Origin of the sequence: Methylomonas koyamae, from assembly GCF_019669905.1 — a bacterium.
Taxonomy (GTDB): domain Bacteria; phylum Pseudomonadota; class Gammaproteobacteria; order Methylococcales; family Methylomonadaceae; genus Methylomonas; species Methylomonas koyamae.
This window is the reverse complement of sequence record NZ_AP019778.1, coordinates 172,882-230,552: the sequence shown is the minus strand read 5'-3', so window position 1 is coordinate 230,552 and position 57,671 is coordinate 172,882. Positions and strand designations below refer to the sequence as shown.

Below are 57,671 nucleotides of genomic sequence, written 5' to 3'. Positions count from 1 at the left end.
GAGGCCGTTTTAAGTCTCCCAAACGATTATTATCTCATTAAGATTTGTTCAGCGTTTCCCTAGCTTACCAAACAGGTGACCAATTTTCTTCCGCGGCCTGCATTAGTCATATCCCAGCACCTCCGCAACCGCATCCTCGCCGATAAGGGTCGGTCGAATTATGAATTCCTCAGAAAATGGGCCTTCGCTAAAAACCCTCACAAATCCCTCCAACTCCAACTTTTTCACTGCCTGAGATAGTGATTTTCTTTTGATCTCCCCACGCTCAACCGACTCGGCCAATATTTTGATCGCCGCTGATCCCATCGCTCTAAGGTCAGATACGGCTGCAGTCATCTCCTCTTCGCTGAAGAACATCGACCGGCTTTGCTCTGTCCCAGGCTTCATCGGTCGGTTCATCGATCACCCCCAATCGATGGAAAATTTGCAATTGAAAATCTCTGGCACCGCGGCATAAATGAGTCTCCTTCTTTCCGTGCAATCGCGGGTGATGGCAAATTTGCGATGCAGCAGTAACACAGCGCTCCCTAATCATGTTTGCAATTTCCCTCTGCCCCTCATTTTGCTCGTGAAACGGGCAAGTTGGGCATCTACCAGCCATCACCGGGAAATCACTGATGTCGATGGTTTTCATGGTATTTTTACCACTCGAATTCGCGCTCTGGTGGCATGGTGTAGCCTCTTTGATTTAGCCGCATCTTGCCTGTCAATTCCTCTTCCGGCTCAGCTTCGCCAATAGCTTGTCGAAACATTCCAAAGGCGCGCTTTAAGTAATCTTTGCGGGCGTTCGTATTCTTTAAAATCGAGGTATTGCACTTCGCTTTAGAATCCGCCGGGTAAAAAAATCGGCCTGTATCAAAGCATCGGCGGGTGACAGGATGGTTACACCCAAGAGCTTCAATTCCTCGGCCAACACCAATAAATCCTGATCGCCCGTCACCAGCCAAGGCGCATTGGCGGCCAGAGCCGTGTGAATGAATTTGTTGTCGTCCGGATCACGGGAAAAGGTTTGTTGTTCGATCTCAGGAGGAACACTTACCCAGTGCGCTACCACATCAACATCGCGCAGCAATTGCTTGCGGTGTTCAATGCTCAGGTAGCGATCGAACTTGGGTCGCCACAAACGATCCTGCAACTCGGCATAAGTGGCCACTGAAAACACCGGCTTGCCTTGGCTGACCAGTTGGCGAATCACTGACGCCGGTGCGCCGGTTTTGCTCAGGAAACTGCTGATCCAGACGTTGGTGTCGACGACAGCGATGAGTCCTGAGTTTTCAGCTTTCATCCGCCAGCAATTGTTCGAGGATTTCCGGTGTCATACCGGCCTTCTCGGCTGCATCGGCGGTTTCGTCCATGGTTTTACGCAAGCGGTCGGCATAAAAGGCCCGCATGGCTTCGTAGTCTTCCGCGCTGACCATTACACCAACCACGCGGTCGTGACGAGTCACCCGCACCGGTTCGCGCTGAACGATGTCGAGGAATTCGCCAAAATGGGTTTTGGCTTCGTTGGCGGTGAAAGTTTGCATGGCACTCTCCTAAGACGGGAAGTTTGTTCCAACTAATTTAGTCCAAATCGTTCGATTAGGTCAACTTGAGCGTTAACGGTTCCCGCCACCTTAAAGCTGGCCTCTGAAAGCCTAGTGAAGCAGGGATTTTTTCAAGTCGTCGAGTGCGGCGATTTTTTGTTGGTAGATGGATTCGAGGCGCTTACACTACCTGAAATTTCTCAGCCAAGACAGATCGAGCAAGTTCTGTTTGACCTCCGCAACCATTTCTGACTGAACGCCGCAACCGATCAAATCACCACAGTCAACCACTCAAAAAAATACCGACTTTTTCAACAGAATCGGCCAAGAGCAGTCCTTCTCTGATTAGTGAAATCAACTATAAAAATGTCAGATCAAGTTGCTATATCTGACGTTCGCGAACATTTCTGAAAGCAGTATTGCTTTTGATATCAGCGATTATCGACCACCGATTTTTAACCCCGGTTACCCTAGTTGCCATATGTAATGTTGGGAAAAAATCCTATTAACCCAGGAAACAATCCGCGCGAATAGCATGCCCAACCTTGCATGCGCCGCTGTTTAATTCCCCTGTATCGTGACGATCGGCGGTTGGACTTTCTCGTCATTCTCCGCTAGTGTCATGATGATCATCAGGAAGGTAAAGATGGCCTTCGACCTGAAGTCGCGATCATCTATCCAATACCAATAGTCGCGATATTTCACCGCTGCAAAGACATCTGACGGCAGCGACTTTTCCGCATGAATCCTGATCAGAGGCGGTAGCGCCTGGGCACCTTCCGGCTCCTGAAACGGCGGATAAGTCCTTTGTTCGGCAATATGCTCAGATGGCACTTCGACATTGGTACCCAGTAGATTCATGATCTGGAAACCGGAACGCGTCTGCACGGCGATAACGTCATCTTTTTCAGCCACCGCCCCATAAACAACTTTAAATTCTTTTAGCTCGGGCCGCAGACCCAACAGTTTTCTGACCAGCAATCTATCGGCCTCGACCTCTGCAGGAAGAGCCGTTTGACTAATCACCAGAATTGTCCCCTCCTGCTTCGTATCCTTGGACAATTCCACCCGTAACCCCAGCACACCGGAAGCCTGGAGACGTTCCAGGGCCGCCAACAGCACGCCAAAATCGGAATCCGCTGCACGCCCTCGCGCGCCGCCTTTACGGTTCGATATCCCATTGATGCTTTGCACCCCAATCTGCAGCAACATGTCCGCGGGCCAGCCCTCCTCAATGAGCCTGAATAGGGCCGGAGGCGGAATCGGCGTCATCATGACTTGCAGAAAATGAGCACCTGTCAGAGGGGTGTAGGTGATCGTCGGCCGATCGGTAAAGCTCCCCGTACTCCCCAGGTTCAAAACATCTCCCAATGCACTTGCACCATTGAGAGTTCCCGTTATTCCCACGGTTCCCTGTAACTGGTAGCCGCTAATGATCTGCCCCACGTCCAGGAACACCGGTGTATCGGCATAGCGCATCTTGACGATATTGAGTAGGGTTTGCTGTTTCCAGGAACTCGAAATCGCGTTGATGTAATCGAAGCGGTCGCGATCCACACTCGGTGGGCCAAAGCTCGCACATCCCGGGAGATCGAGTATGGCGCTCGCTAACAGGCACATGCGCGCTACCGTTGCCCAAACGCGAGCCATATCCTGTTTTTTCAAACAACTTCTTAATCGAGTACCGATCCACCCCATTCTCTCGCCCTCCAAATTACGGTTGCCGGTCCGCATGAGAGGGAGCGGCCTATTTCTTCTCCGTCGAGTGGAAAGCGGCCATTTTCCCTCCTTCCAGACCTTGTACGGTATCCAGCGAGCCGAAAAGCTGGATAAATTTCGCCACCAGCCCGGACCAGCCAGTCTGATGGCTGGCACCCAAACCTGCGCCGTTGTCGCCATGGAAGTACTCGTAGAACAGAATGTAGTCGCGCCAGTGCGGGTCATCCTGGAATTTTGCTGTACCTCCGTAGACAGGGCGCCTGCCTTGCTCTTCGCGAAGGAAGATGTGGGTAAGCCTGCCCTGGATTTCATTCGCGACCTCGAAGAGGTTCATCAGTTTACCCGAACCAGTCGGGCATTCGATCTTAAAGCTGTCGCCATAGTACAAGTGATAATGCAGCAGCGCCCGGATGATAATGGCATTCACCGGCATCCATACCGGGCCGCGCCAGTTGGAGTTACCGCCGAACATGCCGCTGTTCGATTCGCCCGGCAGGTAATCCACACGGTATTCCTGACCTCCGGCATAAAAAATGAACGGGTTATTGGCATGAAACTTGGAGAGCGAACGAATACCGTAAGGGCTGAGGAATTCGTTCTCGTCGAGCATTTTCGAGAGGATGCGGCGCAACCGCTCCGGATTGACCAGGGCCAGTATTCCTCGCTCCGCCACACCATAGTGACCGGGACCAGTAGGATGGATGGACCCCATGAGTTCCGGCATCTGCATGAAACGCGCTCTCATGCATTCAATTGCTTCTGGGATAACTGTTCCGAACTACGGCTGGGTAACTTCGATTGACGGTCGATCGTCGCTGTGCGCTCATCCATCCCGCCTTGTTGAGCGCGCCCTCTAAAAATTCGTTTTCCAGGGTCAGTTGGCCGATTTTCGCATGCAGGGCTCGGCGGTGATTCGGGCTCCGTTGGCCTCCCAAACACCTCGGCCGCCCGCTAGGCCAGTTGCTTTTTCCAATCGAAAATTTGATTTTGATGAACCTCGAATTCCAGGGTCAACTGGGCCAGAGTTTTATCGCCCGCCAAGGCCGCCAGGGCAACATTGGCTTTGAAGGCCGGCGAATGTTTTCTTCTCGGTTTTTTGGACATCTTCTGCTCCATTGCTTTGTCCTCGCGGACGGTCAAAAGTAGCAGGGTTTTTCACTTAATCGACTGGTCAATTTTTCGGGGATAGCTCTTAGGAATTACAGCGACAAATGCTATTTCATCCGCCAGCGTAAGTGGCTCTAAGCAAGTCGTGCCGTTTTAGGCCAATATTTCTTAGGTTTGGGCATACCTGTTCACGAACAGTGGATTTTCCTTGCACAAAATACGATTTATGCAAAAAAGCCGAACTGGCTCGCTAAATGCCGTTTGAGTTTTGGCAATCAGATCGAGTCTGAGCCTAATTTACCACTATCTAGGTCGGAAATTAAACTAAGCATGAACATCAATGATACGACCTTTTCCACCATCAGATGATGGGCTATGCACAACCTGTGTTATCTGCTGGACTTGAGCCTGCTGCTGTTGCGGTTTTGCAATTGTAGGAGTATTGACCATCCCATTACTCCGGACGTGATTTGTGGTTGCAGAACCAATATTCATATAGGTCATGATTTTTCCTTATATGTAAAATACCATCGGTCCATTATTTCGTATTGGTGTCAGTTAAAGAAGTGCTTCGCAGGCTTGTATTCGTGCCGGGCCAGCGATAAGAGGCCGTAAATAATATCAGGAATTAGACAAACCAAAAACGCCACGATAGCAACAGCCACATCCGAATGATTGCTACCGGCAGTCTCAACTATATAAAGCGCCAATCCGCCACTTAATAAATATTGCCAATTCATAACCCACCCCATCCAATTTTTCTTGGATCCATTATCCGAATACCCAAATTAATTGCTGCATAAAGCTTCGCAGTTTTGGCATCAATGACCCAGAACAACTGCGGAAATGCAGCGCAATTCTCATATCCAAAGCAGTAGTGATGAATTCCGAATAGCTGCTGGTTAATCACCGGAATTGATACCTTCTCGAACATTCCGAAGGGCCTTAACTATTACTTAAATCTTAATCATTTACACTGTTGGCCAGATGAAGAAACTAAAAGGTCAACATGCGTTTGATATTAGCGGAAGACGATCCGATGATCGGCCAGTCGATCCATGATGGATTGCAGTTGGATGGTTTCGTGGTCGATTGGGTGCAGGACGGCGAACAAGCCAAACAAGCTTTATCCAATGCGGCGGCCGAGTACGCTTTGTTGTTACTCGACCTGGGGCTGCCGCGTCTAGCGGGTTTGGAATTATTGACCGTGCTGCGCGAATCCGGTAACGCCATTCCGGTATTGATTTTAACGGCGCGCGATGCACTGAGTGATCGAGTCGCTGGCCTCAATAGCGGTGCCGACGACTATCTGGTCAAGCCCTTTGCCTTGGAAGAACTGGTCGCTCGTATTCACGCGCTGATACGTCGGAGTGCCGGACGCGGATCATCCGACATTGAATACGGTGCGTTGCGCATCAATCCGTTGAACCACGAAGTTTGGTTGCGCAATGCCCTGATTGATTTATCCCCCCGTGAATTTGCCTTGCTGCATGCCTTGTTGGAGCAACCGGGGGCGGTGCTGTCTCGCGCGCAATTAGAAGAGCGTCTCTATGGCTGGGGCCAGGAAGTGGCCAGTAATGCGATCGATGTCCACCTACACAACCTGCGCCGCAAACTCGGTGTAGACATCATTTTTAATGTGCGTGGCGTTGGCTTCAAAGTGGTGAAGCCATGAACACCTCTATCCGCCAACGGCTATCTTATTGGTTAATGCCCGTTTTACTGCTTACCGGCACCGCATTTGCCGTGCCGACTTGGCTGAACGTTCACGAAGAAATTGACGAACTGTTCGACAAGGTGTTGCGTGAGGCGGCTTATTCCCTGTCTCATGCAAACCACGCGCAAGGTGCCAAACCGGATTCGAACGGCCACGCATTGCACGGCGATAGTATTGATTTGGTCAGTCAGATTCGCGATCCAGAGGGGCGAATCCTATTTCAATCCCACCCGTTCTCGCCTATTCCACAAGGCGGAAAGCCGGGCTATGACACCGTGAATTGGCAAAACCAAGCGTGGCGCGTCGTTACTTTAACAACCGATAAGGGTTTGGTTCAGGTCGCGCAAGCGCTGCAAGAGCGCCGTGAAACCGCCAATGAAATCACCTTGCATTTATTGACGCCGCTGCTGATTTTACTGCCGGCACTGACCTTGTGGCTCGATTGGGCGATTAGTCGCGGTTTAGCGCCGCTGGCTCAAGTCGCCGCTGCTGTGGCGCATCGCAATCCTCATTCTTTGGATCCAATCCCAAACGAGGGTTTGCCCGCAGAAGTCAGCATTCTAGTCGGTGCATTGAACGGGTTACTGAGCCAATTGGATCAGGCGCTATCCGCGCAGCGACAATTCACCGCCGATGCCGCCCACGAGTTGCGTAGTCCGCTCACCGCACTGTCTTTGCAGGTACAACTGGCCGAGCGTGCCTCTGACTCGGATCGGCGTGCTCAGGCGTTGCAAACCTTGCGGCAAGGTATAGCCCGTGCCGGTCATTTGGTGCAGCAATTACTGACACTGGCTCGCCTCGATCCGGAAGCCGGCGATTCTCCGCTCATGCCGTTATTTCTGGATGATCTGGCACGGAACGTAGTGGCCGACTTTGCCCCGCTCGCCGCCAATCGCCATATCGATCTCGGTTTGACACGCGCGGATCACGTCTGGGTTGCCGGTGCCGAAGAGGCGCTACGGATTCTGCTTGGCAATCTGATCGATAACGCCATCCGTTATTCACCAACCAATACACGTATTGACGTCAGTGTCATTAACGATGCCAAGACGGTTCGCCTGGAAGTCAATGATACCGGCCCAGGCATTGCCTTGAATGAGCGCGATCGCGTGTTTGACCGATTTTATAGAGTTTTGAATAACGCCGAATCCGGCAGTGGTCTTGGCTTGGCTATTGCCAAGAGGATTGCCGAGCAACATCAGGCTGATATTACGCTGAGCGATGGGGATGGCGGGATGGGCTTGAAAGTGATCGTCACATTCCCGGAGATCAGAGCATGACACCGTTTGTTTCCGGTCGTTTCCCGTTAACGCTTCTCGCTTTGTCGCTGGCGGCCTGTACCCCGCAAGGCGTGGGTTTAATCGACGTTGCCAACGATCTGGAACAGCGCACGGGACAGCGTTTTGCCGAAACGCGTGCCGACGAAACCGCATGGCCGGCCAATGTAATCATGGATGACGGTTTGTCCGAAGATGAGTTGGTCAGCTTGGCACTGTGGAACAATGCCGCTTTTCGCGCGACCTTGGCCGATTTGGGCTTGTTCCGGGCCGATCTCGTGCAGGCGGGTATGCTGCCCAACCCTACCTTCTCGATGTTGGTGCCATGGGGCGCAAAACCCTTGGAACTGACGCTGCGCTACCCGTTGGAAATTTTCTGGCTGCGTCCGCAACGGGTCGAGTTGGCAAAATTGGATGTCGAACAAACTGCACAACGTTTGGTGCAAACCGGATTGGACTTGATTCGCGATGTTCGCATCGCCCACGCCGAATTGAGCTTAGCCAAGCGACGCATGGAATTGGCCGAGTCCGCTGTCACACTGAGTCAAGCAATCGCCGAACTCACGCAAGCCCGATTGAAAGCTGGCGATGCCAGCGAACTGGAAGTGACCAATGCTCGAGTCGATGCGCTGCAAGCCCTGGAACAAAAAGGCCGCCTGCAACGCGATTGCGAGATTGCCGACGAGCGCTTGCGGCACCTGGTCGGATTGAGCCTGGAGCAGTGGCCGAAAAACGTTAGTGCGGAACTGATAGCCCATGATGACCGGTTCGATACCGAAAAGCTGGTCGAACAGGCGCTACTGGCACGTCCCGATCTACGTGCCGCAGAAATCATTGTACAAGGCGCGGGCGAACGCATTGGCCTGGCGCGCGCCGAAATCTTTACTATCACCGCCAGCCTCAACGCGAAACAAATCAATGGACCTTTGTTGGCGGGACCGGGCTTGGATCTGACGCTACCTATCGTCAATCAGAATCAAGGTGGCATCGCGCAAGCCCAGGCGCGCTTCGACAAGGCCGCCAGGCAATATGTCGCCACCCGACAACGGATTGCGCTGGATGTCCGCGAAGCCCATGCCCGATTGCAACAGGCCGGCCAAAGCCTGCAACAGTGGCAACAAACTATTTTGCCGCCGCTGCAAGCCGCCATACAAGACGCTGAAAACGCTTATGCGGCCGGTAATGTCACCTATCTGTTCGTACTCGAAACTCAACGCCGCTGGCTGGACGCGCAATTAAAAACCGCGCAAGCCGCCGCCGATTTGCGCCGCGCCCGTGCGGAACTGGAACGCAGCGTGGGCCAGCGTCTAAAGCCTGCTTGACTCATTATTTCCCTGAATTCAAGACTAGAATCTGTATGAACCGCGTGTCTCCAAACCACAAACTGTTGTTGTCGGCTATAGTGCTTGTTACTGGTAACCTATTGGCTGCCGAAGCAACTGTGCCGCCTGCCAAAATCGAAAACCCGGTCAAGGAAATCAATTTGACCCAAGTCGTTTTGGCACCCGAAGCCGCGAAGCGGCTGAGCATCGTCACCACTAAAGTTGAAAAACGACCGCTGACGCGCACCCGCTTATTCGGGGGCGAGATCACGCTACCTGCCTTGAACGGTTCAGGAAAAGCGAACAAGCAATCGGTTTATACCATCCTGCCTTCGCTGGCACCGGCGGAATTGGTGCGTTTGGCGCAATCGCAAATCGACGCCGACGGCCAAGTGGAACAAGCCAAAGTACAAGTGCAAGCCGCGCAAATAGCCTTGAATCGCGCCGAACAGATGCGCCGCGACAAGGTGGGCACCGAACGCTCGGTCGATGATGCGCGAATGCAGCTAGGCTTGGCCGAGGCCAATCTGAAAACCGCGCACGAACGCCGCGATTTGCTCGGCCCCGCGCTGTTGGACGTCAACAACCGCAGCACGTTTTGGGTGCGGGTGCCGGTCTATGTCGATGATATAGCCGGATTGAATACCGCCGCCCAGGCGCGTGTCGGTGGGCTGACAAATTCGTCCGAGAATGCCACTCGTCTTGCCTTGCCGGTGGCGGCGCCGCCTTCCGCTAATCCGGCTGCCGCCACGGTCGACTTATTCTATGAAGTCAAGAATTCGGATGCATCACTACGTCCCGGTCAGCGCGTTGGCGTGTCCATCCCGTTGCGTAGCGATGACGAAAATCTCGTCGTACCGTGGTCGGCGCTTGTGTATGACGTAAACGGTGGCAGTTGGATATATCAAGCACTGGAATCCAATATTTATCAGCGCCGACGGGTACAGGTGCTGCGAGTGGTTGGCGATCAAGCCGCCGTAACGGGCGACATCGCGGCCGGTATCGAGGTGGTCACCGCCGGCGTGGCCGAATTGTTCGGCACCGAATTTGGAGTCGGCAAATGATGCGCTGGCTGATTTCCGTCGCCTTACACCAACGAATATTAGTGCTGGCTTTGGCGATTGTCCTGGTGATTTTCGGTGTGCAAGCCGCCCGGCAAATGCCGCTGGATGTGTTCCCGGAATTTGCGCCGCCGCTGGTGGAAATCCAGACGGAAGCACCCGGACTATCGACTGAGGAAGTGGAAAACCTAATCACCGTGCCACTAGAAAATGCAGTCAATGGCACGGCCTGGTTGAAAACCTTGCGTTCCAAGTCGGTGCTGGGCCTGTCTTCTGTGGTCTGTATTTTCCAGGAAGGCACGAATTTGATGCGGGCTAGGCAACTGGTGCAAGAGCGAGTCGCCACCGTCACTCCACGCCTGCCGGCTTTGGCTCGCGCACCGGTGATGCTGTCGCCGTTATCGTCCACCAGTCGGGCGCTGAAAATCGGCATTTCATCAAAAAACCTGTCACAGATGGAATTGTCCGAATTGGCTTTATGGACCATTCGCCCAAGGTTGATGGCGGTGCCGGGTGTGGCCAACGTAGCCATTTGGGGGCAACGTGATCGGCAGTTACAAGTGCTGGTCGATCCGGACCGACTGGCCGCCAACGGCGTGACGCTGGATGCGGTAGTGCGTGCGGCGGGCGATGCGGCCACCGTAACGGCTGGCGGCTTTGTTGATTTGCCTAATCAGCGTTTACCAGTGACGCATGTGTCGCCGCTGCAAACACCGGACGATCTGGCGCGAACCGTGGTGCAATTCACCGGCGGTGTTCCACTGCGCTTGGGCGATGTGGCGGACATTTTCGAAAGCCACCCGCCGCCGATTGGCGATGCAGTGATCAATGATGGTCCGGGATTACTGCTGATTGTCGAAAAACAACCCTGGGGTAACACCTTGGATGTGACGCGCAAGGTGGAAGCGACCCTGGAAGCTCTAAAACCTGGCCTGCACGACGTCGACATCGATCCAACCATCTTCCGTCCGGCAACCTTCATCGAACGCTCGCTGCAAAATTTAAGCGACGCGTTGATCTTGGGTTGCATACTGGTCGCAGTGATTCTGATCGCTTTTTTGTTCGAGTGGCGTACCGCCGTGATCAGCCTGTCGGCGATTCCGCTGTCGCTGTTGGCAGCCGCCTTAGTGCTGTATCTGCGTGGCGGCACCCTTAACACCATGGTGCTAGCCGGTCTGGTGATTGCGGTCGGTGAAGTGGTGGATGACGCGATCATTGATGTCGAGAATATCATGCGCCGTCTGCGCCTTAATCGCGAGGCGGGCAGTCCGCGGTCGCCTTTCCGAGTCGTGTTGAAGGCGTCGTTGGAAGTGCGCAGCGCTGTGGTGTTCGCCAGCCTGATCGTGGCGCTGGTGTTTGTGCCGGTATTCTTCCTAGACGGCTTGGCCGGTACCTTTTTCAGGCCGTTGGCATTTTCCTACCTGTTGGCGATTTTGGCCTCGCTACTGGTCGCGTTGACGGTGACCCCCGCCTTGTGCCTGATGCTGTTACCCAATGCGAAGCAGCGCCAGGGGGATGCACCGCTGACACGGGTTTTGAAACGGCATTATCGCAAGCTGTTACCGGCAATCGTCAGCCGTCCGCAATGGGCGACGGGTTTTCTGTTAGTGGCGTTTGTATCGACAATCATCGCGTTACCGCGACTTGGCGAATCGTTTCTACCCAACTTTAAGGAAACCGATTTTTTGATGCATTGGGTTGAAAAGCCTGGCACCTCGCTGGAAGCCATGCGCCGTATTACGGTACAAGTTAGTAAGGAACTGCGGGCGATCCCCGGTGTGCGCAATTTCGGTTCCCACATTGGCCGGGCCGAAGTTGCCGACGAAGTGGTAGGGCCGAACTTTACCGAGTTATGGATTAGTTTAGACACGGTGGTTGATTACGACAGTACCGTGGCAAAAATCCAGGCCGTCGTCGACGGTTATCCGGGGCTTTACCGGGATGTGCTGACGTACCTGCGCGAACGGATCAAAGAAGTGCTGACCGGTGCCAGTGCGACCGTGGTGGTGAGGCTGTATGGCCCAGATTTGGGAATCCTGCGAGATAAGGCCGCAGAAGTCAGTCAATCCATCGCTGATGTACCCGGCATCGCCAACCTGAAGGTGGAACCACAAATAGTGGTGCCGCAGATACAGATGCGACTCAAGCCGGACGTGGCGGCCAACTTCGGCTTGACAGCCGGGCACGTGAGGCGGGCCGCTGCTACCTTGATCAAAGGCAGCAAGGTCGGCGAAATTTACCGTGACCAAAAAATCGTCGATGTCACGGTTTGGGGTCATGAACGAGTGCGCCATGACCTTGCCGCGCTCAGATCGCTTACTATCGATACGCCATCCGGGGCGCGCGTGCCGTTGGGCGATGTGGCCGACATCGATATGGCGCCCACACCTAACGAGATCAAACGGGAAAACGCATCGCGCCGAATCGACGTCACCTGCAACGTCAGTGGCAACGATTTAGGCGGCGTGGCGCGGGAAATTGAAAGCCGCGTGAAGAGGCTAACGTTCGCGCAAGGCTATCACCCGGAGTTTCTAGGCGAATACGCGGCACGACAAGCATCCAGCGAACGGCTGACCTGGCTGAGTTTGGCTTCATTGCTGGGTATCCTGGTGTTATTGCAGGTCGATTTTCGCTCACTACGCTTGGTCTGTCTGGTGGCATTAACCTTGCCGTTCGCGTTGATCGGGGGCGTTGTGGGGGCGTTTTTAAGTGGCGGCGTGCTGTCGCTCGGCTCGCTGGTCGGCTTTATCACCGTGCTGGGTATCGCCGCGCGGAACGGCATCATGTTGTTGAGCCATTACCGACATTTGGAACAGGAAGAAGCTGTCCTATTCGGACCTGACTTAGCGCAGCGCGGCGCCGAAGAACGTCTGGCACCCATCCTGATGACAGCGGCTTGCGCCGGATTGGCCTTGCTGCCGTTGATCCTGAAAGGCAACGTACCCGGCCACGAAATCGAATACCCCATGGCGGTAGTGATACTCGGTGGCTTGATGACCTCGACCTTGTTGAATCTGTTTTTGATGCCTTCCCTGTATTGCAGGTATGGCAACACTACAGTACAAAAGTTAAAGGAGGTTATGTGAATTGAGTGTCAGGACACGGGTGACGTGCGCCCATTGACAAGTGTATAAATCGGACTGCAGTGGCCTTGTCAAATCTGTTGTTCACGAACTTGGTGCCAATTTACAAGGGGATACCAACGAGATTTCAGGTTTTATTCAACAATTACCACCAATGGGATTACCAGCGCCCCATGGGCGAGTGAGAGTAAATTGGTGCCGGCCGATTTTAAAGGCCAAGAACACGAATCACTTCACACCCATGGTCATATGGTGGTTGTCGTCGCGGGTCCCCCTGGCTCACAATAAAACATCCTCGGCGGGGACTGCGGGGCCGTCCATAACTTTGCGGATTTTCGCGCGGTATTCCTCCAACAAGCCCTTGACCAAATATCGATCATTCCCGATTTAAACTCTACCCCCACGTGATCAATCTGCTTTATGATTACACGTGAACCACAAATAACCAGAGCGTAGCCATGGCCACAGAAGCATTTACCGTTAGAACCGAATCAGACATCGTGCATCAGCTTGATAGCATGGCCGGGGCGTTGGATCGTTCGCGTAACTACCTTGTCAATCAAGCCTTGCGCGAATACCTGAAAACTCATGCCCGGAAAATTGAGAAAATTACCCAGGGCATAGCCGCTGCTGACCGTGGCGAAGTCATCGAGCATGAAGACGTGATCAAGGAATTGGAAGTCATCGCACAACCTACAAGCGGCGACGATTTCTTTGACTGTGCCGGCATCTGGGAATCACGAGAAATCGACCAAACTACCATTCGTGTAAAAGCCTGGCCGGATCAGCGTGGATGATTCTCTGCGACACCAATATCTTGATTGAATTCTACAAAGGCAATCCAGCTATCATCCAAACTCTCAGAGCCATAGGATCGGCTAATATCGCCGTCAGCGTCATCACCAAAGCCGAACTGTTTTACGGCGCTAGAGACAAACAAGAACTGGCCAAAATCGAACGCCATTTAGGGTTGTGCCATTGCTACGGCTTCTCGCCGGAACACTACCCGGCACGACCGCCGTATTACGCCGGCCGTTACAAATTTCAAAAGCACTTTTTCCCTATCATCGAGGATTTGAAGGCCCAAGGTGAAGAGTATGAGTGTGCCAAGGCGATTGATAGTTTACCGGAAGTGAAATATTGGATTCGGAACCTGGTTCGCCGGGATCATGCCTCGTTTTGGCTGCCGTTGGCTCATAACCGCTTTTACCCTGATTTTGTCTGCGAACTGACGGACGGCCGGATGTTGGTCGTCGAGTACAAGGGCGAAGCCTATGCCAGTAACGACGATTCAGCCGAAAAACGTGCGGTAGGCGAGTTGTGGGCGAAATCCAGCCAAGGGCGTTGTTTATTTATCATGGCTGTCGAGCAAGATAATCAAGGCCGAGACGTTAGGCAGCAGATTCAAGATTTGGTGTAATTTATCGCTATGTGTAGAACTTCGTCCCCATTTCCTGGAAGAAATGTTTATACCGTTCGCCGAATTCAGTCATTAGCTTCCGGTTTAACAACGGATGTGTGCTGCACTGTGCGCATGTAGAAACAACATCTCTATAGATTGATGCCGGAACCTTTCTTTCTCCCTGATAATTCATTAAGAGCTTTCCGCCTAATTGATCAGTTGTTTTACTTCCCCTTTGGAACATGAATATATTGGGGAGTCTGCCATAGGCAGAAAAAACAACATAACGCCAACTCGGGTCTGGAGTTCCCTTTTCAGGAAGTACCTCCACCGAATACTCCAGGTCCCCGCCATTACTCAGTTCTTCATAAGCAATAGAGCACTTTTTCGGACCTTCTGCAATTAACACACAGGGGCCGATTGCATCGTAATCAACAAATCTAGCACTTGCTTCAATTCCTAGCAGTTTTGACAAATCTTCCCTTTCAGTCTCAGGTAATGCCATCTGGCCATTAAGGAACCAAAGCAGTTGTTTTACTGTAATGCCGATAGCCTTAGCAATGTCGCCCGGTTTATTAGGCCAACAATCCACCAGTATTTTTGCTTTGAGCGCACAACGTCGGTCCCAATCCTCGTCGGTTATGTCATCAATATTTTCATCCTCGCCACTCAGCAGCCAGTAACAGCCAGGTTTTGTCTCATGCCGCCAGAAATGCATTTTCTGATTTTGTGGGACAGTTGTTTCCCATGAGGAAAGCCAGGAGCCGCTAACCCAATCCAATTTTGAGGGGCTCAAAACCGTATTTCTGGTCTTAAAAGGCAACGCCATCCATTTTGAGGCCTGTTCTTTGACTGCGTTGTTTCCGATCCATTCCCACCTGCGACCATTGACGTGCCCGTTGTGAATATTCAAGGCATGATCATTCAACTCTTTAACATCGTTGATGACATGGCCATCACGGTTGTACCAACCAAGTTCCAGTCCGCGTTGTTGAGCAACACGCAATGAGGCCGAGAATTGCTTATCCCTCCCATCAGCGATTTCAAGCGATATGCCGCCAATATGGTCGAGCGATTTTTGCAATTGAGGGCATGCATTGGCAATGTGACGATTGATCTTCAGCTTATCGGGGTATCCACGGAGGCCAGACGCCTTTTCCCAGCCTTCCAGCAAAACGCCAGATAATGATCTTGGCTCATCGAGTAGAGAAAATGTCTGCCATTCAATTTGGGTTCCAGGGACAGTAAGCCCGTATAGAACCAGCGGCTTCAAATCGAATTTTTCCGCATCTTTTAATCGAATCGGATCGTTAACAAAAACAATACCTTTATCGGCGTGTAGAAAAACGTGTTTTGCGATTGCGACATAGAAATGGTGTTCGCGAGTGTAAGCCGTTAAAGTCATGATGATAAGTGGGCGCACACCAGCACAATGGCATCGCGAGTTAAGGGGGCTATTCTTCTTGGTTAAGCCAGGCTTTGGTTTTAAGCAATCGCTTCCAGCCCGTTTTTGGCGACCAGAGACAGAAGCTTCAATGATGCGCCTTTGGGGTGCTTCTCACCTCGCTCCCATTGGCTGACCAGGCCGGTCGTGACGTTCAAATGCCGTGCAAAAACGGCTTGGCTTGCGCGTTCACGCAACCGAAGCGCTCGGATTTCTTCTGGTTGCAAGGGGTTGATTGGCGTTAGGCACAATTCATCGAATTTGCGCATAGTACGCTTATCCATGACGCCCGCCTCATGCAGACCCTCGGCGGTTTCATGCACGGAGGCCATCAAACGGCTACGGTATTGTTTTTTCATTGCAGATTACCTCTATCAATGTCTTATTTGCCAATGCGCAGTTTAGTGCTACTTCGTCATACTCCAGCATGACAGCCGCTAATTTCCGCAAAGCGACCAATTCATCGTCATCTATGTTGGCTTGCTCATTTTTGGCGAAACCGTGTACAAAGAACGCCAACGAACCTATGCGGAACAAGATCAGGGTGCGGAACCCGCCCGATTTGCCACCACCGCTACGGGCGACACGTTGTTTAATGACGCCGCCGCCTAAATCAGCATCCAGGAATCCCTTTTCGGCATCACTGACTGCCTTACAGAGGCTTGAATCGTCTATTCCTGATTTTTTGGCAAATCGTGTGAACGCCTTGTTTTTGAATATTCGCACGCCTGCTCTGTTGCCATTTTCGTCTTTTGAATATAGCGCTTAGTGTTATAGTTTGCAAGAAAAGACCAAGTTGTTGACCGCGAGCCCTGTATTAATTTCGCAGCGCATAGAATACGGACTGGAGTATATTCAATGCTCCGCATCAGTTTTCTGCGCGAAGGGCTCGATAGCCTTTTTTACATTTGGCCGTGCATATCTTATTCCCGGCGACAATGGCTTCTTCCTGGGTCTCGAACCACTCCTTCCTGACTGTGCCTGGAGAACCTACCCCGCCCCATTCCTTGATCAACGACCAATCATTGAATAGACCAGGCGTTACAAACATCTGATAAAAACGATGCATGTTGTCTTTGTCATCAGCCGTTCCAAATAGACGTGGTTCATCACTTACTCCCCAGAAGAGTTGACCGACTTTTCACTTTGCGGTGATTTCAACGCCGCTTCCCGAATCCGCATAATGGTTTGCCGGGTGGTCTTGAATTCCCGAGCTAACTCCGAAACGTTGGCGCCTGCGGCCAAGCGTTTGACAACGTCAGCACGAGCTTCCGCATTGAGTGCCGGCGGCCGACCGAACTGTTTCCCCGCTGCCTTCGCGCGACTAATGCCCGCTTGGGTTCGCTCAATCAGCAAGTCACGCTCAAACTCAGCAACTGCTGCGATAACCTGCATGGTCATCTTGCCGGCAGAACTGGTTAGATCAACCCCGCCTAACGCCAGACAATGAACGCGCACCCCGGACTCAGAAAGGTGCTCGACCGTGGCCCTGACATCCATGGCGTTGCGACCGAGCCGATCCAGTTTGGTCACCACCAACACATCGCCCGCTTCCAGTCGCTCGATCAATTTATTAAAGCCAGGTCGTTCTTTCGCCGCGACTGAACCGCTGATACTTTCTTCAATCAAACGATGCGGCTGAATGGCGAAACCGGCAGACTGAATTTCCCGGCTTTGATTTTGGGTCATCTGGTCCGTGGTCGACACTCGACAGTAAGCAAAGACGCGTGACATGCGCTAATTCCGTCCGAAAGGGATGTACGAATTATAACACATGTCCGTAATTCAAGTGGCCTACTTTAGTACATACCCTGTGAGGACTGTCCGAAACCGGTCGATTTTGGACATTTATGCCAGAAGATGACTACACTCCTTTTGTTACCATTAAAATCTATAGGGTGTCATTTTCAGAGTCTGGCTTCAAACATCAAGCCCGCAGACACGACCATGCCAATCCCAGACTCATTGCCCTGATCTTCTAAGGCCCAACAATGACAGACATACTCCATGCGGCTCTTTTATGCCCAACAAATAATCATGGGCAGTATCGGTGTGCACCCAGTAATATGAGCGAAAGCCATACCTTCGTGTTTTTTCGAGCGACTATAGCCGTTCGCATACAAGAACCACGTCAACGTTGATAATGCCCACAAGCTGGTGCGCAAATACGCCGCCACCGATGCCAGCGTCCACGACTCCCAAGCCCTGAACGGCTTGCTCGATAGCGGCAACACCAGCCGCGACGTCTGGGCCGACAGCGCCTATCGATCCGAAGCGACCGAAGCCGGATTCACCGCAAAGGGGTTCGCGACAAACCGCTGACCGACCGGGAAAAACAAGGCAACAGCACCCGATCCAAAACCAGTTGTCGGGTCGAGCACGTGTTTGCCTGGATGGTGCATATTCCGATCAAACCCGCCACCGATTCCGACTTCAAAGCCGCCACGCATTCCGATACCAAAACAGCCGTTGGCGCCGATGGTCTATTTCACGGCGCAAATGTTGACGATGTTTCAATCTTAGCGTTCGCGCGCATTGCCGACCGGTTCCCCTAGACAAATGCGGCATCGCAAGCTAGATTTGCCCGGTCTTTTCGCCGATCGGGTTTGCCGTTAGCGGCGAGGTTTGAAGTTATTTAACGCTATTCCATTCGTCTTTTGCCAAGGATGCCAGTGCTCGATTCGCGACTACTCCGCTTGATCAGTGAGTTCAGGTGGGGTTCACTCACAGACCTTTCAGCCTCGACCAGCCGTTGTAAATGAACTCTACCACCCCAATCCCCGCCGACCTGGATACCGGTCTGGCCGCGTTGTTGATGATGGCCGCCTTCCACGGCGTCGCCGCCGACGAAGCCGCCTTGCGCCACGAGTTCGGGCCGGCGTTGGTGCCGGATCGCGAAGGGCGCTGTCGCTTCGATAACCGAGCACTGCAACTGGCCGCGCAACGCTTGGGCTTGACCGCCAAGCCGCGCCGGCAGGATCCGAAACGTTTGGCGCTAGCGCCGTTGCCGGCGATCGCGTTGGGCAAGGACGGCCGTTATTTCATCCTAGCCAAATACGATGCCGGGCCGCCCGCGCCTGCCGGCCCTGACCAAGGCGGGCCTGCGCCCACCCATGGCGGCTCACCCAACGCCGGCGGCAAAGCCTTGATCCAGCGCCCCGGCGAGCCGCCGGCGGTGATGACCCTGGCCGAATTGCTGGCGAGTTGGACCGGCGAGCTGTTGTTTTTTACCTCCAAGGCCAGCTATGCCGGCGAGGCGGCCCAGTTCGATTTCACCTGGTTCATTCCGGCCTTGATCAAGTACCGCAAACTGTTCGGCGAAGTGTTGTTGATTTCGCTGGTGTTGCAGCTGATCGGTCTGGTCACGCCGCTGTTTTTTCAGGTGGTGATGGATAAGGTGCTGGTCAACCACGCGATGAAGACCCTGAATGTGATCGCGATCGGCCTGATCGGGGCGATGCTGTTCGAAGCCGCCTTGTCCGGCATCCGCACTTGGGTGTTCGCTCATACCAGCAGCAAGATCGACGTGGAGTTGGGCGCCCGCTTGTTCAAGCATCTGCTAGCGCTGCCGACCGCTTATTTTCAGGCCCGCCGGGTCGGCGATTCGGTCGCCAGAGTTCGCGAGCTGGAGAACATCCGTTCGTTTCTGACCGGTAATGCCATCACCTTGCTGCTGGATTTGCTGTTCTCGGTGATCTTCATCGGCGTGATGCTGTATTACAGCGCCTGGCTGACCCTGATCGTCGTAGTATCGATACCGCTGTATATCCTGTTGTCGGTCGTGTTTACCCCGGTGATTCGGGCTCGATTGGACGAGAAATTCAACCGTAGCGCCGAAAGCCAGGCTTTTTTGGTCGAGACCATCAGCGGCATCGACACGGTCAAGGCCATGGCGGTCGAGCCGCGCTGGACCCAACACTGGGAGAAGCAACTGGCCGCTTACGTTACCGCCGGCCTGTCGGTCACCCAAGCCGCCACCTTGGCTGGCGGCGGCGTCAATCTGATCAGCAAACTGGTGACCGCCGCGATCATGTGGCTGGGCGCCACGCTGGTAGTCGACGGTCAGTTGACCGTCGGCGAACTGGTGGCCTTCAACATGTTGTCCGGCCAGGTCTCGGCCCCGATTTTGCGGCTGGCGCAGCTGTGGAACGACTTTCAGCAAGTCGGTATTTCGATGCGCCGCTTGGGCGACATTCTCAATACCCGCAGCGAAGTCATGGGCCAAAAGACCCGGCTGCCGCGGATTGCCGGCGCCATCGAGTTCGACCAGGTGTCGTTCCGTTACCGGCCGGATGCGCCGGACGTGATTCGCGCGGTCGACTTACGCATCGCGCCGGGCGAAGTGATCGGCATTGTCGGTCGCTCCGGCTCCGGCAAAAGCACCTTGACCAAGCTGGTGCAGCGCCTGTTCGTACCGGACCGCGGCCGGGTACTGATCGACGGCCACGACATCGTCATCATCGACACTGCTTCGCTACGCCAACAAATCGGCGTGGTGTTGCAGGAAAATACTCTGTTCAACCGTTCGATTCGCGACAACATCGCCTTGGTCAATCCGGCCTTGCCGTTCGAAGCCGTGATCGAAGCCGCCAAACTGGCCGGCGCCCACGAGTTCATCTGCGAATTGCCGGAAGGTTACGACACGCTGGTCGGCGAACACGGCACCGGTTTATCCGGCGGCCAGCGCCAACGCATCGCCATCGCCCGGGCGTTGATCAGCAATCCGCGCATCCTGATCTTCGACGAAGCCACTAGCGCCTTGGACTATGAGTCTGAAAAAGTCATTCAGGACAATATGCGCCGCATCTGCCAAGGCCGCACCGTATTGATCATCGCCCACCGCTTGTCGGCGGTGCGCGATGCCAACCGTATCGTGGTCATGGAGCGCGGCCAGATCGCCGAGACCGGCCGGCATCAGGAATTATTGCAAGTGCCGAACGGCATCTACGCCCACCTTTACCAATTGCAGCAGGCCGGCGCATGAGTCTGCGCTACCGCTGGCAAGCCTACGCCGAACTGTGGGGCCGTTACCGCGACACCTTCCGTTACTTTTGGCGGCAGCGACGAGAACTGGATAGTCCGCCACGTTCGAACGACGAAGCCGAATTTCTGCCGGCCGCCCTGGCCTTGCAGGCCCAACCGGTCTCGCCGCTGGGCCGCGGCGTGGCCTGGTTGTTGATGGCACTGGTCGCCGCAACGCTGGCCTGGGCCTGGTTCGGCGAAGTGGATATCATCGTCAACGCCGCCGGCAAAATCATCCCCAGCGCCCGCACCAAAACCATCGCCTCGGTCGATACCGCCAGCGTCTCGGCGATTTACGTCCGCGAAGGCCAGTTCGTCCGCCAAGGCGAGCCGATATTGGATCTGGACAGCAGCGCCTTCGATGCCGAACGCGACAAAGCCAGAGCCAATGTCGTCGAAGCCCGCTTGCAACAGGCCAGGGCCCAAGCGTTGATCGACGCTATCGACCGCGGCAGGCCACCGGTTTTGGTGCGACCCGCACAAGTAGCCGAAACCAAATACCAAGCCGCGTTGGCGCACCTGGAAGGCCAATACCGCGACTTCACCGCCAAGCGGCAACGCCTGGACGGCGATATCGCCCGCTACGCCTCGGCGCTGCCGCTGGTCGCGCAACAAGCCCGCGACTTCCAAGCCCTGGCCGAGGCCCACGATGTCGCCCCGCACGCTTATCTGGAAAAGGAACAGGCCCGCATCGAACTGCAAGGCCAACTCGACAGCGCCAAAAACCAACGCGCGGCGCTGATCGCCGAAACCCGCAAACTGGCCTTCGACGAACACACCCAAGCCGGCAAACTGGCCAGCGACGCCGAACAGGACGCCGCGCGCGCCGAGGGCCATGGCCGTTTGCTCAAACTGAGCGCGCCGGTGGCCGGCACCGTACTGCAACTCGCGGCCCACACCGTCGGCGGCGTGGTCGCGGCGGCCCAACCCTTGTTGCAGATCGTGCCGCAAGACAGCACGGTCGAAGTGGAAGCCAGCCTGGAAAACAAGGACATCGGCTTCGTCCAGGAAGGGCAAAGCGCCGAAGTCAAGATCGACGCCTTCCCCTATACCAAATACGGCACCGTCACCGGCCGGGTGGCCTATGTCTCGCGCGATGCGATTCAAGACGAGAAAAAAGGCTTGATCTACAGCGTGCGTATTGCCCTCGACCAGGCGACGCTGGCGGTCGACGGCCACGATGCGGCGCTGTCGCCCGGCTTGTCGATCCAGGCCGACATCAAAACCGGCCGGCGCAGGGTCATCGAATACGTACTGACGCCACTGTTGCAGCACGGCCGGGAAAGCTTGCGTGAGCGTTAAATCCGGAACGGCGCGAACCGTGTGCCACCCCCGCCGTTCGAGCAAAGTCATCACGCTGGGTTTGGCGCTGAGTCTGTTACCGGTACCGGCGCTGAGTTTTGATTTAGCCGCCGTACCCAACATCCCCGACCTACTCGACGATCCGCTCGATACCCGGCCGCCGGTGCTGGAGCAAGGCGCGGTATTGCCGGGCGACAGGCGCGGTATCCTTTGCCCTGTCGAAAAGGATTTTACCGTGCCGTTGCTGTTGGACGAGGCGGTGGATCTGGCCTTGTGCCACCATCCGCAAGCCCAAGCCGCCTGGGCCGAGCTCAAGATCCAAGCCGCCAATCTCGGCGTGGCCAAGGCCGGCTATTGGCCGACCGTCAATGCGGCGGTCAACCATCTGAACAGCTATTACCAATATCCGGACTCGCCCCTCCCTTCGAGCGAAACCGACGGCTTTACCTTATACGGCAATCTGAGTTGGCGCTTGTTCGACTTCGGCGGCCGCGCCGCCAATCTGGCCGCCGCCAACTGGCTGTTGACCCAGGCCTTGGCCAACCAGGACGCGGTGTTTCAACGCCTGCTGGACGGCGTGATTCAAGCCTATTTCGACGCCCAAACCGCCAATGCCCAACGGCAGGCCAAGACCGACAGCGAAGCGTTGGCCGGCCAAACCCTGGCCAGCGCCCGCCGCCGCGAGGCCAGCGGGGCCAGCAGCCGTAGCGATACTCTGCAAGCCGAAACCGCCCTGGCCAAGGCGGCATTGGGGCGCAGCCGGGCCGACGGCGATTACCGCAAAGCCTTGGCGGTACTGCGCCAGGCCATGGGGATCGCCCCGGAAACGGCACTGACCCTGCCGGAGAATGCCGAGCCTGAGCAAACGGGGGAAACGCTGGCCCAAGACGGCCGCGACCTGCAAATCTGGCTGGCCGAGGCCAAACGTCGCCATCCGGCCATCGTCGCGGCCCAGGCCCAATGGGAAGCCGCCAAGCAGCGCATCGTGCAAGCCCGGTCCGAAGGCCTGCCGACGCTGGACTTCAGCCTGAACGCCTACCAAAACGGCTACCCCAATCAAGCCCTGTCGCAAAGCCAAACCCGGGTGGAAACCATCGGCATCAACCTGACCATCCCGCTGTTCGAAGGCTTTGCCCGTACCTACAAAATCCGCGGCGCGCAAGCCCAGGCCGAACAACGCGCGGCCGAACTGGCCGACACCGAGCGACAAACCCTGCTGAACGTGGTCAAGGCCCACGCCGAGGCCGAAGCCGCGCTAAACAATCTGAGCTATTCGGCGACTTGGCTGGACAGCGCGCAAACTGCCGTCGCCAGCTCGCAGCGGCGTTACGACAAAGGCGCCGCCGACATCCTGGAACTGCTGAATACCCAGACCGCACTGGCCGACGCCCGCCAGGAGCGCCTGCGCACCCTGGCCGACTGGCGAGCCGCCCGCTTGCGCTTGTTCACCAGCGCTGGCCTGCTGGGCCGAGACATGATCGAACAGGCCGAAGGGCCAAAGGCAAAAGGTCAGTCGGCCATCGTCACTCCAGAAAGATGAACTCAAAGGATCGGCGTTCGCGTATTCGACGGCTAAAGCATGTCGAATAAGCCAAACAAAGACGAAATCTGATCAGTGGTATCAATATCGATGCCCGAAACCTAATCGTCCCCAAAGCAAAACACCTCGGGGACGGGCTTCAGGATACGCCGGTTAACGCCAATTAGCCGCAATCACGGGTGCCAGTGCAGCTTGATAATCGGTCGGCAGCGTGGTCTGGCCCGCAGCCGGCGGTGCAAACGCCGCCATCGCCGAGACTAAACTCTCGACTTGGCTGTCCAGCAAAGTCAAATTACCGTCCGTGGTCTTGAACTGCTCGACGTGGTTGGCGCTGCCGCTGTACCAGTTTTGCATGACCAGCTTATCCGAGGTGCCGATGATGCTGACTTCCAGATTGTTGCCTGCATGGACAAACCACAACTGGTCTGCTGTGATCCCAGACAGGAATTGCGCGATGTCAGTGTTGCCCGCCGTGGCATCGTTCTCGACGACGGTATCCGTAGCGTAGCCGCGGCCCAGGACATAGGTGTCGTTGCCGGAACCGCCGGTCAGCGTATCGGCACCGCCTAGACCCTCAAGGGTATCGTTGCCGGCCAAGCCGGAGAGGCTGTTGGCGGCACCGTTGCCGGTGAGTCGATTGTCCAAGGCATTGCCTGTCCCAATGGTAGCGGTAGAGCCGATCAACGTTAGGTTCTCTACGTTGGCAACATTATTTAAGTTGTAATCAACGCTACTAATGACTGTATCTGTCCCGGCCCCTACACCTTCGGTAACAATATCTCCAGCATTGTCGACCACATAGGTATCGTTACCCAGACCTCCTATCAAAGTATCTATGCCAAGCCCACCATCCAAATAGTCATCACCGCCCCCGGCGTTGACGGTGTCGTTACCCAGCCCGGCATTGATCCGGTCGATCTCGGCACCGCTGAGAATGTTGTCGTTGCCATCGGTGCCGGCCATGTCGACACCTTTGGTGTTCAGCAATGCTGTGGCACTCATCACCGTGCCGTCGGCAAACTGGAAGCTCTCGACTTGGTACGGCAACATGCCGGGGCCATAGTTAACCCAGACATACCAGTTTTTGAAGGTCAGCCGGTCGCCGGCGCCCAAGTCCATCACCAAGTCGTTGCCGACTTGGGTAAAACTCATATCCGCCGCCGTGATGCCGGCACCGAACACCAGTTTGTCGTTATTGCCTCCGTAGGAGTAACTGTCCGCAGGATCGCCGCTTTCGATGACGGTATCCGCGCCGTCGCCGCGATTGAAGTAGTAGGTGTCGGCGTTGTTACCGCCGTACAAGGTGTCGTTGCCCAAACCGCCGGTCAGGCTGTCGTAGCCGTTGCCGCCATTCAAGACGTCGTCGCCGGCCCCGCCCAACAGGGTGTCTTCGTAGTCGCCGCCATTTAAAGTATCGTTGCCGTCACCGCCTTCCAATCGATCGTTGCCGGCATCGCCGTTCAGCACGTCGGCACCTTGACCGCCCAACAGCAGGTCGTTACCGTTGCCGCCGCTGAGCGTGTCGTCGCCGGTACCGCCGTCCACGCTGTCGTTGCCGTCCTGGCCGTTCAAGGTGTCGTTGCCGTCGCCGCCATTGACGATGTCATCACCGCCCCCGGCATTGACGGTATCGTTACCCAGTCCGGCATTGATCCGGTCGATCTCGGCACCGCTGAGAATGTTGTCGTTGCCATCGGTGCCGGCCATGTCGACACCTTTGGTGTTCAGCAATGCTGTGGCACTCATCACCGTGCCGTCGGCAAACTGGAAGCTCTCGACTTGGTACGGCAACATGCCGGGGCCATAGTTAACCCAGACATACCAGTTTTTGAAGGTCAGCCGGTCGCCGGCGCCCAAGTCCATCACCAAGTCGTTGCCGACTTGGGTAAAACTCATATCCGCCGCCGTGATGCCGGCACCGAACACCAGTTTGTCGTTATTGCCTCCGTAGGAGTAACTGTCCGCAGGATCGCCGCTTTCGATGACGGTATCCGCGCCGTCGCCGCGATTGAAGTAGTAGGTGTCGGCGTTGTTACCGCCGTACAAGGTGTCGTTGCCCAAACCGCCGGTCAGGCTGTCGTAGCCGTTGCCGCCATTCAAGACGTCGTCGCCGGCCCCGCCCAACAGGGTGTCTTCGTAGTCGCCGCCATTTAAAGTATCGTTGCCGTCACCGCCTTCCAATCGATCGTTGCCGGCATCGCCGTTCAGCACGTCGGCACCTTGACCGCCCAACAGCAGGTCGTTACCGTTGCCGCCGCTGAGCGTGTCGTCGCCGGTACCGCCGTCCACGCTGTCGTTGCCGTCCTGGCCGTTCAAGGTGTCGTTGCCGTCGCCGCCATTGACGATGTCATCACCGCCCCCGGCATTGACGGTATCGTTACCCAGTCCGGCATTGATCCGGTCGATCTCGGCACCGCTGAGAATGTTGTCGTTGCCATCGGTGCCGGCCATGTCGACACCTTTGGTGTTCAGCAATGCTGTGGCACTCATCACCGTGCCGTCGGCAAACTGGAAGCTCTCGACTTGGTACGGCAACATGCCGGGGCCATAGTTAACCCAGACATACCAGTTTTTGAAGGTCAGCCGGTCGCCGGCGCCCAAGTCCATCACCAAGTCGTTGCCGACTTGGGTAAAACTCATATCCGCCGCCGTGATGCCGGCACCGAACACCAGTTTGTCGTTATTGCCTCCGTAGGAGTAACTGTCCGCAGGATCGCCGCTTTCGATGACGGTATCCGCGCCGTCGCCGCGATTGAAGTAGTAGGTGTCGGCGTTGTTACCGCCGTACAAGGTGTCGTTGCCCAAACCGCCGGTCAGGCTGTCGTAGCCGTTGCCGCCATTCAAGACGTCGTCGCCGGCCCCGCCCAACAGGGTGTCTTCGTAGTCGCCGCCATTTAAAGTATCGTTGCCGTCACCGCCTTCCAATCGATCGTTGCCGGCATCGCCGTTCAGCACGTCGGCACCTTGACCGCCCAACAGCAGGTCGTTACCGTTGCCGCCGCTGAGCGTGTCGTCGCCGGTACCGCCGTCCACGCTGTCGTTGCCGTCCTGGCCGTTCAAGGTGTCGTTGCCGTCGCCGCCATTGACGATGTCATCACCGCCCCCGGCATTGACGGTATCGTTACCCAGTCCGGCATTGATCCGGTCGATCTCGGCACCGCTGAGAATGTTGTCGTTGCCATCGGTGCCGGCCATGTCGACACCTTTGGTGTTCAGCAATGCTGTGGCACTCATCACCGTGCCGTCGGCAAACTGGAAGCTCTCGACTTGGTACGGCAACATGCCGGGGCCATAGTTAACCCAGACATACCAGTTTTTGAAGGTCAGCCGGTCGCCGGCGCCCAAGTCCATCACCAAGTCGTTGCCGACTTGGGTAAAACTCATATCCGCCGCCGTGATGCCGGCACCGAACACCAGTTTGTCGTTATTGCCTCCGTAGGAGTAACTGTCCGCAGGATCGCCGCTTTCGATGACGGTATCCGCGCCGTCGCCGCGATTGAAGTAGTAGGTGTCGGCGTTGTTACCGCCGTACAAGGTGTCGTTGCCCAAACCGCCGGTCAGGCTGTCGTAGCCGTTGCCGCCATTCAAGACGTCATCGCCGGCCCCGCCCAACAGCACGTCTTCGCTGTCGCCGCCGCTAAGATTGTCATCCCCATTCGCCCCATAAATCGTATCGTTACCGGCCCCGCCTGAAATGTTGTTGTTCCCGGCATCGCCTACGACAGTATCGTTTCCGACTGTGCCGTCAAATTTGACCCCGGCCAAAACTAACTCGCTACGCATTTCCGGGGTCATCGGGTAGGTGTTCACGTATTCGACCAGTTTTTCCCATCCTCGCCAACCGCTGTCTTTGAGCGAGTCTTGGGTCATGATGGTAAATTCCGCTAGGTCGGCGGCTGCCTTGCCTGGATTTATCGTGGCGCGGCGATCCAATTCCGCATTCACTTCGGTAAAATCCAAGGCAACGCCGTTTTCGTCCACGCGCAACGAAATTAAATCCAGCAACGGTTGTACCCGCGTTTGCAATACCAGACTTTGGTAAACCGAATTCTTTAGCGCGTCGTAACTGCTTTGCAGCAAATCCTGGGTGACGCTCCACAGGTTGATAGTCGCCGCCGTCGTACCGGCGGGTACGGTGTTGAAGGTGCGGCCGTTGAAGTTTTCCAGGATGGTCAGTTTGTCGGCCCAGGCATTGTAGACGGCGCTGCCGGTAGCGACGTTTTGGATGTTGACGGTCAGGCTGTGACCGGCGTAGGCGCCGGTGAAGGTGGCAGCCATGGTGCTGGTGTCGCTCCAGGCTTTCAAGATAGTGTCCAGTAAGGCTTGCTGTCCGGTACGGTCGGCGGCGGCGAAATCGGCCAGCAATTGCGCCAGTGCCGGCGACAGGGTGGCGGCTTCGCGCAGGTTGCGGACTTGGCCGGCGCCATGCATGTCGGGTAGCGCTTCGAAGCCGGTGGTATCCAGGTGATCGGTAAACTGGCTGTGGAAGGTATCCTGGATCAGGTTGATGTCGCCCAGGTTGCCGCTGACCTCGCCCAGAGCTCCGCTGCTGCCGTCGGTTTTGACGTAGCTGCCGATGTCGGCCAACTGGTTGCCGTTGGCCAAGACTTGGCTGTGCTCGGTGCTGCCGACGTTGATCGCGCCGATGTTTTGGCTGCCCAGCGTGAATAGTTCGTTGGTTTGGCTGATGCCGTCCTGATTCAGGTCTCGCCAAAGGCGCAGGTTGGCGAATTGGGCGTCGGCGGCATCGACTTTGCCGTCCAGATTAGCGTCCAGGTCGCGCAAGGCGTCGAAGCCATCGGCGGCCAGTAGGCCGTTGCTTTTGAGCATCGCGTCGCCGAACAGCTCGCGGCCGCTGTCTATGGTGCCGTTGGCGTTTTTGTCCAGCACCAGGAAGGCGTCGTCGGCTTTGACCCAGCCGGTGGCGGTTTTGACGCCGTCGGCGTCGTGGTCGAAGTAGATCGGGTTGGCGGTGTTGACGCCGGCGGTTTCCAGGCCGTCGCCGTCCAGGTCGAAGACCAGTGGGTCGCGGCGGACGGGTGGAGTGGCTAGAGTGGCGAGGACAAACAAGGCACCAATGGGCGTCTCTAAGTAATTTGGATGAGAGAACAGAAAAGTCAACGATTTAGCCGGAAGGCTTGCTATAGCCGACGATAAGAAATCGAACAGTGACCCAGGCAGATTTGGGTTTTGGCCTACACTGAATTCCACTTGACGATCATACAACTTACTAAGCTCATCCAATACTTCATAAAAATGATCACCGTACTGTTCAATTTGTGTCATTAGTGGAGACAAAACCCCTTGTTGATAAGCTGCCAACATAATATCCGGCAATAAGCTTGCCGCAGTATTGACTTGGTTTATCCCGTTGAATAAGTCACGCGTCTCACTGGCTAACGATTGATAAGCATCCCATGCAACATGGCTTGTATTAAACGAATTGTTTACTAGTGGAATAGTAGTCAACACAGCCGAAACCAAAACTCCGCCAATCGCTGTTGCCAGAACGGCGGGTGTTGCCGCAGCGCCAACCACAAGGGCACCGGCGGCGATTAGTGCAGAACTGGAAGCAGCCAAATCCAGCACAGTGGCATCAGAAACATAATTGTCTGTTTCTAATTGAGTAGTCGCCGAGTATAAAGTTAATAGTACCTCGCCGATTTCAGCTGTCGTTCCTAAATAAGGAACACTTCTATTCATAACCGATAACATAGTATCGGCAACGCCTATAAACCCCAGCAGACCTTTCATCCTGCTAATCGAATCCGAACCTAAGGCATTATTAAGAGCGTCCGCAGTGGATGTTGGAATCGTGCCGGTTTCCATGATTTCATGGAGCACTTCGGCAAATTCTATGGGTAATTTGTTAGTCATAATTATTTCCTTGCTTTATTTTTTGTTTCTATATGTAAACCAAACGTACATTAATGGACCAAAGCCAATGAGCATTTCTATCGGTATTGATATTTTTGAATTATTCCTACTGCTTACGCGGCGCTGGTATATCTCTGCGTAATCGTTAAACAGAGGTTTTCCATCAAGAAATATTTCATACACATGGCTATTCCAAAAAAAAATATCCAACTTCCTTTGTGACAAGATGGTTATATTTTTTCCTACCAACCAAAATAAATCATCTTTGTTTGATTTTTTTACGCGAGAATCGCCAAAGTTAACTCTAAATCTTTCTTGACGGCCATCAACGTCCAACAAGATAGAATATGCAGGCTGTTTTCTGATACTGTCAACACCTATCACTCTGCCTGTATCTTTATTCATTTGCTCAAGAGTTAACGGCGGATTAAATAAATAGTCATTCAAATCGACGCATAAAACTATCAGAGCAAACATGGCGCCTAAACCGACAACGATTACGCGATTGCCAAAAATCGCACTATAGTTTCGCCATGCTGCCAAATAATCTTTTCTTGCATTATTTAACAACGTGATTGGATTCCATCTTAAAAAAAAGTTGCTCAACAGTTTTCTGTCATTATTCATTTGTTTCACTCATAAGCAGGGTCAGGTTATATTTTATTGGGCTTTTCATGCCGTCAATCTCCAATCCTCATCATTCACTGCCGGTACGGCCGTTGAAGTGTTCCAGGATGGTCAGCTCGTCGGCCCAGGCGGTGTAGGCCGCGCTGCCGGTAGCGACGTCCTGGATGTTGATGGTCAGGCTGTGGCCGCCATAGGTGGCGGCCAGGGTGCTGGTGTCGCTCCAGGCGTCGAGGATTTGATCGAGCAGGGCTTGCTGGTTGGCACAACCGGCACAAGCGAATTGGCTGAGCAGGCCCGCCAAGGTGGTGCTGACGCTGGCCGCTTCGCGCAGGCTGCGGACTTGTCTCGCGCCCCTTCGACTCCGCTCAGGACAGGCCTGCATGTACGGCAGGGTAGCGACGGCGCTGGTATCCAGGTGGTCGGTAAACTGGCTGTGGAAGGTATCCTGGATCAGGTTGATGTCGCCCAGGTTGCCGCCGACCTTTCTCGAAGTTACGCCGATAACGATTGGGTTCAGGTTTTTCCAGTGAGGCAGGCAGGTGAATCCGGATCGATGCCGAGCGTGGTGGTCGAGTGGGCAGGCAAAACCTTCCGTGTCGTTTGTCGATTCCCTTCGCGCCATCTGTTAGTCTCTAAAATTGGTTGCCGATGGGTTTGTGGTTTTTGCCGCGCATCTTACTGATGATCATCGGCGTTAGCCAATTTTCACAAATCGCTACTTCGAACAAACTTGTCCTTAAGTCCAATCGGGCAATGCGATAGGGCTATTCGCTTTGTCGCCAATCGCCCGCTTGCTCGGCGTTAAATTGACTGGGCTTCCATAACCTCCGCCCATTTCAGAACATACCACGGCTCCAGATAGAGCTTGCCTAACGGCAAGCCAAAACCGCCCAGTATCCGCAAACGAGCAGGTATCCTGCTATATGCCCCGTCAAGCGGGGATTATGGCTGCCGAATAGGTGACTTGAAACAGCAAGGAAGAACAGACCAAGCTAACCAATAGCAATTGTATCCATTCCCCGCGATGAGTATCACTCGGCTCGGGATTAATTTGGCTTACTGGGCAGTGATTTTCAAAAATCCCGAGTAACGAAGCCAACAGATTTGGTGATATCGCGGCTCGAATTTGCAACTCAGCGACTTGGCTATTAAAAATACGCGCTTTGACCCGTTCACCCAGCAGCTTGAAGCAACGCATTTTGGTTTCAACTGGGCTGCGACGATCGTAACCACTCCATTTCTTCCAAATGGCTCTGCCTAGTCGTTTGGTGCCGCATAGCCACTTGGGTTGATGTGATAGGAAATATACACCTGCAAATGCTGTTGGCGACGGCAGAGTATCGGTTAAGCCGGTGTGGCCAATCCAGGCCCGACTCGGTCGTTTTACGCCTTAGACTGGATTATTGGCAACGGCGTTTCTGTCGCAAAAGTAAAGGCCGATAGCCGGTGCCTAATAGTTGTACCATTTAGGACACGATCACCCAAATCGTCCCCCCAGGCAATGACATGGGCACGAGTCACGTCGCGGAATTCTTCAGGTCGTTGGATGCCGGCGAAGCGCATAAAGTCTTCAACGGCATTTTGATAAACGCGGCGGGTTTGCGGATATGTCAGGTTGGCGTACCATTCCACCTCAGGCGGCACGTCGGACAGCCGGCGGAAATTTTCGGCGGTTAGAATCCGGTTCGCGATCGGAACAAGTTGTTGGATTTTGGAGGTGTCGGTCATGGGCTAACATAATATTGATAATACGTTACAATAGTAACGGGTTCGAACTTGGCCGCGCTTAGGGACCGGATTTTCTGGCCTCGTTTGGCAAAATTTGCCACGATAAAACTCAGTTTGATAGGCATTTCCAGTCGGAAAATTATTATCAGAACATCCGAAAGAGGTTGTGGTGTGGCGCTCTATGGTCGCCCAGCTACTTTGCGAGTAGCTGAAGCGGTGCACCGATTAAGATCATTCGGCAGTACATCGAGCAATACCAAACGAACAAACCGGATACTAGCATGTCCGCGCAATCCGATAAACTCTAACTAATAGTTTCATTGAAGATAATTTGGCCTATTGCCACGAATGATGCGACCCTTGTCATCAATGCGGCCCTCCTTGCGCAACGTTTTAACGAGCCAGCTGCGCAAGTACGCATTCATTGCTATTTTTCGATTTTCATCCGTTAAATCGGTCATATCGAGTTTGCAATTTCGACCTTGGTCTTGGCACAAGTCGGCCCTGATTTGGTATTGCGGACATTCATCGAGAAACTGGTATTTTTTACCACCCCCGCATAACTTCCACATCTGGAAATACTCACCAGCCGTTAAGAACTCGCGTTCTCTGAGAATTTGCCCCCAGATCCGCTCGTCAAGCTCGACACCGGGCGGCGGAGATTGTCTGAAACAAGGAAGCTTTCCGACGGCCGCGACATCCAGATCGCCGTCGTCCAAGGTATCGCCCATATTGAACCGAAAAGCCGGCGTGTTCGGCGAATATGCCCGCCAAGGATAACGACTAAGCGTTGGGTACCTTGGCGTAACGGCATACAGACTGTCGGCTTCCTCCCGGCAGGCCACATATTTTTTTGCCCGATCGTCGGCGTCAGGTTTTAGCGCAATGTGAGTCGCGCAGCCGTTTAGACCCGTACTGGCCAACAAACCGAATAGAACGCAAGCTTTAGAACGCATAGTCCTGGGCGGATCTAGCTACGGCCGTACAAAGCCCGCCTGGAATGAGCCGGAGAACTCATATTAAAAATTCCTCTTTGCTCCGCCCGGCCCCTAATAATTCCTTCATCCATTTTGGCGCAACACCACGACCTGTCCAGGTTTGGGTTGCATTAGCCGGGTTGCGATATTTCGGTGCAACTTGGGGGTTGCGAGAGGCTTTTGTTTTCACGGTGGCATCAATAATCTCCACCGACACATTAATCGAAGCCGCTAATTCTTTAATTTGAGCGATCACCTGTTCTCGCTTTTCGCTGATTCTCGCACTGAGCTGACTTTTTGCGCTATTGATAATATCGAGCAATTCGCCTTCGGATTTACCATCAAATTCAAGCATTATTTATTCCTTAATAGAGAAACTAAAGTATTAACACGTTATCGCGGCTAACGTATAGCCTCTGCGCTGTTTTGTTCGCAGTATATCATTTTGAGCCTTTATCGCCTCTTCTTCCGATTCATACCAATTAGAACGCACGGTTCCGGGCGATCCAACCCGGCCCCACTCCCTTACTAAAGACCAGTCGCTAAAAATACCGGGCGATATCGTCAGCGCATAGAATCGATGAATATTCGAATCCGCATCATGGCGTTCCAGGTAAATACCGCACATAAGAATAACGTTAGAAAGAAACGACATTATTAATATACGATAAAAATGAAGAATCGTCATCCGTATTTCTGAAAAAGACTAAGCGATGTTAATCGGTATTTGCGAGCCTTTTGTAATATCAAGATAGGCACCTTGCCAATTTAAGCCGCCATTGCGCAATAAACCCCAAATCAGTTGCATCGCCACATTTGCGATCGCGCGGTTAATGGGTAACTCTTGGCTGGCTAATGCTTCCTCCATGCTACAAGACGGTGTATTCGAATCGACCATTCCATTCAATTCGGGGTGAAAATCATATACGGACGGCAAGGTAATCTGGCAATCATCGTGATGCGACAACCGCCCTAAAATCACTTGGCCGGTATGTGCGCCATTGCCGGTATCCAACCATAGCGTTCTGCAGTGTTTAGAACGGCAACACTGGCTTAAATCGGCTCTAAATTGCGCCACGTCCACACACGTAATAACCAGATCGAAATATTCCGGCTTATTGCATTCAATAGAAAACATTTCAGGAATTCCGATCCAATCCTGACCATAGAGATAATTAATACGCTGAATGGTGAGTACGGCTTTATTGTGGCCTAAATCGCTCGGATAGAAGGCCTGCCGGCCAATATTAGGCCTTTCGACCTGATCGCCATCCCATGCCGTCACATGAAAACCGGCATGTCCCAATTCGCGGATCGCATAATCGATTCTCGCCAAACTGGTCAATACTTCCGATCCAGTGCCACCAACGCCAATCAGTGCAATCTTAACGCGATTTTCAAGCCAGTTTGCGGGGGTATAGAATTTAAACATAGTCGGTTTCATATTCAATTTCAAACGTAGTGTTAAATACTACCCGGTTCATCACTGATGCAATTAGAATAAGCCATTAGCTTGCTGGCCTATTATTTTCAAGGCGCCCTTGGCTGACCAACAAGTCGCGTTCGTGCGCTCTGAACACTCGGCTGACATCGTTAATGCCGCAATTTTCAAATACGGCAACAGACCACCAGCCCCAAATAATTCGTGTCATTGGCCCTATTACCTCAATGTACGGTTTTTTTGAAAAGCCGCCTTTTTTGTCTTGCTCCAACATAATAATCATGTCCGACTACTCCCGATCTGAATCCGATCTAGAACTTAATCAAAAAACAACCTGAAATCCTCGCAATCGAAAAAATGGCCGTTTACATTCATTCGAGTAGCGTAATTTTTACGATCGTGGCAATGCCCGATCACTCCGGCGACATAAAAACCGTGCCGATCGGAAACATCGTCCACTCCTGAGAAAAACGCGGGCATCCGGCCGTGGGTATGCACATCCAGGACGATCGCACTACCTTCAGGCAATTCGTTGCGATAGGACACATGCCCTGGCCCGACGCTTAGAATCTCGGGTTCGATCAATGCGTAGCCCTGGTGCAAAACATCCCAAACCACCCATCCGGCCCACTCGTCGGGGCAGGCCGACGTGGCCTTTTGCTCAATGATTTCCAATAACCGAAACGGCATCGCCCCATGTCGAAGCCGAACGCCTTGCGCCCCAAGAACCCCATAGGGCAATTTGATGATCGACTGAGCCACCGGGAGCCTGACTTCGAACACTTCATTGATGGCCTCTAACACCACACCTTCTTGGCCAATCACAAAGCGGTGTTTGCCGAGTTCCGGCGCCGGCAGCTTTTCGCCAAACAGCGGCTGCATATAGGTGGGCGTTTCACCAAACAAAATCCGGTCGCGCGGGTCGGTTAGATAGGCATTCATCATCATCTTCAGTCTGCCTATGCGTGTCTGCTGATAAAGTCTGTAACGGACATTTTTAACGGGTTTAATGCGCTGTTTGGAAATCGCACTGTGTTTTGCGTGGCCAGATCGGCCCAGAATTTGAAACAGTCTTTGGTTTCGACGGCGTCTGCTTGATGGCCGACTTTCAGGCTATGCGGATGATTGACATGGGTGAATGCGCTTTCGAACATTACCGCTTCCCAGGCCGTTAATTGCTCGGCATCGCAATAATCCGGCAATGGCGCACTGCCAGTACACACTCTGCCAACCTGATTAACGTTCATCAAGGGCGCGTGGTAGAGCTTCGTATGCGCCGTAATCCTCCGGTTGCTCGCTAATGCCGCAACCGAGAAATGACTGTTGCTGTTAGCCACCATCAGTAAACGCGGCCAAGGCACCGTCAGCGTTTGCGGCTTCAATCCTACCGGCTTGAATATCATGGGGCGAACTGCGGCCGGGGTCGTCCATGCGATATGCGTGCTGCTGATCGAGACCACCGCCGTTGGCAATAGCGTCGCTTTTCGCAGCGATCTATTCAGGATTTCCCGGAGCAAGTTTTCCAGATCGTCACGCCCCATTAGCTTGCCGGCGCCCACGACCAGCTTACCGTCATCGCCCTCGAAAAACTCATGCGCGGATGAAATCAGTCTGCTACCGCTAACGCCGCTCGCCCCAGTCCCTATATGTTTCAGTTCGTGAACGAGAATGGCGGTCATCGGGCTAATTCTGGCCGACGGTTCGACACAGTGTGCAAAAAATTCAGTCATCGTCACCTTGCTGGTTTATTTGAATCATTTCGGCCAACCGAATTAACCCTCTCGCTTTAGCCAGTATCATCAGTTTGTCAGCGGTCTGGTTTAACGCAATAGGGTTCAACGCGATTGAACTCATGGGCGTTTCACCGGCATTGGCAATGTCTTCGTACAGTTCGGCAGCGAGTGTATCTTCCCAGTCAAAGCCAAAGCCGATAGCATGACCCACCCCAATGCCGCAATCGCTATAAAAAGACCCGGTGGAGTCAAATATCGTGAATTCGGGGTGATGGTTCTTTTTTATTTTTTCAACGAACCGAATAAACGCGAGGCTTTCTTCGATAAACGGCCACCAGGGGCTGGTGACATAAGCGTCCTGCTGCTTGTGTAAGCGATGAAACGCTCGAATACCTTTCAAATCCGGAATGTCGCCGAAGAGTTTCTCCGGGTCATTGTTAATGATTCGCCGCAGTAATTCGATGCGCTCTTCCAGATAATCCGCATCATCAGTGAATTCGCTGAAGGGATACTGGCCTCGTTCTAGAAACAACTCGGCGAGTTCCCGATCGCTGGCGTTATTGCCACCATTGATTTCGGCTTTCAATTCGCTCAGCTCGTCTTCAAGGAAAAAGCCAATCCCCGTCCGCTGGATATCGCAGGCACAGATGCCGATTTCGCCGAAATCTTGGATATAGCGAATACAGCCAATAACCACCTTCGCCAACGCCCGATCGACTTCGATCAAATCCAACTGCGTGAATCGCGCATTCAGGGCCATCACCAAATCCACGGGCTGTGGGCCGGCCTCGCTACGGCCGTAATCTTCCCTGACTCGGAACTCGAAGGCGATCACTTCAAAATCGTCGTCATCCTCGCCGACGATCGCTTGCGCGACCGCATTCAACTTGGCGTCAATCCGCTTTAAACTTTCCCGGTACAGCCCTGTAAGCGCCTGTGATCCGCCGGCGAAGTGCTCGTCAATTTCGGCTGGCGTTACCAAGCCCATTTCATAAGCTAACAGTATCGCGGTGCTGAACACTGCTCTGTTCTGCCGGAATAACTGGATCGCTTGCTGTTCGACAATCCCGTCAATCAACGACCGCAGGTCGAAGTCCAGGCGCACTTCCTTAAACAATACATTCAAATCAAGGGCAAGGTTTGCGCGGGGACGTGGGTTAACGCCGTTCGCTTCAATTTGATCGTTCTCGAAAGCAGGAACAGAACACATACGTTTGAATCCATTAGGCCGTTGTCGCTGTCATCGGTAGTGGGCAAACCACTCGCCCACTGCTGTAATAGGGCAAGATTACCCGTACTATCCTTTGGTTTTGACTTCATGGGTTTTAATCGGAAAGTGCAATTCATCGCCGATCAGTTGCGGCTCGCCCAGCACCGCATTCGCTAAATGCGGATAGGCTTTTCCGTAGAGTTTGACGGCATCGATGGGCGGCAAATTCGGGGCCGGATCGGCCAGCCTGATCGCACCCATTTTGAATACACGTGTGGGTCTTGTCACAATGGCGCCGGACATATTGGCTGACCTCAAAATAAGCTTTTGCTATCGGTGGGAAGATTGGCGCCGACCGGCGCCGTGTCGTTGTCGTCGTCCTCGGCTTTTTTTGGCATTTGCGCGGCCTTCTCGTTCGCGGTCGATGCCGTTGTGAGACTATTGGCTGTTTTTGCGGCCTCTCTAATGCGAGACATGGACTCAGCAAATACACTCTTACCGTCCGACACCACGTCCACGTACTGCATTAAACAGGCCGGAAAATCCCGGTCCAGATTCGCGGCCATATCGGTGACGCAAAGTGGCATCGAAAGTGCCGCTCTGACCTGTTGCAATTGCGGGTCGTCAATGCCGGGGTCAGGCCCGTTGAAGCAGGGTTGGATCAACACCGTTAAACGATTGCCTTGGCGGCAGATGGAAAAATCGATTCTTTCGCCATCGCCTAAAATTGTTTCGAACTGTGCAAACATGGTTAAACCTCTAATTCAGGGTCTAGTGTGTAGTCTTGGTTGGCGATACGCTCGTCGTCATCGTCATCGAACCAACCCGACTCAGGGATGCTGTTGGTCGCCGACAAAGCTAACGCGCTGCTGGTCGTAGCGGCTGTGTGCGTTGAGTTCGGATCGGAGACGGGTTTATCCTCTCCCATAAATTGGATAACGCAAGCCGGGACGAATCCGGCAAAGTCATAGCCACAGCCAAAGACCTCGTCCAAAATTTCGCCATTTTTCTTTTTCATCAGGTTGGCGAAGGTGTTTTTCTCGTTGATACCCTCGTAATAGGTGACAAAAGCCACCCCTTTTCCATTGATCGCTTCCCGTAACAAACCCTCCATCCCCGATTTGGTGAAAGCGCTCAGAAACTCGCGGGTTACGATAAACTCGTCCTGGAGCGCAATATCCATGAACTTGCAAACCCCGGCGGAACCCATCGCCCAAGCTTTGCTCATGGTGGTGTTGATACGTTCATGCTGTCCCAGCAAATGCGTCAGCATCCTCTCGTTGAAGGCCATCATTTCTTCAATACTGAGATAGCCGAATGCGTCGACAAAGTCGCGCAGGGTGCCGAACATTGGCCAACTCGCTTGTTTCGTTCCGGCGGCAATCGGTAAGGCCTCTTTGGGAAAGGTAGTTTGCACTAGCCGGTATAATGCATAACTGTTGACCAACAGTTTACCGTGCCGATGTTGGACAATGTATTTGGCGCCGGTATCTCGGAAAAAGCCTTCGATGTGTTCGAGCACTTTACCCGGTGTGGCGCCGCTGGTTCCGTCCGATGGCTTATGAGCCGAATCGGCTCGGCCGGGGTTGGCGCCCTTCTTCGCATCGGCACCCGTCGCTGTGACTGTATTCCCGGTCATCGTGGATGAACCCGGATTCGATAAGCTTGCTTGATATCCCCACACTTTTTGGCCGTGGCAATCCAGGTCAAAACAACAGTCTTCGCTGACTTTCCCCGGCGAATTGGGATTTGTCGAAAGAAGGGCTCCAAAATGTCGACACTGACTACACCCCTTTTCGAATTGCGTTTTGCCCACGCCGTTTTGCCCCGTTTGTATCACGACCACAAAGCTCTGCGGCGGCTTTTCGGTATCGAGAAACACCGCCGCGTAGCGGTCGTGCAAATCGCGCTTCCGGGCTTCGACGGCATCCTGGGTTTTTTGGTTGAAACAATCGGGGTTGGCACATAGGCCGCTTTCGACATGCTCGTCGAACAAGTTCGCTTGCAAATACGAATTGTGATGGCAGGACGCACACTCGGTCCGATCGAAAATCGCGCTTTCCAACGGTCTGGCAAATCGACTCAATCGCGCTTTCAATTCAGGAACCGAATACTGGTGCTCGATTAATTTCTCCAGCGTGGCATTTTGAAAATCGGACGGTAGCTGGCATAGCAATTCAGCGTGACCCAACCTAATGGCTCTCGTTGTCAGTTCATTCAAGACCTCTGTCGAGGCATGTAACAACAACAACCTCGCCTCGAACTTCCTAGCAGACCACCCTAGTAACCGCAATGCTTCCGCTCTATCACCGTCGCAGTCGCTGAGTACGTTTCGGGCCGCGATCGCTTCTTCGCCTGGACTCATATCGGCTCGCTGGGTGTTTTCAATGGTAGCCGTCAGCCGCGCCTGTTTGTCGTCCAGGTGACGCACCACGGCCGGAATTTCGGGCAGTCCTGCCGCGACGGCAGCGCGATAGCGGCGCTCGCCGGCCACGACCCAATAGGTTTTGTTGTCCGGTTGAAGCCTAACAACGATTGGTTGCAGAACACCTTCGGATTTAATTGATGCGATTAGTTCCTGCATTTCACCATCACTAAAATAAACCCTGGGATTAAACCCCTCTTGGATTGATATTAAATTGATCGGCATACTTTTAAATTGAATGGTACTTTTTTTATTCTCGGCCATCGATAAGCTCCATCATTATTTGGATTATTGGTATGGTTTATTCGAATAGGCATTATTCGAATCACGAAATAACTGTTACATGGCTTTTTGAATATGCAACACCAAAAATCAACGGCTATGCATTGTGAGAGCGGGGGCGGCGAATAGCATTCAGATCACAACACTCGCAACCTGATTTCCGAATAAGATGAAAGCGACCGAGATTAGATAAAGAGAGTAAGATCTAAATGCCTTGGCAAACGCCGATGGCTTGTCTTTTAACAGGTTGTTGAAAAAAGAAAACCGGTGGAAAAATTTCCCCAAAATCAGCGGATTTGCCGCAAAAAGCCACTTGGATGCAACCAACAATCAATGACTTACATTGTTGTGTTTTGCGCGAAACTTATTTTTAGCCCCAAAAATGGAGAGAATTTTTAAATTTCAACAGCCTGTTAATGACTGATGGATTTATTCAATATTCGCCGGACAACAGTAATACCCTGTCCGTCCAGTAGAATATCCAACGTCCGACCTGTTGGTCCGGCCACGACAAGGAATCCTCGGTCACCCGCTTACCCTTTTCGTCGGTCACCGATAACAACGCCTGTCCGGCGCTGCTAGTTAATTCGATCCTGAGCCACGGATAACAATTTGAAAGCGGCGGCAAAGCCGACACCGCCCAAGCCAATAGTTCAGTCTGTCCGGCGGCTTCGACAAACTCTTTCACGCCTTTGGTAATCCGAATCGAGCTGTGCGCACCGTAGCCATACCATAGACCGTCGCCGGCTGGGCGATAAAGCGTGAGAATCGCGATTAAATTGACTGTGCTCATGACCAATTAGGCCTCAACTGGAAAAGGTCGTTTCGCCTTTAGATTGATGCGCCAGCATGGTCATCCACTAATCCGCCTGGGCGGCTTGTTCCGCTGCTACACGGTCGGCAATCGCCTGCCAAATTGGTTCGTATTCTGGCCAATCGGATTCCGCGACGACGCAATGCTGCTCGGGTTTGCCATTCGCCTGCCTGTACTCACATAACTTTTGCCGAATATCGGCCAATCGCTGTTTGTCGTCGTCTGAAAGACAGCGGACAACATCCGAAATTTTGAACACGATGTAACGCTCTTCTCTAACCATGTCTATTCGCCTGTAAATCGTTCAACAATAACATCCACTTCATCGCCACTATTCTCGACACCGGCCATAGCATCCTCTGGAACAACAGCGTTAACCGCATCGGAAAGGACCAGAATTAGTCCCATGAGCCTGCGTCCGCACTGCTTGTGTCGGATGATCCGGTATCCAAGCTGATAGGTGACACTGTGTCAGCTTTGGTCGTGTCGCGCGCAGAATGACTCACGCTGTCCTCCCCAATGACACCATCTTGGGCGATATCGCCCAGCAGACCGCCAGCGAAACTACCGCCTACTAATCCGCCTAATGCAGCATTGTTGGTTGCGTATCCAACAGCAAAGCTCAGGGCATAATTTGCATTGTCCTCCGGGGCCGTACATGGCTGCACCGTTGTTGGTTGGGAGGTAATTTGGGACTCAGGTTTCTTGCGACGAAGTAGCTTTATCAGTTTGCTTAACATGATTTTTCCTTCAGTGGTAATTGACAATTATTGCGACGGATCATAATGGTAGTTTTCTCAGACGTGTGTATGCACTTGTTCCTCAGTCATGCAACCAAGATATATACTCCCCGTGCCGACGATGTAACTTGGCTTAAAGCATCTTCTGTTGCACTATTAATTCGGGGAGTACTCAACAATGGATCCGGCCAACCCATACAGGTACTGGCGAACCCGGTGGAATATCCGGTACTGTAACTAAACGACAAAGAGTACCAATGCAATGGACTGGTCATAGCTCAATTCCTAAAGTCGTTGTGGATTGAAGGTTATACAGTTGCGGCATAGGCGATTTGAGGTTTCCCCTGTTGTGGTTCGAACGGTAAACCCGGTTGTTTTGGATCCCAGATGTACGACGCCGTCTGACTGTCGGCGATCAAACCATCGATTCCATCCGCTGATTCATCCCCGGCGCCGTCTCGGGCAATATAAAGTGCCAAGGGCATTCTGATATCGACCAGTACCGCCGACGCTAACGGTTTCGTTCTGGACAGGTTGTAGCGCAAACATTTGCTGAACGAGCGGCCCTCCGCCACCAAATACTCGATTAGCGCCAATTCGTCGGCAGTTTCGAACGGAATCCATTGCGACGAGACATTCATCAAGCTGAGGTTGTCCAACTCCGCGTAGCCGGCTTGGTTAATCGAAAAAGTCGCAATAACAATCAAGTGGCTGGATTCGATCCCTCGCCACAAAAGCAATTCCGCATCGAACTGCTTAACCATGCGCTTATAGGTCTGGTCGTTTAGATAAAACGGGTGCTCCGGCAGATGCTTGATAACCAGCTTATGTCCGAAACGAGCCGGCTTGATCTCCTTGAGTTCGCCAATCAACATCCGAAAGCGATTTTGGTTGTCCGAGCAAGCCAAGGACTTCGCCGTTCTGGCGCTGATTTCATCCTTTCTTTCGAGGATGAACGTTTCCGGAATGAACACGATTTCATCCAGTGGCATGGCTTTGGCGACTTTTCCGGCGCAGGCCCCCAACAGGGCTTTGCGCAACCCATGCCAATTGCGCCGTGACTCGGTCGCTGGCGCCCAGCGCTGCCAACCGCTTTGCTCCCAGAGATAATGCAGCAAACCGCGCAGGCCGAGTTTGGCTTCGGACGCTTTAATGCTGGTCGGCTTGGCCGCTTCATCGGTTTCGGATGCTAGGGCCGGCGTTCGGCTTTTCCCTGGAGCCAGACGAAAGTCGAACTTCAATTGGGTAACGCCGGTATCGAGATTTTCTTTGATGGCCGATCCGTACACCTGGCCCAAGCCGGACAATTCGGCCGGCGGTTCGTAGGATTCGCAGCCCGGATGATGGTGGCCGCCGGAATTGGGCATCCGTTTCAGCCAATATCGTTCATGGGCATAGGCAATATACAGTTCGACGCCGTCTGCCATGCACAAGCACAACGGCCGTTGCTTATTGGCGTACGCTCGGGCCAATATGTTTTGAAACTCCTCGTGAGCTTCGGTGAATTCGATACCGTCTAATCGATAATGGCTCATGGTTCGTCTGTTTTGTCAGAGGGTGAAGCAGCGTCTTCGGCATAGCTGCCAGTGCCACAGGCGCGGCACGACATATCCGGATGATGGGAACCCGGATTACAGATGTGGGGTTTGACATGAATGATCGCGAACGGCCTCTGCACGTCGGTACGGTTGGATTCAATCCCTTCCAATGAAGGAGAATGCCCGCCATGTTCCGCTTGACTCATAAAACCCACCCCAGAGGCCGCCAGGAATAAGGTGCATCCCATGAAACATGGGATGCGATTCGGTAAATTACATTCTCAAGTGATCCAAAATCAGATCACGCATTACTTCGAAATCGACACCTTCCGATTCGCAGCAGACTCGAAACGAAAAAGGCGACGTGTCGTCACTTTTCAACCATTCCAAGGCATCCGCCTTTTGTTCGTCGCAGACCCGTAAGTCTTTCAGCGAACTCAACATCGCCAGCAACAAACGGTAACGCAGCTCGTCGAATTCCGATTCCGTGAATTGAGGCAGTGCGTCCCAATCGATCACGAAGATATCGAACTGTTCGACGCTGGGATGAACCTGCACCGCTGTGTCTTTGCGCATTTTCATGAGATCCTCCTAAATTAGACGGAGGACTCCCCCTAAACGGAGAATTCCCCCGTTTAGGGTTTAAATTGACTGCCCGTCGCCGGGAGTCGTTAGATATGCTGATTATTTAGGGAAGCCAGCTACCTCCTTGAACGTTAGCGCGAACCGTTATATCAAAAACCGGAATTCAAACCCGCTGGCTAAATGCCTCTGAAATTCACCTGCACGGCATCCCTGCCACGAAAGCTTAAAAGTTAGCCGTACCGCCGCGTCGATTTCGGCGCCACAGCCTCTGTCTCTTCCTCGCCATCTGTCTCGATATCCGCTAGATCTTTCCCATCGTCGGTATCGAGGTCGACACCTTTGTCAATCAAGGCTTGTGTAGCGGTTTCGACTTCGGTCGTCTTGCCGCGGGCACGTGCTTCTCTGTAAGCACTACCGCGGAGGCTAATGATCCGGCGGGCCAGTTTCTGAATCCGCAGTTGCCATTGACGCTCGGTGTCCGCGCGCTTGTCGTTCGGGATGATGTTGCTTAGCCAAAGGGTGTCGACCAATTTCATGGCGTCGTCCATTTTCAGCATCAACGAGACGAACTGCGACACCTGAGGCGAGACAATTTCGATATCGTACCGACCGGGATTACTGTATTTGGGCGTTCCGGAAATACCGTTATCGTCTCTCAATTTCTCCAGCCGCTCGATTTCTCCCAGCAGATCTTGAGTACACGCATCGATCAACCCGGACACCGCCTCTTGTACCTGATCGATATGGTCCTTTTCGCCGATGATGTATAAAATCGTGTCGATCATGTACAGCGCGGACACGACGGATTTGAAGTAGCGTTGATGGACGCGTTTGCTATATTCGCTGTTGAGCACCAGCGACTGCGTAAAGCTGGGGCGACTATAGAGGTCTGCTCCGGATCCGGATTGGGTTTCGGCCATGGCATTCACCTTCCTTTACTAAATTGAAAGGCTGCCATGCTAGCGTATTTGAAAATTCAAACCCGCTGGCTAAATGCCTCTGAAATACACTTTGCCAGCGGGTCAGCTTCTGCTTATTGCCACCCCTCCATCTGAAACGGACCAACGAGAAGGTTAGATTCGCGTGCCGGTCACTATTGCATGCCGTGAATTTCGTGCGAAGATGAATCATCTGTGAATTATGGTTTCATCCATGTCTAATAGAACCGATACCTATGCCCTCGCTTACGAATGCTGCGATACCGTGTTAAGGGAAGACGGCCGCTTTCCGACCATCGACGCGATTCGGGATCGAATCGGTGTGAATAGTCCGACCGTGATCAGCCGAGCCATCAAAGACTGGACACTGCATTTCGCCAACAAGCACAAAGAAACCTTCGAGAGGCCGGATATGCCGGCCGTAATGTTGGATACAGCCGTTTCGCTCTGGCAACTGGCCCTGAAGGAAGCCAGTAAACAGTTTGACGAACAGCGACAACAACTCGAAGAAAACGCCCGTAACGACCAAGCGCTGATTGTCCAATTGCAACAGCAGCTAGTAGACCAACAAGCCCAATGGGACACCGAGCGATCGCAACTGAGCCAACACAACGAGGAACTTCGGCACGCGAATGCCGAATTGGCGACTGCGCTGGCAGAGGCACGCCAATCGCTCAGCCACACCAACGCCGAATTGGCGAGCACCCGAGAAGCGTTGTCCAGAGCGGAAGGCAGTTTATCGACATCCAAAGCGGCACTGCAGGCACTGGAATCAGCCTGGTCGCATCGCTTCGATCAGCAACACGATTGGCATTTGGCTCGCATTGAGGAAGAAAAGAACGCCGCGCGTCAGGAACATGCACGGACCATTACCGCACTGGGACGCGAGCTGGAGGATTTTAGACTCGAACTGGCCACGGCTCAGGCGCGGATTACCCAATTGATGCAACAACTCAGCGATCGACATGAACACCAACTCAAATGGGAAGCCGATCTGGCCACCTTACGCGCACAACTAGCTGCTCGGGAAGCGGAGCTTCAGGCCGAGAAGGACAAATGCCAACGATTGCACGGATTGGTCAGAAAGCAACGCCGGCCGGCCCAGAATACCCCCGATAAGGCGGCCGGATGACCCCCAACGAACTCGGATTACTACGGGGATGGATACAAGGCTTATCCTGGCCAGTGCTCGGTGAGGCGTACTTGGATGACGCCGGTACCGCTGAGACCCGTCGCACGGTCATGGCCCTGTCCCGCACCCTCGCGCGCAAAGCCGAGCTGTTGAATTTGACGGCCGATGCAGCCATTTGGCAACAGCCGTGCACCGGCAGTGCCGAGTGGATTGACAAAGCCTTGAAGTCTTTGGATCGCCTGAAAAGCAAACCGGCGCCATTGCCGCAACCGAATGAAGCCTGTAGCCGTTGGCTGCCAGCCGCGGCCGCGGCGCGCTTAGCGCAAAACGAAAACATTCACAGCCTGACCCAGTTGGCGGATTTCATCAACCGACATGGCCAGCGCTGGTGGTCGCAAATCCCGCGCTTGGGCCAAACATCCGCCACCGAGATTCAGGCTTTTTTTGCCGATCATGCGGAGGTATTGGGCCTTCGCCTGGATTTGGCGAGAAAATCCCCGGCACGACCACCGGTAACAGTGGGTTCGTCCGATATCGCCCCCATCGAACGATTCCGGCCACCCGAGCATCTGAGCGGGCAATCCGGCTCAAACCGCGCTCCGGTCGCTAGGTGTCTATTGGACGCCGGCAACGATTTCGAGGCGATTTTGGCCTGGTTGTCCTTATACGACGCCGGAACCCCGACCCATCGCACCTACCGGAAGGAAATAGAGCGGTTTTTGTTGTGGGCGATCTTTGAGCGCGGCAAGGCGATATCGTCGCTGACCACGCCGGATTGCGCCGAATTTCGCCGTTTCCTCGAAGACCCGCAGCCGGCCGAGCGTTGGATCGGTCCCTCTGGACAACGTTGGTCACCGCAATGGAAACCGTTCAAAGGTCCGCTGAAACCCAGTAGTGCTCGCCAAGCCGAAATCATTCTCAGTGCCTGCTGCGACTGGCTGGTAGGCCAGCGCTATTTGGACAGCAACCCCTTCGCCGGCTTAAGCAAGCGCGGCTACGGGCGACGCCAGGGCACCGATCGATTACTGTCTCCCCCACTCTGGGACTATTTGATTGGCTTTGCCGAACGGCAAGCCAACAACTCCGCTACCCCGGACAATAAGCGGGCCGATCACCGGCGAACCTTGTTCATTCTGCGCTTCGCTTACTTGACCGGTTTACGTCTTCACGAATTGACCAAAGCGAGAATTGGCGATCTGGAACGCCTCACCGGTTACGACGGCGACCAATGGTGGTTAAACGTCGTCGGTAAAGGTAAGGTGCATCGCCAGGTCCCGATTGCTCCGCAGCTGATTGACGAAATCAATGCTCATTTGCGAGACCGGCAACTCAAATCAATTGGTTATGCTGCGCCGAACACCCCGATTGTCGGCAAATTACGCAATCGCTTAAGGGATGCGCCTGACGACGCGCAAAGCGCCGTTTTCCTCAGCGAATCGGCGCTGTACCAAAAGCTCAAGGCCTTTTTTGAAGCCGCCGCGGACGATATCGGTCCAACCGACCCTGTCGCGGCGGACAAAATCCGCCGAGCCAGTACCCATTGGCTACGCCATACGCATGGTAGCCACGCCGTTTACAAAGGGGTTCCGCTGGAAATCGTGCGGGACAATCTCGGCCACAAAAACATCGCCACTACCTCGATTTATGTACATTCCGATAAAGACTCGCGGTACAAAGCCATATTGGGAATGTCAGGTGATTAAGGCATTGCTTGGTGGGTGTTGTATTGTGGAAGCGACCGCTTTCGGGCGATGAAACAGAAGGTCTGGCCGGCTATTTTTGTTAAGGGTTGTCGGATGCCTGCCCTTCACCGCGTAACGGTACTGCTGTGACAAACTGCCGAGGGCAGGCGTCGGACAAGCCCCGAGGGAGGAAACCGCGGGCCACATAGCAGGGAGTTAGCAGGGATGAACGGCTATGGGGATTTGAATGGTGAGTCTGGTTTTATTCTGATTAAGCCATGGATTTGCAAGATCATGATAGGGCTTCAAGCGTGGTTGGCGAAGACGATAATGACCAATCGGATTGCTTTTTTGTGACGTTAGAAGGTGATCATTAAGGATTTTCAGCCCTCTGGCCAAGCGTTTCCGTATCGGCTTTGGCCGACGAAGTTTGGGTGGGTAGCTCCAGCTTGGGCAGGCGTGTTGGCTCATGGCACAGGACCCTGTGGCGGTGGCGCCCGAATCAACGGTTTGCGCGTCAAGATTTCGATGATTATCATGGCTGCCCCGCAATCCGGGCAGACGAAGGTCGGCGGGGTTGTTGTTTCCAGCGCGTCCGCTTGGGTTTGCGTGGGTTCCGGCATCACCTTCAGCAATTCCCGGGCTCGGGCCAGATGGTCTCGCCGCCTGCCATTGGCCAGCAAGCCCACATGGCGAATGCGGTGAAAACCGCTGGGTAGGACATGCAGCAAAAATCGCCGAATGAACTCATCTGGGTTGAGGGTCATGGTTTTCTGCCGTGTCCTGCCTTTAGCCCGGTAGTCTTTCCAGCGGAAGGTGACGCCGCGTTCGTCCATGGCCAGCAAGCGTGAATTGGCAATGGCCACACGATGGGTATAACGGGACAGATAAGCCAGCACTGCTTCAGGTCCGGCAAACGGGCGTTTGGCGTAAACCACCCATTCGCACTTTCGCAGCGGCGCGAGCCAGTCGGCGAAAGCCACGGTATCCGACAGATGCGCATATTCGCCGAAGAACTGTAATTGGCCAGCCGCCTGCGCCTGGCTGAGTGCCTCCAGAAACCGGCGTCGAAACAGCCGCGACAGCACGCGTACCGATAAAAAGAAGCCGCGCTTGCAGCTGACCCAGCGCTCACCGTCCAGCGACAAGCCACCACCCGGAACGATGCCATGCACGTGCGGATGATGGGTTAAGGCCGAACCCCAGGTATGCAACACCAGGGTGGCGCCGATCTGTGCACCCAGATGTTTCGGATCGGCGGCAATCGTGCGTAAGGTTTCTGCCGCGATCTCGAACAACAAGCCATAGACGATGGTTTTATTGTAATAAGCGATGGCGCTGATCGGTGCCGGCAGGGTGAATACCACATGGTAATACTCGACCGGCAACAGATCGGTCTGGCGGGCGTCGAGCCAGCGTTTGGCCGCGCTGGCCTGGCACTTCGGGCAATGCCGGTTGCGGCAGGAGTTGTAGGCGATGTCTTGATGCTGGCAAGCCGGACAACACAGCACATGCCCACCCAATGTCGCGGTGCGGCACTGTTCGATGGCGGACATGACTTTCAGCTGGCCCAGGCTTAAGTGAGCCTGCTGAGCTTGTCGCCAAGCGGGACCGTGGGCGCGGAAAATATCCGCGACCTCAAGCGCAAGCCGCCTCATGGGCGTGCTCGACTACATTAACGGCAACGTCTCGATCGGACTGACGACCTCCCGCAGAATATCGGTGGCCACCTGCGCATACAATGCCGTGGTCTCCAGTTTCTTGTGGCCGAGCAATACCTGGATGACGCGAATATCGACCTTCTGCTCCAGCAAGTGCGTGGCGAAACTGTGCCGCAGCGTATGCATCGATACCCGCTTGTCTATCCCCGCAGCCTCGGCGGCGGCATGGACGGCGCGGGTGAGTTGACGGGTGCTGAGCGGGTCGATAGGGTCCAGGCCCGGAAACAGCCAACCGCCTGGCAACATTTTGCCTTGGGCGTGCGCGAACTTCCACCAGGCGCGTAAACGCTCCAGTAACACCGGTGACAACATCGCATAGCGATCCTTGCTGCCTTTACCCTGTTCGACGCGTAAAGTCATGCGCTGGCTATCGACGTCGCTGACCTTCAATGCCACCACCTCGCTGGCCCGTAAGCCGGCGCCGTACGCCACCGATAAGGCCGTTTGATGTTTGAGATTATCGGCGGCGGTGAGCAAGCGAGCCACCTCTTCGCGACTCAAGACCACCGGCAATTTACGTGGCTCATGCACTGCATGCATCTTGGCCATTAACTCTGGATGATCTAGCGTGTTGTCGAATAGAAACTTCAATCCCGTGAGATTGGCATTTAGGGAAATCGCCGAAATGCCGGAATCGACCAAGTACAACTGATAACGGCGTAGATCTTCCGTGCTCGCCGTATCCGGTGAGCGGCCCAGGAACTTCGCGAATCGCTTCACGACACGAATATAACTGGCTTGGGTTTTTGGCGATAACTTGCGCATCCGCATATCGTCGATCATGCGTTGACGCAAGGGGCTGACGGGTTTATCTGTCGAGGTCATGACACGACTCCTATCCTGTACAAGGCGGATTGCCTCGTCGCTTGGATAGGAAAAACACAGGATATGCTGCCGATTATCCTCAGGCTTGGCTACACAGACTCCCTACCGCGTAGCGGTTTAGTCCTTCGACCCCAAGGCGACATTCAGAGTTCATCTAACCGATCGTCTGGTTACTGACCCAAAGCAAACATTCAATAAATTTTTTCTAAAACGTCTTTTTGGAAACCAGCAATCCTGTTCGCTGTCCCGTTCCATGGATTACTATGGATTGAATGCAAACAAACTTGATTATTTCGAGGTATCTGCTGGGTTTCGCATTGCTCTGCTAAAGGATTGTCAAAACAACCAAATGTAGGTTGGGTTGAGCAACGCGAAGCCCAACAAAATCAAACCGTTGGGCTTCATTTCATTCAGCCCAATCTACCTTAGTGGATTCAGCGGTAGGGTACGCAGTGCGTACCCTACAACCCTGAGTAAAGCCTAAATTCATTTCTTAATAATTTCCTTGAATTCTCGCCAGCCCAACTCAAATGTACGAGGTACTGCCTGAATCATCCCTGGAACATCTACAGGTAGTGGCGTCCAAAATCCAAAATAAGGTATACCAAACATCCTCGCACCATATTGAGCCTTATTGGCAATCGAATGAGCATAAGTCTGACAATTTATCAATCCTGTGTAGAGTGGAACATCTTCTGATTGTAAAGATTCAAGCATTCGTTGTCCGTCTTGCAAAGAGTATGGAACCCTTCTAACTTCAACATACTCCTCGGCTTTAAAACCATGTATCACACTCCCACCTGCTAACGAAGGTCCGTAACTTCTAATTGCCAAACCGTTTAGAGTTTCAATCCCAACAACCTCATGGAATGAATCAGAAAAAACTATTACGTCTAAACCTTTAACATCCACTTTACTAATCGGATTCCCTTCAACATACCCATAAGTATTTAGACCCCCATTCAACCCAATCGGATCGCTCTCAATATATCTACCAATCTTCGGGTCATAATCCCTAAAGCCGTTGTAATGCAGGCCGGTCAACTGGTCGTAATACTGTCCCGGAAAGCGCAGGTTATAGACAAAGGCCTTGCCATCTTTGTCCGGATCTTCGTTCGCCAAAGTGCTGCCGAATGCTTCGCTGTCCCAGCGCCAGATGGTTTTGCCGGCTTCGTCAGCAATGGCTTTGGGGGTGTTGAGATGATCGGCATACACGTAATAGTTACTACCGCCGGCCATCACCGCCACCGGCATATCGCCCAGCCAGACGGTTTCCTGAATTGGCGTGCCTTTTTGGTTGTATTCGCCGATTAAATGCCCTGCTTCGTCATAGACAAAATACGTGCCCAGTGGCGCATATTTGTTGGGGTTGATGCGCATATCCGCCATCTTGCTTTGCGTACACACCGCATCGGCGCTGGTGATTTTGCTGTCGTGATTACAATCGGCCGCCAGATTGACTGGCGCACTGCCTTGGGTCATCAACACGATCAGGCGCAAATCGACAGCCGTCAAAACGCCGTCCTGATTGGCATCACCGGCCATATCCACCGGGCTGCTTTTCAGCTTAGCCAACCTTTGTCCCAAGCCATTCAGCAAATAATGCTCGGTGCCCAGTAAGCTGGAGGCTTTGACCAAACGGCCACGAGCATCGTAAGTAAATTGATGAATGCCGTCATTGATGAGATTGCCTGCAGCATCGTAGCTGTAGTCTTTGGCCGGGTTACTGTTTTTCAGCAAGCGGTTGCTGGCTGCATCTATAGTCGAAGTGTCCGTAACTGTGCCGGACAGCTTACCTGTGCGGTTGCCGTTGGCGTCATAGCTGTAATCGATCTGGCTACTGGGTGTGGAATCAGCTAGCAAGCGGCTCAAGGCATCGTAGGCAAAGCTTTGATCGTAGTTCATGTTGCTGTCTTGATACCCCGAGATTCGACCTTCATCATCGTAAATCAGTTGCCGATTACGCTCGCCCAAGTCATAAGCCACCAAGCGTCCATCCAAATCAAACTCACGAGTGGTTTTCGCCCCGTTGCCGAAGTTCCATACGGTAGGCGCACCAAACGGTTGATAAGCAATACTGCTCAACAACGATTTGCCGTTGCTATCCATCGCGGTGACCAAACCGTTTTGATAGCTCACTTGCACCAGATTGCCGGACGGATAGACGATGCTTGAAAGCCTGCCATTGGCATCATAATTGTATCGGGTCACCAACGTTAAACTGCCCGAGGTAAAGGTTTTGCTGCTGATGCGCCCGTGTTGGTTGTAACTCCAGCGCGTCACACCGGCGGCATCATTCATCTGGGTAAGATGACCTATGCCATGAGTGCCTTGATCGTATGTGAAACTGACGATTTGGCTATTGCCGTACTGGATTTGCTTAACCCTATTGAGGGCATCGTAGCTATAACCGACCTTTTCGCCACGGGCATCGGTGGATTCGATCTTGTTACCGGCACTGTCATACTTGTTGGTTGACACTCCGGTATCCGGGGTATCGATAGTCAAGGCATTACCCAGGCCGTCATAGCTATACTGCGTGGCATGCGTTAACGGATCGGTGACCGACACTAGATTGTCGTTAGCGTCATAAGCCGTTGTCAGGTGATTGCCGTCCGGATCAACGCTGCCTATCATGCGATTCAGGGCATCGTAAGATAAGCTGGTGACATTGCCGAGCGGGTCGGTCACAGTCAGCGGATTATCGTTGCTGTCATAGGCATACACTTGCTTTTTGCCTGCAGCATCCAGCGTGGCAACCAAACGATTCAGGTTGTCGAACTGTTGGCTCAGGGTTTGCGCCAAATTGTTGTTGGGATCGTAAATCTGCTCCTTCAGCTTATTGCCCATAGCGTCCAGCGTATAGTCAAGGTGGTTACCGAGTTGATCAGTCACTTTGACCAAACGATGGGCGTCGTCATAACTAAACACGATAGCAGTGCCATCCGGAGCAATGGTTTTAATGACTTGCCCAACCGCATCGTAGACATACGCGGTGGTTTCATCACCTGCTTTTATCGAAGTAACCCGCCCGCGTGCATCATAGGTCAGAGTTTTTACCAAGCCGTTCGCATCCTTGCTGCTAAGCAGCTGACCGTTGGCGTTGTAGGCCGTGAATTGCATCACGTGCCCCAGCGCATCGGTGACACTGCTGAGATTGCCCAGATTGTCATAGGCAAATTGGCTAATGTCGTTGACGTCAGTTCTCGGGCCGTCCACCGTCAACACTTGCCCGGCGGCATTGTAGGTAAACGTCCAGCTCCGGCTGTCGTTTCCGGCTGTTACAGTACGTTTCAGCAGATTACCGTTAGCGTCATAACTGAAGCTGGTGACTCGATTGGGTTCAGTAATCTTGATCGGCAAACGATAGTTGGCATGCCATGTGGTGGTAATAGTCCGCGCCAAAGGAGTACCCGCCGCTTCAGTTCGGGAAGTTTCCTGACCGCCGGCATCACGCACGAAGGTCGTGACATTACCGTTGAAGTCGGTCTTGCTGGCGACAAAGCCATTGGCATCGTAAGTAAACGCTTTTGCGCCCAGACCTTTATTGGCGGCTCCGGTCACGTTGGTCGGTTTGACTACATCAAACTGGGTGGTGAAGTTGTAACCGTGTTGATTACCCAAGGCGTCAGTCACCGTGGATGAGCCATCGGCGTTATAAGCCACGCTGGTCAATTCAGCACCGCCGGCATGTTGCGATGAGGTTGCACGGCCTTTGGCATCGTAAGTCCAAGTGGCGAAGCGTTTGCCTTTCTCGTCGATGATGCCGGTTAATAGGTGGGTAAACGTGCTGTTTTCGTAAACATATTGCCGCTTGGTTTGATCGGGATTAGTCACCGAAATCAGATTGTTATTGGCATCGTAAGCATATTGATAGCGGCTGCCATCCGGCAAGCTGATGCTGGCCAGTTGGTTGCTGCTGTTGTAGGCAAAACTGAGCGCGTAGCCGAAGTGGCCTGTCACCTTGCTGAGACGATTTTGATTGTCATAGCTCAAACTCGTCGTCATGCCGGCGCGGGTGGTGATCGCGCTTAACCGGCCGTCCAGCGTATAGCTTTCGATTGCGTCATCCCGAGTCAACAATTGCCAGCCGGTTTGTTGGTTAGCCGCATCCTTGATCACACTCAATTGGTTGACCACGTCAGCATCGGACTGCCAGTCGCCAGTCGCGGATTTTGTAAAGCTTTCGACCCGGCCATCTTCTCGGGTGGCTTTAACCGTGGTATTGGCGGAATCGATAGTCAATGCCTGCTGCCAACTGCCACGCCAGCCGAAGCCCAGGGTGGTTTTTACATTGCTTTGGCTATTGTAAAAGCGGCGCATTTCCAGACCGGTGTTAGGTGCGCCTATGAAATCGGTTTCTGCCTGGAATTTGTTGCCGGTGGCTGTATCAATCGGGTTTCCGCAAAGTGCTTTGGGGCAATCGGGGTTTGAATTGCCGTAATTTTTTGGAGATGCTGAAATGGGAGCGTCTGGGATAGGGGTTAACAGAAATGCACGTGATTGACCATTATGAGAACCGTATCCAGTAATTTGACCAGCGTCGTTAATTCCTTTGGCGACAACCAGATACCAACCAGTCACACTTGAATCAAGCATATTATTCAAATCTCTCGTAATCCCATTTTTCGATATAGTTGCCGTTGGCGCTGCTCCTACCCTTGACGCGGAAGAACCTACTGCATCACCCGAGTTATTAATACTCCATACTATATTGTTAGATGAACTCGGCAAACCTACACCGATAAATTGTGGGCTTTCTCCAGACACAATTGTGGCCACAGAAGTAAAAAACATGTTCGAGGCGTTATAGTGTTCATGCACTAACGCTACTTGGCTACGATTATTGATGCTGGTCCCAAAAGCTCCATATCCATAATTTAAAAGCAAATCACCTTTATCATTTGCAACAAAGGCATGACTTTTCACAAAATTAGGGTATTGAAACTCACCAGTTACCAATCCGGAATCATTGATGCCATTTGCCTTGCAGTAAGTCCCCAACTGAAACCAAGTCATTTGTCCACTGGCATCGGTCACGAAGCAGTAATATTGATTACCTCCTGCTGTCAGGGTTCCGGCGACTTGCCCTAAGTTGTTGATTGAATTTCCCTGGCTCATTAGTGTGCCCAATGTGCCCAAATCCTGCATTACCCCACTAGGGTTTACCAGAATCGCATGCCGATAGCTATTGGCAATTTGCGCCCACCCCGTCACTTGCCCCGCTGCATTGATGCCTAAGCCTTCACTGTTATTGCCTCCAAGCGTACCCAAATCGATCATTTGACCACTGCTGTTAGTAACAAATGCATGAGATTGACCGTTTGCCGTGTAAGCTACACCGGTCACCTGTCCAGAAGCATTTATTGCATTACCCATACTGTAATTTCCACCCAACGTACCCAAATCGGTGATCGTATAACGCTGTTCCGCAAAAACATTGACAGCAAAAAAAACAGCAGCCAGCAGCCAAAACCATCGAGTTGAGGTCTGTAGGGAATTGTTTTGAGAATTTACCGGGGAGGTTCCTTGTTTCATCCGTCTGTTCCTGAAATTAATCTTGAAGTTTGCCGCGTTTACGCATAAATAAGGCTAATGGAGAAATGAACGTCCAGATTGCCGGGGGGATTGGCACGGCAGCAATGGACACCGAACTGTTGTTGCTGTCGGCAATTAGGGGTTTGGCATCATGATCTGCCAGACTGATAATCGTCAGATTCAGTGGACTGATACCGGTTGAAATAGCCGTGAAAAACAATCTAGCGAGGGTGAAGTCATTAGCCTGCTGGCTTAACAAAACGGACGAATCATCCAGCGAAAACTCAATCAAGCTGACCAAGCCGTCGCCAGCCAACACGGAAGGAAAATTCAAACCGGACTGCGCAATATCCAATTGATCGCCCAGTATTGAGTCACCAAATATCGCGTGATCGAACTGGAGTAAGGCGGGATCAAAATTTACAGACAGATCGTAACTACTCAGCGCCACGGCAGCATCCAGTCTGGAGATGTTGACGGCAAAACTGACGTTATCGCCCACCTGAATTTGCGGGGTATCCGTGTTGAGACTGATCACTACACTCGCTTGTGCAGGCAATGCCAAGGCAAATAATAAAAGACTGCGTTGAAACTGTTTTTTAAACAAAACCATCTCCTTATTTTAGAAAAAGGTTTACAGCCAATCGACCGAAAACCTATGAAAAGTGGCTATTTCCGTTGGGGCGCTTGATGGTGCCGAGGGGGAATATCCATAGGCTATGTCCAATTACTAGTAGTACCAATAACTTTTCCTGATTCCCCATAAACCTCAGCAACTTTGAAGCCTCCTGCAAGTCCAATGAAAACCCTCATCTGACTGGAGATCGTGCCATGAAAAAGAACCCGGTCCAATTTCAAAAAGGCTTCAGTTTGATGGATTTCCTGAAGCGCTACGGTACCGAAACCCAATGCGCCGAAGCCCTATTTCAGGCGCGATGGCCATCCGGTTTTCAATGCCCAAGTTGCGCTGGCCGTCGATATAGCTGTGAAATGTCGATGAACCGGGGTTGTCGACCGACAAGACAAGTTCTTATTTGTGGTATCTGGGTTCACAAATGAACCGCTGGATAGACATGAATATTTGTGAACTATATCAGGATTTTGGATTTATGCGACGACTGCCCGCTTTATGAATTTACGCGGTCATTTAGGTTTGAACTATTTCGATTACTTGGCTGGCAGCTTTTGGCCGGTTGAGTTGAGATCGTCAACGGCGACTTTTCAGGCCCCCGGTTCAGCTCAATTAACTAATTACCAATAGCTTTCATTAACTGTTCGACCTGTGTTTTCGTGGCCGTTAATTGGCCTGTTAGAAGCGCAACCTGTTCTCGCGCGTTGCCAGCCTCTTTTTTAGCGCGATCTGTTTCAGCTTCGAGCTTAATCAGCTTTTCGCCCGTACGTTGAAGTTCCGCAGCGGCTCTTTGTCGTTCCTCCTTTCGCTGTTCCTCCGCGGTTTCCACTTTGGTCTGCAGTTTGGTCAAATCCGTTTTCAATTGGTCTCGCTCGGCCGCGATAGATTGGGCGGCTTGTTTCTGAGCCGTCACCTGTTGCCGCAGCCTGGCTTGCTCTGCTTCATGCTGTTCGGTTGCTGCCTTCGCGTTCTTCTCGATCGCCTCCAATCGTTCGCGCAAGGTGGCTAGCTCAACCGCCTGTAACTGGTTCGCGGCCTGCGCTTCGGTCAAGCGTTTGATCAACTCCCCCACCCTGGCCTTCTCATCCGCCAGCATGGTCTCCAATTCATCGACCGCCTGCGAGGCATCGGCCAGCTCGCGCTCTGATTGGGCTTGCTGTTCGCGCGCCGCTCGCAACACATCAGCTACCCGCCGCTCTTGGGTTTTGACCGCTCTGTCATTCAGTTCCAGCGCTAACACGTTAATTTTGTCGACCAACCCCTTGGTCAACACCGCCAAGCTTTCGGCCACTTCCAGCGGCAACTCGACGACGGGCTCCGAATTTGTCACCGCTTGAGTGGCATTGTGCCTGTCCCAAACCTCTTTGAGCCGCTTCGGATCGCCGCCGCCGGTTAGCTTGCGTAACGCAAATCCGGTGACATTCCGATTCGCCTTCGTCAACGCCTTGCCGGCTTCGATAATTTGGTCGTCGGTAATATCGGCGGGGCGACCCAAACTGGATTCAACGTCTTCTGCTTGCATGGCGAACTCCCATTCGGAATCAACTGCGACGGCAGGAGTTTGACATATTAAAAGAAATAAAGAAAGTAAGAAAGAAAGTTAATTCCCACGCTTCACATCTCACGCCATCCTGATTGTCAAATTTGCAATCATTGTCGCCACAGGATTGCAACCCACAAAAAACGTAGCCACAATGTAGCTACC

50 protein-coding genes and 8 pseudogenes are annotated in these 57,671 nt (G+C 53.4%); 16 read left to right on the top strand and 42 right to left on the bottom strand.

Features of this window, described 5'->3' with window-relative positions:
• Positions 1-102: 102 nt before the first annotated feature.
• The 9 genes and pseudogenes from MKFW12EY_RS22870 to MKFW12EY_RS22830 form a co-directional block, all read right to left on the bottom strand.
• Positions 103-336 carry a hypothetical protein gene (locus MKFW12EY_RS22870; protein ID WP_157199373.1) on the bottom strand — a complete coding sequence of 78 codons (234 nt, stop codon included), beginning with the start codon at positions 334-336 and terminating at the stop codon, positions 103-105.
• The gene (locus MKFW12EY_RS22865; RefSeq protein ID WP_157199372.1) at positions 317-634 is read right to left on the bottom strand and encodes a hypothetical protein; all 318 of its coding nucleotides are present in this window, start codon (positions 632-634) and stop codon (positions 317-319) included. The genes MKFW12EY_RS22870 and MKFW12EY_RS22865 overlap by 20 nt, the downstream gene beginning before the upstream one ends.
• Before the next feature lie 162 nt (positions 635-796).
• Positions 797-1,285, bottom strand: coding sequence for a putative toxin-antitoxin system toxin component, PIN family (locus MKFW12EY_RS22860; RefSeq protein WP_054761744.1), 489 nt, complete (start codon positions 1,283-1,285; stop codon positions 797-799).
• Positions 1,275-1,526, bottom strand: coding sequence for a type II toxin-antitoxin system Phd/YefM family antitoxin (locus MKFW12EY_RS22855; RefSeq protein ID WP_054761743.1), 252 nt, complete (start codon positions 1,524-1,526; stop codon positions 1,275-1,277). Before MKFW12EY_RS22855 ends, MKFW12EY_RS22860 begins: the two co-directional genes overlap by 11 nt.
• 561 nt (positions 1,527-2,087) lie before the next feature.
• Entirely contained in the window at positions 2,088-3,191 is a 1,104-nt protein-coding gene (locus MKFW12EY_RS22850; RefSeq protein ID WP_157199371.1) for a hypothetical protein, read from the bottom strand.
• An 82-nt stretch (positions 3,192-3,273) separates the two neighbouring features.
• Positions 3,274-4,011: pseudogene (locus MKFW12EY_RS22845) on the bottom strand (MGH1-like glycoside hydrolase domain-containing protein); the annotation flags it as partial.
• A 20-nt stretch (positions 4,012-4,031) separates the two neighbouring features.
• Positions 4,032-4,349 (bottom strand): annotated as a pseudogene (locus MKFW12EY_RS23135) (transposase); the annotation flags it as partial.
• A gap of 327 nt (positions 4,350-4,676) precedes the next feature.
• Positions 4,677-4,856, bottom strand: coding sequence for a hypothetical protein (locus tag MKFW12EY_RS22835; RefSeq protein ID WP_140911825.1), 180 nt, complete (start codon positions 4,854-4,856; stop codon positions 4,677-4,679).
• A 50-nt stretch (positions 4,857-4,906) separates the two neighbouring features.
• Positions 4,907-5,092, bottom strand: coding sequence for a hypothetical protein (locus MKFW12EY_RS22830; protein WP_054761739.1), 186 nt, complete (start codon positions 5,090-5,092; stop codon positions 4,907-4,909).
• Positions 5,093-5,361: 269 nt separating this feature from the next.
• Here MKFW12EY_RS22830 and MKFW12EY_RS22825 point away from each other — a divergent pair, with 269 nt between their 5' ends.
• From MKFW12EY_RS22825 to MKFW12EY_RS22795, 8 genes and pseudogenes are all read left to right on the top strand, one after another.
• Positions 5,362-6,027: a response regulator transcription factor gene (locus tag MKFW12EY_RS22825; protein WP_054761736.1), complete on the top strand. Its 666-nt coding sequence runs from the start codon at positions 5,362-5,364 to the stop codon at positions 6,025-6,027.
• On the top strand, positions 6,024-7,349 hold the full coding sequence (locus tag MKFW12EY_RS22820; RefSeq protein WP_054761734.1) for an ATP-binding protein: 1,326 nt from the start codon (positions 6,024-6,026) through the stop codon (positions 7,347-7,349). Before MKFW12EY_RS22825 ends, MKFW12EY_RS22820 begins: the two co-directional genes overlap by 4 nt.
• Positions 7,346-8,668 (top strand): TolC family protein, encoded by a 1,323-nt coding sequence (locus MKFW12EY_RS22815; protein ID WP_221054671.1) that lies wholly within the window; start codon positions 7,346-7,348, stop codon positions 8,666-8,668. Before MKFW12EY_RS22820 ends, MKFW12EY_RS22815 begins: the two co-directional genes overlap by 4 nt.
• Positions 8,669-8,787: 119 nt before the next feature.
• Positions 8,788-9,732, top strand: coding sequence for an efflux RND transporter periplasmic adaptor subunit (locus MKFW12EY_RS22810; protein ID WP_245006535.1), 945 nt, complete (start codon positions 8,788-8,790; stop codon positions 9,730-9,732).
• Positions 9,732-12,815: an efflux RND transporter permease subunit gene (locus MKFW12EY_RS22805; protein WP_221054698.1), complete on the top strand. Its 3,084-nt coding sequence runs from the start codon at positions 9,732-9,734 to the stop codon at positions 12,813-12,815. Before MKFW12EY_RS22810 ends, MKFW12EY_RS22805 begins: the two co-directional genes overlap by 1 nt.
• Before the next feature lie 455 nt (positions 12,816-13,270).
• On the top strand, positions 13,271-13,609 hold the full coding sequence (locus tag MKFW12EY_RS22800) for a CopG family ribbon-helix-helix protein (protein WP_082409821.1): 339 nt from the start codon (positions 13,271-13,273) through the stop codon (positions 13,607-13,609).
• Positions 13,606-13,713, top strand: a pseudogene (locus tag MKFW12EY_RS23130) (hypothetical protein); the annotation flags it as partial. The gene MKFW12EY_RS22800 and the pseudogene MKFW12EY_RS23130, both read left to right, overlap by 4 nt.
• 81 nt (positions 13,714-13,794) lie before the next feature.
• Positions 13,795-14,232: pseudogene (locus tag MKFW12EY_RS22795) on the top strand (DEAD/DEAH box helicase); the annotation flags it as partial.
• 7 nt (positions 14,233-14,239) lie between these two features.
• On the opposite strand, the gene MKFW12EY_RS22790 reads toward MKFW12EY_RS22795, so the two are convergent.
• The 5 genes from MKFW12EY_RS22790 to MKFW12EY_RS22770 all read right to left on the bottom strand — a co-directional run bounded on the left by MKFW12EY_RS22790 (position 14,240) and on the right by MKFW12EY_RS22770 (position 17,392).
• Complete coding sequence (locus tag MKFW12EY_RS22790) at positions 14,240-15,619, bottom strand: hypothetical protein (RefSeq protein ID WP_064023703.1); 1,380 nt, start codon at positions 15,617-15,619, stop codon at positions 14,240-14,242.
• Between the two features lie 80 nt (positions 15,620-15,699).
• On the bottom strand, positions 15,700-16,017 hold the full coding sequence (locus MKFW12EY_RS22785) for a helix-turn-helix domain-containing protein (RefSeq protein ID WP_054761722.1): 318 nt from the start codon (positions 16,015-16,017) through the stop codon (positions 15,700-15,702).
• Positions 15,998-16,384 (bottom strand): type II toxin-antitoxin system RelE/ParE family toxin, encoded by a 387-nt coding sequence (locus tag MKFW12EY_RS22780; protein WP_054761721.1) that lies wholly within the window; start codon positions 16,382-16,384, stop codon positions 15,998-16,000. The genes MKFW12EY_RS22785 and MKFW12EY_RS22780 overlap by 20 nt, the downstream gene beginning before the upstream one ends.
• 142 nt (positions 16,385-16,526) lie before the next feature.
• Positions 16,527-16,709 carry a WGR domain-containing protein gene (locus MKFW12EY_RS22775; RefSeq protein WP_231879490.1) on the bottom strand — a complete coding sequence of 61 codons (183 nt, stop codon included), beginning with the start codon at positions 16,707-16,709 and terminating at the stop codon, positions 16,527-16,529.
• 62 nt (positions 16,710-16,771) lie between these two features.
• Entirely contained in the window at positions 16,772-17,392 is a 621-nt protein-coding gene (locus MKFW12EY_RS22770; protein WP_054761719.1) for a recombinase family protein, read from the bottom strand.
• A 378-nt stretch (positions 17,393-17,770) separates the two neighbouring features.
• Between MKFW12EY_RS22770 and MKFW12EY_RS23125 the strand changes: the two are divergent.
• The 4 genes and pseudogenes from MKFW12EY_RS23125 to MKFW12EY_RS22750 all read left to right on the top strand — a co-directional run.
• Positions 17,771-18,045: pseudogene (locus MKFW12EY_RS23125) on the top strand (transposase); the annotation flags it as partial.
• 371 nt (positions 18,046-18,416) lie between these two features.
• The gene (locus MKFW12EY_RS22760) at positions 18,417-20,642 is read left to right on the top strand and encodes a type I secretion system permease/ATPase (protein WP_221054670.1); all 2,226 of its coding nucleotides are present in this window, start codon (positions 18,417-18,419) and stop codon (positions 20,640-20,642) included.
• Positions 20,639-21,982 carry an HlyD family type I secretion periplasmic adaptor subunit gene (locus MKFW12EY_RS22755; protein WP_064024172.1) on the top strand — a complete coding sequence of 448 codons (1,344 nt, stop codon included), beginning with the start codon at positions 20,639-20,641 and terminating at the stop codon, positions 21,980-21,982. The genes MKFW12EY_RS22760 and MKFW12EY_RS22755 overlap by 4 nt, the downstream gene beginning before the upstream one ends.
• Positions 21,972-23,522: a TolC family protein gene (locus MKFW12EY_RS22750; RefSeq protein ID WP_245006534.1), complete on the top strand. Its 1,551-nt coding sequence runs from the start codon at positions 21,972-21,974 to the stop codon at positions 23,520-23,522. The genes MKFW12EY_RS22755 and MKFW12EY_RS22750 overlap by 11 nt, the downstream gene beginning before the upstream one ends.
• A gap of 153 nt (positions 23,523-23,675) precedes the next feature.
• Here MKFW12EY_RS22750 and MKFW12EY_RS22745 read toward each other — a convergent pair whose 3' ends face one another.
• From MKFW12EY_RS22745 to MKFW12EY_RS22725, 5 genes and pseudogenes are all read right to left on the bottom strand, one after another.
• Complete coding sequence (locus MKFW12EY_RS22745; protein WP_221054669.1) at positions 23,676-28,592, bottom strand: calcium-binding protein; 4,917 nt, start codon at positions 28,590-28,592, stop codon at positions 23,676-23,678.
• Between the two features lie 822 nt (positions 28,593-29,414).
• Positions 29,415-30,026 carry a hypothetical protein gene (locus MKFW12EY_RS22740; RefSeq protein WP_157198327.1) on the bottom strand — a complete coding sequence of 204 codons (612 nt, stop codon included), beginning with the start codon at positions 30,024-30,026 and terminating at the stop codon, positions 29,415-29,417.
• Between the two features lie 70 nt (positions 30,027-30,096).
• Positions 30,097-30,648 carry a hypothetical protein gene (locus MKFW12EY_RS22735; RefSeq protein WP_054758358.1) on the bottom strand — a complete coding sequence of 184 codons (552 nt, stop codon included), beginning with the start codon at positions 30,646-30,648 and terminating at the stop codon, positions 30,097-30,099.
• Between the two features lie 489 nt (positions 30,649-31,137).
• A pseudogene (locus MKFW12EY_RS22730) lies at positions 31,138-31,293 on the bottom strand (IS5/IS1182 family transposase); the annotation flags it as partial.
• A 116-nt stretch (positions 31,294-31,409) separates the two neighbouring features.
• On the bottom strand, positions 31,410-31,754 hold the full coding sequence (locus MKFW12EY_RS22725; RefSeq protein WP_054758359.1) for a site-specific integrase: 345 nt from the start codon (positions 31,752-31,754) through the stop codon (positions 31,410-31,412).
• A gap of 149 nt (positions 31,755-31,903) precedes the next feature.
• Here MKFW12EY_RS22725 and MKFW12EY_RS23380 point away from each other — a divergent pair.
• Positions 31,904-32,062: pseudogene (locus MKFW12EY_RS23380) on the top strand (transposase); the annotation flags it as partial.
• Between the two features lie 9 nt (positions 32,063-32,071).
• On the opposite strand, the gene MKFW12EY_RS22720 reads toward MKFW12EY_RS23380, so the two are convergent.
• From MKFW12EY_RS22720 to MKFW12EY_RS22640, 18 genes are all read right to left on the bottom strand, one after another.
• Complete coding sequence (locus MKFW12EY_RS22720; protein ID WP_157198326.1) at positions 32,072-32,710, bottom strand: hypothetical protein; 639 nt, start codon at positions 32,708-32,710, stop codon at positions 32,072-32,074.
• 58 nt (positions 32,711-32,768) lie between these two features.
• Positions 32,769-33,086, bottom strand: a complete 318-nt coding sequence (locus MKFW12EY_RS22715; protein ID WP_054758361.1) for an H-NS histone family protein — start codon at positions 33,084-33,086, stop codon at positions 32,769-32,771.
• Between the two features lie 30 nt (positions 33,087-33,116).
• Positions 33,117-33,359 carry a WGR domain-containing protein gene (locus MKFW12EY_RS22710; protein WP_082409599.1) on the bottom strand — a complete coding sequence of 81 codons (243 nt, stop codon included), beginning with the start codon at positions 33,357-33,359 and terminating at the stop codon, positions 33,117-33,119.
• A gap of 78 nt (positions 33,360-33,437) precedes the next feature.
• The gene (locus MKFW12EY_RS22705) at positions 33,438-34,163 is read right to left on the bottom strand and encodes a PRTRC system ThiF family protein (RefSeq protein ID WP_064023834.1); all 726 of its coding nucleotides are present in this window, start codon (positions 34,161-34,163) and stop codon (positions 33,438-33,440) included.
• Positions 34,164-34,239: 76 nt separating this feature from the next.
• Positions 34,240-34,455, bottom strand: coding sequence for a hypothetical protein (locus MKFW12EY_RS22700; RefSeq protein WP_054758364.1), 216 nt, complete (start codon positions 34,453-34,455; stop codon positions 34,240-34,242).
• A 35-nt stretch (positions 34,456-34,490) separates the two neighbouring features.
• Entirely contained in the window at positions 34,491-35,120 is a 630-nt protein-coding gene (locus tag MKFW12EY_RS22695; RefSeq protein ID WP_054758365.1) for a PRTRC system protein A, read from the bottom strand.
• Between the two features lie 11 nt (positions 35,121-35,131).
• Positions 35,132-35,902: a PRTRC system protein B gene (locus MKFW12EY_RS22690; protein WP_064023661.1), complete on the bottom strand. Its 771-nt coding sequence runs from the start codon at positions 35,900-35,902 to the stop codon at positions 35,132-35,134.
• Positions 35,895-37,115 (bottom strand): hypothetical protein, encoded by a 1,221-nt coding sequence (locus tag MKFW12EY_RS22685; RefSeq protein ID WP_064028455.1) that lies wholly within the window; start codon positions 37,113-37,115, stop codon positions 35,895-35,897. The genes MKFW12EY_RS22690 and MKFW12EY_RS22685 overlap by 8 nt, the downstream gene beginning before the upstream one ends.
• An 87-nt stretch (positions 37,116-37,202) precedes the next feature.
• A complete protein-coding gene (locus tag MKFW12EY_RS22680; RefSeq protein WP_221054668.1) occupies positions 37,203-37,403 on the bottom strand; it encodes a PRTRC system protein C in 201 nt (66 codons plus the stop codon).
• A 26-nt stretch (positions 37,404-37,429) separates the two neighbouring features.
• On the bottom strand, positions 37,430-37,864 hold the full coding sequence (locus MKFW12EY_RS22675) for a hypothetical protein (protein WP_054758370.1): 435 nt from the start codon (positions 37,862-37,864) through the stop codon (positions 37,430-37,432).
• A gap of 2 nt (positions 37,865-37,866) precedes the next feature.
• Complete coding sequence (locus tag MKFW12EY_RS22670) at positions 37,867-39,804, bottom strand: PRTRC system ParB family protein (RefSeq protein WP_064028456.1); 1,938 nt, start codon at positions 39,802-39,804, stop codon at positions 37,867-37,869.
• Between the two features lie 451 nt (positions 39,805-40,255).
• The gene (locus tag MKFW12EY_RS22665; protein WP_054758373.1) at positions 40,256-40,615 is read right to left on the bottom strand and encodes a DUF6876 family protein; all 360 of its coding nucleotides are present in this window, start codon (positions 40,613-40,615) and stop codon (positions 40,256-40,258) included.
• A 67-nt stretch (positions 40,616-40,682) separates the two neighbouring features.
• Complete coding sequence (locus MKFW12EY_RS22660) at positions 40,683-40,919, bottom strand: hypothetical protein (protein WP_054758374.1); 237 nt, start codon at positions 40,917-40,919, stop codon at positions 40,683-40,685.
• 2 nt (positions 40,920-40,921) lie between these two features.
• A complete protein-coding gene (locus MKFW12EY_RS23225) occupies positions 40,922-41,044 on the bottom strand; it encodes a hypothetical protein (protein WP_256360312.1) in 123 nt (40 codons plus the stop codon).
• Positions 41,035-41,376, bottom strand: a complete 342-nt coding sequence (locus tag MKFW12EY_RS22655; protein ID WP_064028458.1) for a hypothetical protein — start codon at positions 41,374-41,376, stop codon at positions 41,035-41,037. The genes MKFW12EY_RS23225 and MKFW12EY_RS22655 overlap by 10 nt, the downstream gene beginning before the upstream one ends.
• Positions 41,377-41,684: 308 nt before the next feature.
• Positions 41,685-42,911, bottom strand: a complete 1,227-nt coding sequence (locus MKFW12EY_RS22650) for a DUF1173 domain-containing protein (RefSeq protein WP_221054667.1) — start codon at positions 42,909-42,911, stop codon at positions 41,685-41,687.
• Positions 42,912-43,187: 276 nt separating this feature from the next.
• A complete protein-coding gene (locus MKFW12EY_RS22645; protein WP_054758377.1) occupies positions 43,188-43,496 on the bottom strand; it encodes a hypothetical protein in 309 nt (102 codons plus the stop codon).
• A gap of 233 nt (positions 43,497-43,729) precedes the next feature.
• Positions 43,730-44,419, bottom strand: a complete 690-nt coding sequence (locus MKFW12EY_RS22640) for a hypothetical protein (RefSeq protein ID WP_054758378.1) — start codon at positions 44,417-44,419, stop codon at positions 43,730-43,732.
• Positions 44,420-44,651: 232 nt separating this feature from the next.
• On the opposite strand from MKFW12EY_RS22640, the gene MKFW12EY_RS22635 reads away from it, so the two are divergent.
• Both MKFW12EY_RS22635 and MKFW12EY_RS22630 read left to right on the top strand, forming a co-directional pair.
• Positions 44,652-45,569: a DNA-binding protein gene (locus MKFW12EY_RS22635; protein ID WP_054758379.1), complete on the top strand. Its 918-nt coding sequence runs from the start codon at positions 44,652-44,654 to the stop codon at positions 45,567-45,569.
• A gap of 110 nt (positions 45,570-45,679) precedes the next feature.
• Positions 45,680-47,272, top strand: coding sequence for a tyrosine-type recombinase/integrase (locus tag MKFW12EY_RS22630; RefSeq protein ID WP_221054666.1), 1,593 nt, complete (start codon positions 45,680-45,682; stop codon positions 47,270-47,272).
• A 446-nt stretch (positions 47,273-47,718) separates the two neighbouring features.
• Here MKFW12EY_RS22630 and MKFW12EY_RS22625 read toward each other — a convergent pair whose 3' ends face one another.
• The 4 genes from MKFW12EY_RS22625 to MKFW12EY_RS22610 form a co-directional block, all read right to left on the bottom strand.
• Complete coding sequence (locus MKFW12EY_RS22625) at positions 47,719-48,909, bottom strand: IS91 family transposase (RefSeq protein ID WP_221054665.1); 1,191 nt, start codon at positions 48,907-48,909, stop codon at positions 47,719-47,721.
• Positions 48,910-48,921: 12 nt separating this feature from the next.
• Positions 48,922-49,797, bottom strand: coding sequence for a tyrosine-type recombinase/integrase (locus tag MKFW12EY_RS22620; RefSeq protein WP_221054664.1), 876 nt, complete (start codon positions 49,795-49,797; stop codon positions 48,922-48,924).
• Positions 49,798-50,283: 486 nt separating this feature from the next.
• A complete protein-coding gene (locus MKFW12EY_RS22615) occupies positions 50,284-55,335 on the bottom strand; it encodes an RHS repeat-associated core domain-containing protein (protein ID WP_221054663.1) in 5,052 nt (1,683 codons plus the stop codon).
• 16 nt (positions 55,336-55,351) lie between these two features.
• The gene (locus MKFW12EY_RS22610) at positions 55,352-55,942 is read right to left on the bottom strand and encodes a cohesin domain-containing protein (RefSeq protein WP_221054662.1); all 591 of its coding nucleotides are present in this window, start codon (positions 55,940-55,942) and stop codon (positions 55,352-55,354) included.
• Positions 55,943-56,166: 224 nt separating this feature from the next.
• Here MKFW12EY_RS22610 and MKFW12EY_RS22605 point away from each other — a divergent pair.
• Positions 56,167-56,340: pseudogene (locus tag MKFW12EY_RS22605) on the top strand (transposase); the annotation flags it as partial.
• Between the two features lie 242 nt (positions 56,341-56,582).
• Here the strand turns inward: MKFW12EY_RS22605 and MKFW12EY_RS22600 are convergent.
• Positions 56,583-57,488 carry a DNA-binding protein gene (locus MKFW12EY_RS22600; protein WP_082409595.1) on the bottom strand — a complete coding sequence of 302 codons (906 nt, stop codon included), beginning with the start codon at positions 57,486-57,488 and terminating at the stop codon, positions 56,583-56,585.
• Between the last annotated feature and the right edge of the window lie 183 nt (positions 57,489-57,671).

What these genes read in the sequence shown, in the direction of transcription:
- MKFW12EY_RS22640 (WP_054758378.1), bottom strand. Translation starts at nt 44,419, where the DNA reads ATGGCCGAAACCCAATCCGGATCCGGAGCAGACCTCTATAGTCGCCCC.
- MKFW12EY_RS22710 (WP_082409599.1), bottom strand. Translation starts at nt 33,359, where the DNA reads ATGTGCGGTATTTACCTGGAACGCCATGATGCGGATTCGAATATTCAT.
- MKFW12EY_RS22655 (WP_064028458.1), bottom strand. Translation starts at nt 41,376, where the DNA reads ATGTTAAGCAAACTGATAAAGCTACTTCGTCGCAAGAAACCTGAGTCC.
- MKFW12EY_RS22615 (WP_221054663.1), bottom strand. Translation starts at nt 55,335, where the DNA reads ATGAAACAAGGAACCTCCCCGGTAAATTCTCAAAACAATTCCCTACAG.
- MKFW12EY_RS22650 (WP_221054667.1), bottom strand. Translation starts at nt 42,911, where the DNA reads ATGAGCCATTATCGATTAGACGGTATCGAATTCACCGAAGCTCACGAG.
- MKFW12EY_RS22785 (WP_054761722.1), bottom strand. Translation starts at nt 16,017, where the DNA reads ATGAAAAAACAATACCGTAGCCGTTTGATGGCCTCCGTGCATGAAACC.
- MKFW12EY_RS22770 (WP_054761719.1), bottom strand. Translation starts at nt 17,392, where the DNA reads ATGTCACGCGTCTTTGCTTACTGTCGAGTGTCGACCACGGACCAGATG.
- MKFW12EY_RS22855 (WP_054761743.1), bottom strand. Translation starts at nt 1,526, where the DNA reads ATGCAAACTTTCACCGCCAACGAAGCCAAAACCCATTTTGGCGAATTC.
- MKFW12EY_RS22630 (WP_221054666.1), top strand. Translation starts at nt 45,680, where the DNA reads ATGGCCCTGTCCCGCACCCTCGCGCGCAAAGCCGAGCTGTTGAATTTG.
- MKFW12EY_RS22625 (WP_221054665.1), bottom strand. Translation starts at nt 48,909, where the DNA reads ATGAGGCGGCTTGCGCTTGAGGTCGCGGATATTTTCCGCGCCCACGGT.
- MKFW12EY_RS22820 (WP_054761734.1), top strand. Translation starts at nt 6,024, where the DNA reads ATGAACACCTCTATCCGCCAACGGCTATCTTATTGGTTAATGCCCGTT.
- MKFW12EY_RS22715 (WP_054758361.1), bottom strand. Translation starts at nt 33,086, where the DNA reads ATGCTTGAATTTGATGGTAAATCCGAAGGCGAATTGCTCGATATTATC.
- MKFW12EY_RS22860 (WP_054761744.1), bottom strand. Translation starts at nt 1,285, where the DNA reads ATGAAAGCTGAAAACTCAGGACTCATCGCTGTCGTCGACACCAACGTC.
- MKFW12EY_RS22790 (WP_064023703.1), bottom strand. Translation starts at nt 15,619, where the DNA reads ATGACTTTAACGGCTTACACTCGCGAACACCATTTCTATGTCGCAATC.
- MKFW12EY_RS22725 (WP_054758359.1), bottom strand. Translation starts at nt 31,754, where the DNA reads ATGACCGACACCTCCAAAATCCAACAACTTGTTCCGATCGCGAACCGG.
- MKFW12EY_RS22690 (WP_064023661.1), bottom strand. Translation starts at nt 35,902, where the DNA reads ATGACTGAATTTTTTGCACACTGTGTCGAACCGTCGGCCAGAATTAGC.
- MKFW12EY_RS22665 (WP_054758373.1), bottom strand. Translation starts at nt 40,615, where the DNA reads ATGAGCACAGTCAATTTAATCGCGATTCTCACGCTTTATCGCCCAGCC.
- MKFW12EY_RS22865 (WP_157199372.1), bottom strand. Translation starts at nt 634, where the DNA reads ATGAAAACCATCGACATCAGTGATTTCCCGGTGATGGCTGGTAGATGC.
- MKFW12EY_RS22830 (WP_054761739.1), bottom strand. Translation starts at nt 5,092, where the DNA reads ATGAATTGGCAATATTTATTAAGTGGCGGATTGGCGCTTTATATAGTT.
- MKFW12EY_RS22755 (WP_064024172.1), top strand. Translation starts at nt 20,639, where the DNA reads ATGAGTCTGCGCTACCGCTGGCAAGCCTACGCCGAACTGTGGGGCCGT.
- MKFW12EY_RS22775 (WP_231879490.1), bottom strand. Translation starts at nt 16,709, where the DNA reads ATGTTTGTAACGCCTGGTCTATTCAATGATTGGTCGTTGATCAAGGAA.
- MKFW12EY_RS22695 (WP_054758365.1), bottom strand. Translation starts at nt 35,120, where the DNA reads ATGATGATGAATGCCTATCTAACCGACCCGCGCGACCGGATTTTGTTT.
- MKFW12EY_RS22600 (WP_082409595.1), bottom strand. Translation starts at nt 57,488, where the DNA reads ATGCAAGCAGAAGACGTTGAATCCAGTTTGGGTCGCCCCGCCGATATT.
- MKFW12EY_RS22660 (WP_054758374.1), bottom strand. Translation starts at nt 40,919, where the DNA reads ATGGTTAGAGAAGAGCGTTACATCGTGTTCAAAATTTCGGATGTTGTC.
- MKFW12EY_RS22635 (WP_054758379.1), top strand. Translation starts at nt 44,652, where the DNA reads ATGTCTAATAGAACCGATACCTATGCCCTCGCTTACGAATGCTGCGAT.
- MKFW12EY_RS22620 (WP_221054664.1), bottom strand. Translation starts at nt 49,797, where the DNA reads ATGACCTCGACAGATAAACCCGTCAGCCCCTTGCGTCAACGCATGATC.
- MKFW12EY_RS22825 (WP_054761736.1), top strand. Translation starts at nt 5,362, where the DNA reads ATGCGTTTGATATTAGCGGAAGACGATCCGATGATCGGCCAGTCGATC.
- MKFW12EY_RS22800 (WP_082409821.1), top strand. Translation starts at nt 13,271, where the DNA reads ATGGCCACAGAAGCATTTACCGTTAGAACCGAATCAGACATCGTGCAT.
- MKFW12EY_RS22700 (WP_054758364.1), bottom strand. Translation starts at nt 34,455, where the DNA reads ATGATTATTATGTTGGAGCAAGACAAAAAAGGCGGCTTTTCAAAAAAA.
- MKFW12EY_RS22815 (WP_221054671.1), top strand. Translation starts at nt 7,346, where the DNA reads ATGACACCGTTTGTTTCCGGTCGTTTCCCGTTAACGCTTCTCGCTTTG.
- MKFW12EY_RS22735 (WP_054758358.1), bottom strand. Translation starts at nt 30,648, where the DNA reads ATGGCGCGAAGGGAATCGACAAACGACACGGAAGGTTTTGCCTGCCCA.
- MKFW12EY_RS22805 (WP_221054698.1), top strand. Translation starts at nt 9,732, where the DNA reads ATGCGCTGGCTGATTTCCGTCGCCTTACACCAACGAATATTAGTGCTG.
- MKFW12EY_RS22760 (WP_221054670.1), top strand. Translation starts at nt 18,417, where the DNA reads ATGAACTCTACCACCCCAATCCCCGCCGACCTGGATACCGGTCTGGCC.
- MKFW12EY_RS23225 (WP_256360312.1), bottom strand. Translation starts at nt 41,044, where the DNA reads ATGGGACTAATTCTGGTCCTTTCCGATGCGGTTAACGCTGTTGTTCCA.
- MKFW12EY_RS22835 (WP_140911825.1), bottom strand. Translation starts at nt 4,856, where the DNA reads ATGACCTATATGAATATTGGTTCTGCAACCACAAATCACGTCCGGAGT.
- MKFW12EY_RS22705 (WP_064023834.1), bottom strand. Translation starts at nt 34,163, where the DNA reads ATGTTTAAATTCTATACCCCCGCAAACTGGCTTGAAAATCGCGTTAAG.
- MKFW12EY_RS22645 (WP_054758377.1), bottom strand. Translation starts at nt 43,496, where the DNA reads ATGAAAATGCGCAAAGACACAGCGGTGCAGGTTCATCCCAGCGTCGAA.
- MKFW12EY_RS22685 (WP_064028455.1), bottom strand. Translation starts at nt 37,115, where the DNA reads ATGTGTTCTGTTCCTGCTTTCGAGAACGATCAAATTGAAGCGAACGGC.
- MKFW12EY_RS22675 (WP_054758370.1), bottom strand. Translation starts at nt 37,864, where the DNA reads ATGTTTGCACAGTTCGAAACAATTTTAGGCGATGGCGAAAGAATCGAT.
- MKFW12EY_RS22870 (WP_157199373.1), bottom strand. Translation starts at nt 336, where the DNA reads ATGACTGCAGCCGTATCTGACCTTAGAGCGATGGGATCAGCGGCGATC.
- MKFW12EY_RS22740 (WP_157198327.1), bottom strand. Translation starts at nt 30,026, where the DNA reads ATGAATAATGACAGAAAACTGTTGAGCAACTTTTTTTTAAGATGGAAT.
- MKFW12EY_RS22670 (WP_064028456.1), bottom strand. Translation starts at nt 39,804, where the DNA reads ATGGCCGAGAATAAAAAAAGTACCATTCAATTTAAAAGTATGCCGATC.
- MKFW12EY_RS22720 (WP_157198326.1), bottom strand. Translation starts at nt 32,710, where the DNA reads ATGCGTTCTAAAGCTTGCGTTCTATTCGGTTTGTTGGCCAGTACGGGT.